The organism is Streptomyces albipurpureus (assembly GCF_023701525.1).
Taxonomy (GTDB): domain Bacteria; phylum Actinomycetota; class Actinomycetes; order Streptomycetales; family Streptomycetaceae; genus Streptomyces; species Streptomyces albipurpureus.
Genome location: NZ_JAMQAW010000036.1, coordinates 1 through 44,048, shown reverse-complemented (window position 1 = coordinate 44,048; position 44,048 = coordinate 1). Strand labels below are relative to the sequence as shown.

The following is a 44,048-nucleotide window of genomic DNA, read 5'->3' as shown; positions in this document are numbered from 1 at the left end:
ACGCGCCTCGCCGTGTGCCCGGTCTGCGCTGATGGGATAGGCACCCATCGGCAACCCCCGCTCACTGGTGCGTACTTGTGCAGGTTCCGCACCGGAACCGAGGGTGGAGAGGCCAACCGATGCACGGGATCACCCCGGAGAAGTGGAGCGTGTGCGAGCAAGGCAGCCGTCATCGTCATCGTCACCGTCATCGGCCTCGGCGAGATGGGATCGCTGGAGGAGTGGTTGGCCGCTGGTGTGGCGACCTGCACCGCCCCCGGCCAGACCCAGCGGCCACGCACCACCACCTGAACCGGGCAGCCCTCAACCCCCGCGGCTGAACCGGCCGAGCAGGCCCCTAGACCCCGCGCCGATAGCTGCTCCCGTCCCTGGGCCGCACCAACAGCCCCGCGGTCACCAGATAGCGGCGAAGCGCCGGAAAGTCATCGTGCACGGTGAGCAGCGCCTCATTCACCTCGCGCTCGCTGTACTCCCGCTCCGGTACGAACAGGGTCTGGGCGAGATGGTTGAGCACCTGCTCCCTACGGGCCGTCTTCCGGGGGATCGCGGTCAGCCGGCCGTGTGAGAAGAGCGCGGACACATCGTGCGGGCTACCGGGCTGTTCGGCGATATCTGGCTGGTCAGAGGTCATATGGAGCAGCCTCACCTGGTCCGCCTCCGGCAGCAACACGTTTTCGCTCCGGTGTCTCAATGTGCCACCCAACGAGCAGCCCCGATCGTGGACCAACCGATCGGGGCCGCGGGCCGCGCACCGGAGCCTGCGCGGCCCGGCGTCCCCCTGCGGAGGACGAGGGTGCGGGAGGCGCCGCGCGTCGTGGAGCGCCGCCGAGTCCGCGGAGCCGTTTCACGGGCGGGACCCGGCGCGTGAGCGGTCAGCCGTTCCGGCCGGCATCGGCACGCTTGTCGCTCGCGCCACCATCTGGGCCGAGCCCCGGAGAACGCTCGATCCCCGTCGACGGGGTCGGCCCGGGCCGTTCGCCCCCAGACCCCTGGCCGTGCCCCGAGCGTCGGCGCCAGAGGGCGACGCCCACCACCACGGTCGCCACCGCCAGTGACAGCAGCATCTGCTCCCGTCCGGTGTCATCGAAGACCATGTAGACGATGACGAAGAGGATCATCCCGATCGTCACATAGGTCAGACAGGGGAAGAGCCACATCCGTACGACCAGCTTCTCCGGGGCTTCCCGCTCGATGATGCGGCGCATCCGCAGTTGGGTGCAGCAGATCACCAGCCAGACGAAGAGGGCGACCGCACCCGAGGAGTTGAGGAGGAAGGCGAAGACCGTGTCGGGCCAGCGGTAGTTGAAGAAGACCGCGACAAAGCCGAAGAGCACGGAGGACAGGATCGCCGTGCGCGGTACGCCCCGACCGTCGGTCCGGGCGAAGGAGCGAGGTGCGTCTCCCCGTTTGCCCAGCGAGAACGCCATCCGGGAGGCCGTGTAGAGGCCGGAGTTCAGACAGGACAGCACCGCCGTGAGCACGATGACGTTCATGATCTCGCCGGCATGCGGAATCCCGATGGAGTTCAGCGCGGCGACATAGGACCCGTCCTCGGTGATCGACTTGTCGTTCCAGGGGAGCAGGGTCAGTACGACGAAGATCGAGCCGAGATAGAACACGGCGATCCGCCAGATCACGCTGTTGGTCGCCTTGCGGACCGCGCGCTGGGGGTCGGCGGACTCTCCGGCCGCCAGGGTGACGATCTCACTGCCCATGAACGAGAAGACGACCATCAGCACACCGGTCAGGATCGCCCCGTACCCCTCGGGGAAGAAGCCGCCGGAGTCGGTGAGATGGGCGAACCCCTTCCCCGGGTTGTCCGACCCGGGCAGCAGCCCGAAGACGGCGAGCAGGCCGATCGCGACGAACGCGCCGATGGCCACCACCTTGATGCCGGCGAACCAGAACTCGAACTCGCCGTACGACCCGACGGAGGCGAGGTTGGTCGCGGTGAGCACCACCATCACGATCAGGGCCCAAGCCCACTGCGGAACGGCTGGAATCCATCCCTCCAGAATCACCGCTCCGGCCGTCGCCTCGACCGCGAGCACGACCACCCAGAAGAACCAATAGAGCCATCCGATCGAGAACCCGGCCCAGCGTCCGATCGCCCGGTCGGCGTACTCCGAAAACGAGCCGGAAGCAGGGTTGGCGGCCGCCATCTCGCCCAGCATCCGCATCACGAGGACGACCATCGTGCCGACGAGTGCGTAGGAGAGGAGGATCGCGGGTCCCGCAGCGGCGATCCCGGCCCCGGAGCCCACGAACAGCCCGGCGCCGATCACTCCACCGATGGCGATCATGGAGAGATGCCGATTTTTCAGGCCGGCTTTCAGCTCATCCGATGACTGCGATTGTGGGGGTTCCTCGGGCTGCCCACCTTCTTTTGGAAGAGTCTGCTGCGAGGTCATGGTTGATTCCTTTGGTTCGAGAATCGTGCGTCGTGCAATCAGGTGCTGACCCCACTGACGGCTACCCGGCCATTCGCGTGCCACACTCCCCCCATGCGCGTGTACATCGGTTCCGACCATGCTGGCTACGAACTCAAGAACCACCTCGTCGAATGGCTCTCCGCCCACGGCCATGAGCCGGTCGACTGCGGACCCCACATCTATGACGCCCTGGACGATTACCCGCCGTTCTGCCTCCGCGCCGCGGAGCGGACGGCCGCGGACCCGGACAGCCTCGGCATCGTGATCGGTGGTTCCGGCAACGGCGAGCAGATCGCCGCGAACAAGGTGAAGGGGGTCAGGGCCGCGCTGGCGTGGAGTGAGCAGACGGCAGCCCTGGGCCGCGAGCACAACAACGCCAACGTGGTCGCCGTCGGTGGCCGAATGCATTCGGTGGAGGAGTCGACGAAGTTCGTCGAGATCTTCCTCAGCACGCCGTACTCGAACGAGGAGCGCCACACCCGCCGCATCGAGATGCTGACGGCGTACGAGAACACCGGCGAGCTCCCCCCGATCCCGGCCCACCACCCCCAGCAGCCGTAACCCTCTCCCCCCCCGCGCCCCCCAGGCACTCGTGCCTGCGGGGGCGCTCGTCATGCCACCCGGTGGGAGTCGTGCGCCCCGGTGGGCGGGGCGGCTCCTTGCGTGATCCAGTGCCCCCGGAGGAGGCACAATGGAGACCCGCAGCGGACCAGCACCAAGGATCAGCGCCCGTGCCCGAAGGTCACACCATTCACCGGCTCGCTCAGGACCACCGCGAGCGCTTTCTCGATCAGCCCCTCCGCGTCACCAGCCCGCAGGGCAAGTTCTCCGACTCCGCCGCACTGATCGACGGCCAGGCCATGGACAGTGCCGAGGCCCACGGCAAGCACCTGTTCCTGGGCTTCGGTCCGCTCGGCTGGGTCCATATCCACCTCGGGCTCTTCGGCAAGGTCGACCTCGGCGACGCCCCCGCACCGCCCGCCACCGACACCGTGCGACTGCGTCTGGCCAACCCCGATGGCTATATGGATCTCCGGGGCCCCACCACCTGCGCCCTGATCACCGACGGGGAGAAGGCGGCGATACACGATCGCCTCGGCCCGGACCCGCTGCGTCCCGACGACGACCCCGACCGCGCCTGGGCCCGGATCTCTCGTTCCCGTACGACCATTGCCGCCCTGCTGATGGACCAGAAGATCATCGCGGGTGTCGGCAATGTCTACCGGGCCGAGGTGCTGTTCCGGCACAACATCGATCCGTACCGGGCTGGCAGGGACCTTCGGCGCGCCGAGTGGGAGGTGATCTGGTCCGATCTGGTGGCGCTGATGCGCGAGGGCGTTCGAAACAACCGCATAGACACCGTCCGCCCCGAGCACACCCCCGAGGCCATGGGCCGCGCCCCGCGCGTCGATGACCACGGCGGTGAGGTGTATGTCTACCGCCGCGCCCAGTTGGCCTGCCATATCTGCCACACCGAGATCCGCACCGCCGACCTCGCGGCGCGCAATCTCTTCTGGTGCCCCCGCTGCCAGGTCAACCCCACCACCAGCTGAGTCATCTCCACCGGCGCTCGGCGACCAGCTATTCCAACGTCAGATCCGGCAGTGCGGACAGGGTGCGCAGACCCCGGAGGAAGCCCTCGCGCTCCTCGGCCGGCAGCAGGGCGAGCAGACGCTCCTCGCCCTGCTGAATGGCGTACTGGACCCGGTCCCGCAGCAGCCGCCCCTCGGGGGTGAGCGACAGCAGTCGCGCCCGCCGGTCCTCGGGGTCCGGCTGACGGTGAATCAGGGCGCGTGCCTCCAGGGCGTCCAGGACGGCGATGATGCGGGTCTTGTCCGCGCGGATGGCCTCGGCCAGGGCGGACTGGGTGCGGATCGGCTTCTCGTCGAGGTGCAGCAACACCGTGTACGCCCACATGGTCAGGCCCTGGGCGTTGAGGATCGGCTGCTCCGCCGCCATCAGGGCGCGCCCCAACGGCACGAGCATCGCCGCGAGGTCGGGTCGCGCCGGCTGCCCCTGAGCGGGGGAGTCACCCTGAGCCACGTTCTGAGCCATGGCCATGAAAATACCCGTTGACAATTAATAGGTGCCCGCACATCGTAAGCGCATGCATATTAACCTCGAAGGGGTCCGCTCCGACCGGCTGCGCATCCTCCATGCGCATGTGGTGTTGGACAGCGTCAGGCTGGTGGGACAGGTGACGCCCGATGATCTACCTCGACCGACGCCCTGCGCCGACTGGGCGCTGGCCGATCTGCTGGCCCATATGACCGCCCAGCACCGGGGGTTCGCCGCTGCCGCGCTCGGTGACGGCCGGTCCCGGGGGCGTTGGGAGCCCCGCCCGGCCGAAGACGCCCTTGCCCACTACGGCGACACGGCCGACCAGGTCATCGCCGCCTTCGGCCTGGTGGCCGCCGCGGACCGAGGTTTGAGCATCCCCGACATCTCCCCCGATCGGACGTTCTCCGCCGACCAGGCCGTGGCCTTCCACCTCGTCGACTATGTGGCGCACAGCTGGGATGTCGCGCGCAGCCTGGGGATTCCCTACGACCCCGGCCCCGATGTTCTGCGCGCCGCACTGCCCATCGCGACCGGCATCCCGGACGGTGGCTCCCGGCTCGCCGTGGACAGCCCCTTCGGGCCCGGCCTGGTTCCGGCCGCCGAAGCGAGTTCGCTGGACCGCTTTCTGATGGCCCTGGGACGGTCCCCGGACTGGCGACCGGGCGCGCCCCACCGGGCGTCGGCCGACGCGGCGCACGGCACGGCAGTCGGCGACCCGACATGCTGAGATCGACCTGGGCCCCCGGCCAGGTGCCCGACCACGACGGCCCGGTCCTGGTCAGCGTCACCGACTTCCGGCTCGACAGGGCCCGGGACCTGCCCGGCGTCCACCGTGCGGCCCGCCGCCTGGTCGCGCACTGGCCGGAGCTCGAAGGGACCCATGGGCTCTGGCTGTGGGCGGCACCCACGGCCCGTCGCTGCGGGGCGGTGGCGGTGTGGCGCGATGCCGACGCGCTGCACCGTTTCATCGCCTGGCCGCCACATGCGGTGATCATGCGCGAGTACCGGGGGCGCGGCACGCTGGCATCGACCACCTGGGAGGCGGAACGATTCGACCCGGCGGCGACCTGGGCCCGGGCCCGGGCCGTGCTCCGGGCCGGATCTCCTTCCGGCCCGAACACGGCGGCGTGCCAGCGACTCCCGAGCCCCTGGAGACAACCAGGCCCGTACGCCTAGAAGTTGTGCGGCACCCAGGGCGCCACATCGCTGCCGAACGCGGCGCTGGCCTGGGCCAGTGCTCCCGGTCGGACCTCACGCACCAACCCGGCGGCGGCGAGCGACGAAAGGGAGATCCCGCCCATGTACGCACCGCCCAACTCCCTGACGGAGAGCACCAGATCCGCCGCGTCGGCCGTCCGCTCGCACACCGCGCCCTTGGAGTCCCCGGACAGCCGCCAACGCCCCTCGTTCCAGGGGCAGAAGGCGTCCTCCACCTCCAGGACGAGATCCACGCCGGTGCGATAGGTACGGGTGGCCAGGGCGGTACCCACATCCACCAGTCGTACGTAGAGCCCTTCCCAGGTCCGTACGTCGCAGCGGCGCACATCGGAGACCAGATGCAGCCAGGGATCGTCCACCGGTCGGTTCTGGCTGGTGATCGACGAGGTCAGATCGATTCCCCAGAGGAACCGCCAGAGCGCCGAGTACGCCGCCGGGTCCAGCCCGTAGAGGTCGGTCAGCTGGATCGAGCCCTTGGGTCCGGCGTTGTCCCAGACGGGACGGTTGCGGAACAGGGTGTAGCCGACCGTCTCCCCGTCCCGTTCGGCCAGTACGCACTGAAGGTCCGAGCCACCGGCCTTGTCCTCGGCCGAGTCCATGATCTGCAACCGGTCCCAACCGGGCACTCGGGCGATCATGCCCGGACGCTCGGGCACGGTGCGCGCGTAGATCGCCTCACAGGCCGCCAGGCCGTCCGCGGGCCTCACCCTGCGCAAGGTGATGCCGTCCGGGCCCTCCGGCTCGGCGAACCGCACCCGGGAGGTGTCGATCTCGCACATCAGCTGCCAACTCGCCACCCCGTAGCCGAAGCGCCCGTAGATGGCCGGTTCGGACGCGGTGAGGATGGCGATCGGCTCGCCCCACTCCCGTAGGTCGTCGAGTTGGCGGCGCATCATCGAGGTGAGCACTCCGCGCCGACGGTGGGTGGCGGCGACGCTCACCTCGCTCACCCCGGCCATCCGGACCAGCGATCCGCCGGGGACGGTGACATCGAAGCCGAATGAGCCCGCGCTGCCGACGGACACCGCGCCGTCCCAGGCCGCGATCGCCCGCGTGGGATCGGTCAGCTCTCTGATGAGCTCGCGCCTCTCCGAGGCCTGCCGTACGCCCCCGAAGGCCTGCTCCAACCCCTCGTACCAGTTGTCCCACTCGGACGGTTGTAGAACTCGTAGCTCAACGGTCATCCGTCATGACTAGCAAAGAATTAGCGCAAAGGGCGAACGAGATTTCGGGTGTCGGCCCCTCGGTGGGGGACCACTGGGCGTCCGGCGGAGCTGTTCCCGCCGGATCTTCCGCCCGCTGGCGATCCGTTTCGGACACATTGAGCCGCACCCTCGTGGTATCAATCAGCGACGAGTCGCCGTCCTCAAGGCTTCGGCCCGCCACCCGCCGATGGCCCGGAGACCCAGGAGCGCGGTGGGCGTGATCGTCCGCGATCCCTCCCGATCGCGTGTCTGGTCTGGACCAGTACGTCCTCAGTCGCCGACAGCAGGCAACTGTACGAGGCGGCCTTTCCCGCTCAATCCCACCCGTTCTGGGTCTCGATCGGACACCAGTCCGTTCGGGTGAGACGGTGTTGGCCGGTCGGTAGGCGCGCCGGCCGCTTGATAAAAGGCCAGCTCAGAAGCCCTCTGCGCGTCCCATGAGTAGCCAGGAGTCAACACCCGGAGAGTACTTGTCATATGCCATGACTATCTGCCGATACGTCGACAGAGCGACCCGATTTCGAACGCATTGTCATAGGGGTCCCCCTGCACGAACGGGCTACGGGTCGATAAGGTCACACGACAATGGCCCGTGGCAGAGCAGCAGACTCACTGGGGGCTCGGTGGCGCAAGGCGACCCACCGGGCCAGGATCGCGCTGCGCAAATCAGCCGTCGACTACTTCCGCGGTGACGGCTCGGACACCGTCGCCCTGACCGCGCTGCTCCTCACGGTCCCGGCCATCACCTGGGGCACGATCACCAAGTCCGAGTGGATCTCACCCTCCGCCCTCGTCCTGCCGATCGTCGCCGGCGCGCTGATCCTGCGGCCGGCCAGCCTCCTGGGCCTGTACGCGGCCTGTGCGGCCGGTCTGATCGTCGAGACCTTCAACCTCGGCCCCTACGGCGACGGTCCCGATCGCGTCACGCCCGGAACCGTTCTCGTCGTCGCGGCCTGCGGTTTCTTCGGCCTGCTGATCGCCCAGTTCAGGGCCAGGGTCGGCGTCCCCTGGCGACGCGGCGGCACCATGCTCTTCGACCTCCGCGAACGCATCGCGGTCCAGAGCGCCCTGCCCCGCCTCCCCAAGGGATGGCACCGGGAGATGGCGCTGCGGCCCGCGGGCGGTCAGTCGTTCTCCGGTGACTTCGTTGTCGCGGCCCGCACCAATGGGGGACGCACGCTCGAAGTGGTCCTCACCGATGTCTCCGGCAAGGGCATGGACGCCGCCTCCCGCGCCCTGTTGCTCTCCGGCGCTTTCGGCGGTCTGCTCGGCTCGCTCCCACCCCACCGCTTTCTGCATGCCGCCAACGGCTATCTCCTCAGACAGAACTGGGACGAGGGCTTCGCCACCTCGATCCATCTCGTCCTGGACCTGGAGTCCGGGGACTACGAGCTGCTGTCGGCCGGTCATCTTCCGGCGCTCCAACTCAACGCGGGCAGCGGCCTGTGGGAGGAGAAGACCGGGGAGGGACCACTGCTCGGGGTGTACGACGGGGCGCAGTTCGACCCGGTGAAGGGTTCCCTGCGCCCCGGCGACGTGCTGATGCTCTTCACGGACGGCCTGGTCGAGGCTTCCGGCCAGGACCTCAGCGAAGGCATGGACCGTCTGACCGGTGAGGCCGACCGCTATGTCTCCTCCGGGTTCGAGGGAGCGGCCTGGCATCTCATCGAGACGGTCGCGAAGGACGTCAACGACGATCGGGCACTGCTGCTGCTGTGCCGGGAAGCGTGATTCCTACGCGGATTTCATTCGCCCGTGCGAAGCGGCTTCGACGAAGACCGCGAACGCTGCGGGTGCGACCGTGAAGGACCCGCGGGCGGGGTCCTTTGAGTCACGGACGGCTATACGGCACGGCTGTGCGGCGACTTCGACGCACTGACTCTGGGTGGCCCCGCTGTGCGAGGACTTCTGCCAGCTGGCCGAACCAAGGGGCGCGCACTCGACGCAGTTTCCACCGGTGGTGCCGCTGTACGACGACTTGCGCCACAGAGCGCTCGTCGGACTCGGGTTGCTCCCCATAACGCTCCTCCATTACGCGGGCCATCAACACCGCCGAGTCCTCCACGGAGAGCGCGGCGGCTTGGAGGCGATCGTAACGGAGCGAACCCTCTTGGATACTCTGGGGGTTGGCCGTCATATGCCTTTGTGCCGAGTCATCCGCATACAGGATGTCCGGATCGTCATTGAACCGCAGGATATTGAACGGCCTCATCAGGCCAGTGTGCGCGCCGCCCTCAAACGGTGAGATTTGCACCTGCACTCACTTGTCGCCGCCGTCCTGCGGGCGTGGGGGGAGCCGCGTCGACCGGGCCTGTCGGCCCCATCGGCCGGACCGGCCCCGGACCTGCCGATGCCCGCTCGCATCGACCCGGACGGGCTCGACGCGAGCGGGCATCGGCTGCTGTTGGGCGCGGCCGTGGTCGGCAACTGGCGCGCGTGCCGCCGCTGGGCGAGACCTGGTGGTTCCGCTACGCGGCGGGAGCGCCGGCGGGCAGCGCCAACTGGGCTATGAGGGGACGGGTTCTCGCTGTTTCGCCTGCGGCAGGAAGTGGGCGAGCAGATGTGACCTTCCGGCGACCATGGGTGCCAGTACGGCCAGGACCAGGACATAGCCCGCGATGAAGGGGGAGAGCCGCTCGTCGAGTCCGGCCGCGGCCGCCATCGTCGCCAGGATGAGGGCGAACTCACCGCGTGCCAGCAGGGTGGTGGAGATATTGGCGGCCGGGCCGGGGCCGAAGTTGTAGATCCGGGCGGCGGCCAGTCCGGCGAACACGTTCATGGCGAGGGTCACGGCGACGGCCGCGAGCACCGGCCACATGACGGACGGCAGATCGCCCGGGTCGATGGAGAGACCGAAGCCGAAGAAGAAGATGGCGCCGAAGGCGTCCCGCAGCGGGTGGACGAGTTTGAGGATGCGGTCCCCGGACGTGGTGCTGCCGAGCATCAGTCCGACCATGAAGGCGCCGATGGCGTCCGCGACCCCGAACCACTCGGAGACGCCGGCCATGAAGACGGCGGCACCCAGGAAGGAGATCACCAGGAGTTCATCGTCGGGGGTGTTGATCAGCCGCCCGATCACCTTGGTGCCGAAGCGTGCGACCAGGGCGAGCAGGAGCAGGAAGCCAAAGGCCTTCCCGCCGTCCATCACAGCCGCCGAAAGACTGTCCGCACCGGACAGGATGGGCTGGAGGGCCGCGAGGTAGAGGGCCAGGAAGACATCCTCGACCACGATGATGCCGAGGATGGGTTTGGTCTCGGGGTTGCCGATCCGGCCGAGGTCGACCAGGACCTTGGTCACGATCGCGGACGAGGAGATACCGAGGACACCGGCGAGCACCAGCGCTTCCCCGGTGCCCCAGCCGAGCGCGAAACCGAAGCCGAGTCCCGCTCCGACGTTCAGCAGGAGGTAGGCGCCTCCGGCGAGCGCCATCTTCCGGCCGCCCGCTTTGAGGTCGTCGAGATGGAACTCCAGGCCCAGATAGAAGAGCAGCAGCACCAGGCCGAGGGCCGAGAGCATTTCCAGATCGTGCGGGTCCGACAGGAGCACGATGCCGGGGGTGTGGGGGCCGAGCAGGATGCCGGCCAGGATGAAGAGGGGGATCGTCGGCAGACCTATACGGCCACCGAGGCGGGCAAGGAGGGCGGCCGCGAGAAAGGCGCCGCCCATGGCGATAAGGGTGTCTGCGTGTCCGATGGGCTCGTCCTCACGTGTTTCGTCAAGAGCAGTCAAGTGCATCAAGGAGCCGTCAAGAAACCGTCAGTAATTAGTTTACCAAATGATTGACATTGCAACTATTGCGTCTGTCGCGGGTGCCTGCCGCCGGCCCCTTGGTAGGGGCAGCCCCACCCCGGATCGACTGGTCAACGCCATGGCTGCCCTGCCCCCTTGATCCGTAGCGTCTAAGGCGTTGACCAGCACAGTTATCGAAGGCGGAGAAGACATGGGGCTGCGGCGCAGCAAGCGGCGGAACGAGTCGGAGACATCGGGAGCGGCCCCCGGCGGCTACGGTCAGGACGGTTCGGCGGCGGTCGAGCTCCGTGGCGTACGCCGCCAGTACGGCAGCCGCCGAGGTGTCGTCCACGCCCTGCGCGGGATCGACCTCGTCCTGCCGCGCGGCACCTTCACCGCGGTCATGGGCCCTTCCGGCTCCGGGAAGTCCACCTTCCTCCAGTGCGCGGCCGGACTTGACCGCCCCACCGAGGGGTCCGTACGCCTCGGCGGGACCGAGATCACCGGGATGAGCGAGAACAAGCTCACCCTGCTGCGCCGCACCCGGCTGGGCTTCGTCTTCCAGGCGTTCAATCTGCTGCCGTCGCTCACGGTCGAACAGAACGTGCTGCTGCCCATGCGACTCGCGGGCGCCCGACTCGATCGGCGCCGGGCCGCCGAGGTGCTGACACAGGTCGGCCTCGGTGACAAGGGCGGGCGCAGGCCCTCCGAACTCTCCGGTGGCCAGCAGCAGCGAGTGGCGTTGGCACGGGCGTTGGTCACCCAGCCCGATGTGGTCTTCGCCGATGAGCCGACCGGCGCTCTGGACACCACCACCGCCGCCGAAGTGCTCAACCTGCTGCGCTCGGCCGTGAATGGCCTCGGCGCGACCGTGGTGATGGTCACCCACGACCCGGTCGCCGCGGCCTACGCGGACCGGGTGCTCTTCCTCGCCGACGGTTCGATCGTCGACAGCCTCACCCGGGCGGACCCGGCGACGATCGCGGACCGGATGCGCCATCTGACCGCCCCCGCCCCCTCGTACGCCGGAGCCGTGGCCTGATGTTCGCCCCCAACGGCCTGGCACGGGCCGCGATTCGCTTCAAGCCTTCGGCGTTCATCGGCACCTTCGTCGCGCTGATGATGACGGCCGTGATCGTCTCCGCCTGCGGAATCATGCTGGAGACCGGTGTCCGCGCCGAGGTGCCGGCGGCCCGGTACGAGAAGGCGCCCGTGGTGGTCGCCGCCGACCAGCAGATCCGCCACACCTTCGGATCGGGCGAGGAGAAGTCCACCGAGTACGCCCAGATCCCCGACAAGGCCAGGGTGGATGACTCGCTCCTACCGGCCGTGGCCGCGGCCCCCGGCGTCGCGGCGGCCATCGGCGATGTGGTGTTCCCCGTTCAGCGGGACAAAGCACCCCTGTCGGCCCAGGGATGGGACGCGACGGCCTTCACCGGTACGCGGTTGACCGAGGGAGCCGCGCCCCGCACCGGTGAGGTGGTCCTCGGCGAGGGCGGCGCGAAGGTCGGCCAACGGGTCAGGCTGGAAACCCCGGTGGGGGAGCGTGAGTTCCGGGTCTCCGGAGTGGCCCGGGGCGATGGCGCCTGGTTCAGCACAGCGCAGGCCGTGGGGCTCTCCGGGCACCCGGGGAAGCTGGACGCGATCGCGGTCCTGCCCAAGGACGGTGTCTCACCGGGCCAGCTCTCCGGGGAGGTCCGCAAGGCGGTGGACGGCAAGGCCAAGATCCGTACCAAGGAAACCAGGGGCGAGGTGGAGGACCTCTCCCTCGGCATGGCGAAGGAAGCACTGATCGCGCTCGGTGCGTCCTTCGGCGGAATCGCCACCATGGTCGCGGTGTTCACCGCGGCCGGCACGGTCGCGCTCTCGGTCGGGCTGCGCCGGCGGGAGTTCGCCCTATTGCGGGCGATCGGCGCGACCCCGCGCCAGATCCGCCGAACCATCGCCACCGAGGGGTTGCTGGTGGCCCCGCTCGCGGGGGTGATCGGCTGTGTGCCCGGAGTGGCGCTGGCGAGCTGGTGGTTCGGTCAGCTCAAGGAGAAGGGCGCCGTCCCCCAGGCCGTCGAACTCGCCGTCTCACCGCTCCCGTTGTCGATCGCCGTCGCCTCCTGCCTGGTCACCGCGCTGCTCGCCGGCTGGGCAGCGGCCCGCCGCCCAGCGAAGATCAAGCCCGGTGAGGCGCTGGCCGACGCGGCCGTCGAACGGGTCGGCTTCGGCAAGGTCCGTACCCCGCTGGGAATCGCCGCGCTGGCCGGGGGAGTGGTGCTCACCGGTATCTCGGCGAGCGCCTCCGGCGAGGACGCGGCCAACACCGCACTCGGTGTGGTGATGAGCTTTATGCTCGCCGTCGCCCTGCTCGGACCGCTGATCGCCCGGGCCTGTGCGGGACTCTTCGGCCTTCCGCTGCGCGCGGCCGGCGCCTCGGCCTCGCTGGCCGCCGCCAACTCCCGCACCAACTCCCGCAGGCTCGCCTCCGCGATGACTCCGATCGTGCTGGCGATGTCCTTCTCCTCGGTGCTGATCTTCCTTCAGACCAGTACCGACCGGGCCGCCGAGGAGCAGCAGCGGGCGGGTATGTCGGCCGACCACCTGGTGAGCGCACCGGGTGGGCTGCCGATGGACGCGGCCGAGCGGGCCGAACGCGTCCCCGGTGTCTCCGCGGCGGTCGGCCTGGTCCGGACCTCGGTTCTGGTGTCGTCCGCGACGGCGGGGGATGTCTCCTGGCGGACGGCATCCGTTCAGGGCCTGCACGGTGACCCGGCCGCGCTGACCGAGGTGCAGGACCTTGACGTCCGCAAGGGTTCGATGGGGGCGCTCGCACCCGGAAGGATCGCGGTGGACGCCGCCGTGGCCGATGGGGCCGGTGTGGGCATCGGAGACCGCTTGGAGATCCGGCTGCCGGACGGCACCCAGGCCAAGCCCGAGATCGTCGCGACGTACGGCAGGGGCCTTGGCTTCTCCGACGTCACCATGACCGCGGCCGACCTGTCGGGCCGAGTCACCTCGCCCTACCCGAACGACCTGCTGGTACGCGGCACCCCGGAGGCGGCCGAGCGGCTCGCCGCCCTCGGCACGGTCCGCGACCGGGGCGACTACGCCTCGGCCCAGAACACGGAGCGGGAGGTGGGCGCCTGGGGCAACCGGACCATGGCGGCCATCCTCGGCGGCTTCGCGGCCATCGCGGCGGCCAACACCCTGGTGATGACGGTGCTCGATCGCCGCCGTGAGCTGGGCATGCTGCGGCTGATCGGCTCCACGCGCCGCCAGGTGATGGGGATGATCCGCTGGGAGGCGCTGCTGGTGACGGGCGCCGGTGTGGTGCTGGGCTCGGCCATCGCCCTGGCGACCCTGATCCCGATGATGAAGGGGCTGACCGGTGAGGCGCCCTATGTGCCCCCGCTGGTGTACGGGTCGTTCGTGGCGGCCATCGCGGTGCTCGCCCTGGGGGCGACGGCACTTCCGGCGCGGGCGGCGATGCGCGGCACAGGAGTGTGATCCGAAGAAGCGGACGGGGTGCACGGGTCGAGGGCTTCAGATGCCGGTCGGGCATCTGAAGCCCTTCGGCATCTCCCAGCCGAGGTATCCGCCAGCCGAGTCGCCCGACCCGGCGCGGGGGTGTCCCAGGTCTTCTCTGGGAGGGTCTTCAGCCAGTGGTCGTCCCGTGTCTCCTGGGGTGTCGTGCGTGGTCGCGCAGATGGTTCGATCCCGGGTCATCGGAGGCTGATGCCCCCTTGGCCGCTCGCCGGGCGATGGTGATACATCCCACGGATGGGGAGGACGCATCCGGTCGGGCAGTTGCCGCCCGCCGCATGCGTTATCCGGCCGAGAAGGGGAAGGTGCCCTGTCGTCCTTCCTGACCTGTGCGTCCCTGGTGCACACCGCTCCCCAGGTGGTTCTCTGTCTCCCTTTTCCCCGCCCGGCCCCCTATGGTGGGCCGGCCGTTCTGATCCCATCGCCTGGTGCCTGAGTCGACCCCACACGGGGATGGTGGGCATGCTCACGAGATGCTGGGCGGGAGGGCATTCCCCCAGCCGAGGTTTCAGGCGTGAAATATTGTTTCAGGTCAATGGTTCGATGGCCTCAGTGTGGACGCACCCCCGCGACCCCGTGAGCTGGAGTGCCCGCCGCGAGAGGAGACGCCCTGCCCATGGGGACCAGTCACCGTGAGACCTCTGTGCCCGACAGCAGCAGACAGATCGTCGCCGTACCGCAGCAACTGCCCAGGGAAGGGCGCACACGGGCCGCCCGGCCGCAGGCGGCCAAAGACCCTTCCCGGGTGCTGTGGAGCGGGGGCCGTCCCTCGGTCCTGCTCATCGAGGACGATGCGGGCGACGCGCTGCTGGTCGACGAACTCGTCGCCGACAGCGGTGTGACCCTCGACCTTCAGTGGGCCCGATCCCTCGCGGACGCGCTGCCCCTGTTGAAGGCCGAGCGCCCCCAGTGCGTGCTGCTTGACCTCCACCTTCCGGACGCCCAGGGGCTCGAAGCGCTGGAGAAGGTCATCGCGGTCGCCGACAGCGCTGCCGTGGTGGTGCTCACCGGCCTCGCCGAGGAAGAGGCAGGGCTAGCCGCCGTCGCCGCCGGTGCCCAGGACTACCTGGTCAAAGGCCGACTGGAACCCGATCTCTTCGTCCGGGCCGTCCGCTACGCCATCCAGCGCAAGCACACCGAGCAGTCAGCCGCGGCCCTTCAGGCCGAGCGGCTGCGCGCCGAGGAGAACAGCCGACTGGAGCGGGGCCTGCTCCCCACCCCCCTGCTCCTCGACGGCAGCGTCCAGATCTCCGCCCGCTATCAGCCGGGACGGGCCCAGGCGCTGCTCGGTGGGGACTTCTACGACGTCGTCCAGACCCATGACGGCATGACCCACGCCGTCGTCGGAGACGTATCAGGACACGGCCCCTACGAGGCCGCCCTGGGCGTCTGCCTCCGGGTGGCCTGGCGCTCCTTCGTCCTCGCCGGCACACGTGGTCAGCAACTGCTCGAACTGCTGGAACAGGTCCTTGTCGCCGAGCGCTCGGGCCCGGAGATCTTCGCGTCCCTGACCAGCCTCACCCTCAGCAGGGGCGAGCGGACGATTGAGGTGATGCGGGCCGGGCACCCGGGCTTCCTGGTCCGCACCCCCGCTGACGTAAGGCTGGAAGAGGTCCCGCCAGGGCCCGTGCTGGGGCTGCTGCCCAAGTCGGCGCAGTGGCCCGTCGCCCAGGTAGGCGTCCCCCGCGGAGGCTCGGTCATCCTCTACACGGACGGTCTGATCGAGGGGAAGACCGGGACCGGCCCCGAGCGCCTGGGCGAGGACGGACTGCTCGACATCGCCCGGCAGCACCGCGACCTGCCCGCCGACGAATTCGTCAACGTGCTCCTCAACACCGCGAAGTTCCTGGCCGCGGAGGCCGGTGGCCCATCCGATGACATCGCGGTCCTGCACCTGGAATGGAACGAGAACTCGTGACCCCCGGTACCACCAGCCCCCCGACCACTCCCCGCAGGAAGGGACCCCGGAAGGGCTTTCGCGGGCTGACCGTCCAGGCCTGGTTCCTGCTCGCCCTGGTGCTCATGGGCGTGGTGGCCGCGATCGCCGCCAGTGTGGGCACCAGCGCCCTGGACCGGACCGAGCGGGCCAACGCCCATCTGGTCGATGACATCGCACCCGCCCGTGCCGAGGCGTTCCAGCTCAAGGCGGCCCTGCTGGACCAGGAGACCGGTGTACGGGGCTATTTGCTGACCGGTGACGACGATCTGCTGGAGCCCTACCACCGGGGTCTGGCCGCGGAGAGGCGCCATCAGGCCCGGCTCGGCGAGCTGATGGGGCAGGAGCGCGGCCCCGCGGCCGACCAGGCCGCGGTGAAGCGGACCGCGGAGACCTGGCGCAGCGACTTCGCCGTCCCCGCCATCGCAGCCCGTAAGACGGGCGAGGTCAGCGCCCCCCAAGCGGGCAAACTGGCCTTCGACGAGGTGCGCGGCTCCCTCGACGCCCAGGAGACCCGACTCCAGGAGGAGCGCCGGAAGTGGCGTACCGAGCTCACTGAGGCGCGCGGTCACCAGGACATGGCCCTCGCGATGATCCTCGTCACCTTCCTGGCCGCGGCGGTAGGCCTCGCGGTGCTCATCTACTACGCCGTGGGCCGCCCCCTCAACGCCGTGCGCGCCGCCTCCCAGCGCGTTGCCGACGGCGAGTTCGACCACCACATCCCGATTCGCGGTCCGGCCGATCTGCAGATGCTCACCGAGTCCGTCGAAGCCATGCGACTGCGCGTCGTCACCGAGCTGGCCAGCTCGAAGCGGAACGAGGCCACGCTCGTTCAGCAGGCCGTGGACTTGGAGGAGCAGCGGGTCGAACTGGAGCGCTCCAACGCGGAGCTTGAGCAGTTCGCCTATGTCGCATCGCATGACCTCCAAGAGCCGCTGCGCAAGGTGGCGTCCTTCTGCCAGCTGCTGGAGAGGCGCTACGGGGACAAGCTCGACGAGCGAGGGACGCAGTACATCAACTTCGCCGTCGACGGCGCCAAGCGCATGCAGATCCTGATCAATGACCTACTGACCTTCTCCCGGGTGGGGCGGCTCCACGACAGCACCGAGACCGTCGCGCTCGAAGACAGCTTCGACCGGGCCGTACGGGATCTCTCCGTCGCGGTGGCCGACTCCGGCGCGACGATCGACAAGCTCGCCGAACTGCCCACCATCCAGGGTGATCCGACCCTGTTCGCCATGTTGTGGCAGAACCTGCTGGGCAACGCCATCAAGTTCCGCAGCCCTGACCGGGCTCCGCGGATCACGGTCACCGTCGAACGCGACGAGGAGAACGGCGTCTGGCGGTTCGCGGTCATGGACAACGGCATCGGGATCCCGATGGAGTTCGCCGACAAGGTGTTCGTCATCTTCCAGCGTCTGCACAGCCGCGATACCTACAGTGGGACCGGTATAGGTCTCTCCCTGTGCAAGAAGATCATTGAACACAACGGTGGCAGTATCTGGGTCGACCCCGAGCACACCGAGGGCACCCGTATCTTCTTCACCCTCCCCGTGGACACGCGGACCGTCGAGGACGCGTCGTCCGACACACCCACCGGCGCGGCCGATCCGTCGGCACCGCCCACGGCAACTGCCTCCGTCCCCGTCACCGAAGGAAGCACCTCATGAGCACTGTCCCCCAGACCCAGCCGGTTGAGGTCCTCCTGGTCGAGGACGACGCCGGCGACGAGCTCATGACGCGGGAGGCCTTCGAGGACAACAAGATCGGCAACACCCTCCATGTCGTACGCGACGGCCTGGAGGCCCTTGACTTCCTCTACCGCCGCAACGACCACACCGACGCCCCGCGCCCCGATCTGATCCTGCTCGATCTCAACCTGCCCAAGTACGACGGCCGGCAGGTCCTGGAGCAGATCAAGTCGGACCCCGATCTGAACCACATTCCCGTGGTCGTGCTCACCACCTCGGCCGCTGAGGAGGACATCCTGCGCAGCTACCGTCTGCACGCCAACGCCTATGTCACCAAGCCGGTCGACCTCGACCAGTTCATCCAGGCGATCCGGCAGATCGACGACTTCTTCGTCACGGTGGTCAAGCTGCCGCGGCACCGCTGACGGCCGCCGGTGTGACCGGGCGCGGGGTGGCACCGGACGGCCGGTGCGGACTCAGCCGGTGCTCACAGGGGGCGTGGCGGCGATCGGTGGGGCGCTGGCTGCGGCCATCCGTCATCTCCGCGCCAGCCGTGCGATGTCCTGGGGTTCCAGGCCGGTCAGCTCCACGATCCGGGGCGCGGGGACACCCGCGGTGAGCGCCCGGAGCACCAGCGCCTCCCAGTCCTCGGCCGTGTCCCGGAAGGCCAGCAGCTCGCTCTCCACCTCGGTGATCGACTGGGGTGCGCACTCGCTGTGCACCCGCTCGATCTCCTCCTCGCTCAGGGGGACGGGAAGCCGGTCGGCGTCGTCCGGGATCAGCACCTCAGACCCGGCCGGCACGATCCTGACCCGCGGTGACGAGGCGGGAATCCGGTGTGCGTCGAGCCAGCCGCGTACGGCTGGGGTGTCCACGCACTCCAGCGCCCCCACAGCGCCGAGCGCGGCACCGAGCCGCGGACTCCGCTCGGAGAGCAGGAACAACTGAGCCTCATCGGCCATCGAACCGAACCACCTTCCGGTCATCCCCGTCGCCTCAGGGCTGCCGGGTGCGGGAAATGACGTTGCCGCCATCGCGGACGCTTCCCCCGCGCGGGCCCTCCATGCACCGAAGCGGGCGGTAATGCGCATCCCATCTCCCGTCCTTGGCGCTGGTCACGGGATGGGTGCTCGATCGGCCGGGGACGGGATGCCCAAGGACAGCGGGCCGCGGACCAGACTCCGTCCCGAGTGGGCCGGATTCCCGTTGTAGGGCTGAGCGGACACATCGACCAACGCGTACACCGCGAGATCGACGCCCCGGGGCAGCGGCAGGGTGGCCGAACCGCTCGGCCCCAGTACCCCGAGGGCGATCATCCGGCCCGCCGTACGATCCATCAGCCACACCTCGAAGTAGCCGGCGGTGGCTGGCAGTCCCCGGACCCGTACCAGCAGGTTGCGCTCCCCACCTGCCCGCTGTTCCAGTTCCACCGTGCCCAGCGCGCGCTGGGCGCCGAAGGGGGCGAGTTGGGTCCGCTGCTGGGGGCGGACCGCGGCGGGCTGGTCCCACGGCCCCCACCAGATCACCGCGCCGCCCAGAAAGAAGGCCGCGGTCAGACAGACGGCGGCGAGCCGCCCGCGCGCCCCCGTGGACCAGCGCCGCACGGGGGGTGGGCGGCGGGCACCGGGCGGCGGTGAGCAGGGACCGAGCTGGCGGGCGATGGAATCCCACACATGCTCGGGCGGGAGGGACGGCAGGTCCGCCGCGGTGATGTCGCGTACCGCCTGCGCCGCCCGACGGAGCTCGGCCCACTCCGCTCGACAGCTCTGACAGCGGGCGATGTGCCCGAGTCGGGGGTCGGCCGCGTGCGGGGACACCCGTTCCAGGGCGAGCTCGACCATCTCCTCCGGATCGAGGTGCTCGGCCACGCGCTGCTCCTTAACTCCGCACCGGCACGGCCGATGGAAAGCCCCGACACCGCCATCACCGGGGCTGACCGCGTGCCGGTTCGGCGACGGTCAACCGGTCCTGGGGCGCAGGACTCCAGCGCTACCGACCGCACCCGTTGTCGCTGATCGCCACCGCGCCGGGTGAGGCGGGTCAGCCGCCGCTCTCGCCGCCCTCGGAGATCCGCCGACGCAGTCGATGCAGTCCACGTCGTGCGTGGCTCTTCACGGTGCCCAGGGGGATACCGGTTCGCTCCGCGATCTGTGCCTGGGTGAGGTCCTCGTAGAAGGCGAGGCACAGCACCTCGCGCTGAGGCCCGGGGAGCCTGCTCAGCTCATCGGCGATGAGCACCCGGTCCAACGCACTCTCCGGAGAGGCGGCGACATCGTGGGCTGAGCGCCGGGCGGGGGACTGCGCGGCAGCGGTGGCCAGCTCACCGCGCCGGCTGCGGGCGGCCAGCGCGTCCACGGTCTTACGACGGGTGATGCCCACCAGCCAGGCGCCGAGGGGACCGCGCTCCGGCCGGAAGCCGCCGCGCCCGCGCCAGGCGGCGAGGAACACCTGCTGGGTGACGTCCTCCGCCTCGCGGGCGTCCCCGAGGGTGCGGGAGGCAAGGGTGTGCACCAGGGGTCCCCAACGCCGGTAGATGGCCGCGAAGCATCGCTCGTCACCGTTCAGCAGCCCGGCGGCGAGGAGTTCGCACTCCCGCGTCTCCTCGACCGGCGGATGGCGGAGGCCGGCCGACCCGGACGGTCCGGACAGTGATGTGGTGCCCATGCCATCGCTCCCTCTGCCCGGTTCGGGGCGGGCCGTCCGGGGCGGCCCGGCTCCGTTCTGTGCGACCCGACCCGGGACAACGGGGGCGTCCCGGGGCGGGTGTCCCAGTGTTGGGTTCCACAAACGCGGCGTTCAACATGCGTCGTTCATGCGTCGTATGATCCATCGATGGGCACTCGCACCGAGCCGGTCGGCGATGGCGCCGGCCTCACCACGGGGGCGGTGGCCAGACGCCTGGGCGTCGCTCCCACCACCCTGCGCTCCTGGGACCAGCGGTACGGGATAGGACCCGCGGCCCATGTGGGCGGCAAGCACCGGCGCTGGCGGGAACCGGACATCGCGGTGCTCGCGCGGATGTGCGCCCTGACCAGTACGGGCCTCCCACCGGCCGAGGCCGCCCGTATCGCCCGTACCTCGGCGACCACCGAGCGGGCGGACCGTACGCCTTCGCCGGCCGGGCGACCGGGGGCCGCGCCTGAGGGCGGCCGTCGCCGCGGTGGCGGCACGGGCCTACAACTCGCGGACGTACGCCAGGAGTGCCGGGGACTGGCCCGGGCGGCACTGCGGCTTGACGCCGACTCCGTGGACGACCTGCTCGCCTCGGCCATAGCCGACCACGGGCTGGTCACGGCCTGGAACGAGGTCATCGTGCCCACGCTGATGGCCGTGGGCCGCAAGTGGGAGAGCGTCGGCGAACGCTATATCGAGGTCGAGCACCTGCTCTCCTGGCATGTCTCCAGCGCGCTGCGCCGAACCCATGCGGCACCGTCACCGGTACGGGCGGGCCCACCCGTACTGCTCGCCTGCGTACCCGGGGAGGGGCACACGCTCCCGCTGGAGGCCCTGGCCGCCGCCCTGATGGAACGCGACCTCCCGGTGCGGATGTTCGGTGCGGCACTGCCCTTCGAGGCGCTGGACGGAGCGGTTCGCAGAATGGGGCCGGCGGCGGTGGTGTTGTGGGCGCAGTCCCGTACGACGGCGAGTCGGCCGCTCGCCCAGCATGTCGCCGGGATGCGCTGGGGCGTGCGCGGCGCCCGTCGAGCGCCCCTGGTACTGACGGCCGGCCCGGGCTGGGCCGGCCCCCATGTGCCGGGCACGGTCCGGCCCCTTGGCCTGGAAGAAGCGCTCGTGGTCCTGGGTTCGATCCGGTAGCCGGCGCGCCTGGTCAGGCCCCTGTGCCGCGGGCCCTCCCGCTCTTGGCGCCGGACTCGGGAAAGCTCCGGGAGCCGGACCCGGGAAAGCTCCGGGGGGCGGACCTGCGAAGGCGGGCTCGCCCCGGCGCGGCGGGTTTCACAGGGACAGGAAGCCGAGGACCACCGGTGCGGCGGAGAAGAGGAGCATCACACCCGGGGCCACGGTGCCCTTGGTGTCCTTGGCCCGCAGATGGGCGATCACGGCTCCGACGAAGTAGAGGACCGCGCCGATGCCCGCGGCGATGCCGAGCGGGCGGTAGAAGATGCCGGCGAGCAGGCCGACGGCGGCGGCGATCTCCAGCAGCGCCAGGGGAACGAACCAGCTCAGCGGCACACCGAGCCCGGTGATGGTCTCGGTCACCCGCTTCTCCCGGACCAACTTGCCCCGCCCGGAGCCGGCGAGGATCAGGGCGAACAGCACGGCGACGACCACATAGGCGACATACATGGGGACCTCCTATAGTTGAACTCAAAATATCGTTGAACCATAACAACGATTGAAGGATCCGGGTAATGGAGGCCTGTTAGGGTATTGATATGGTGGCGCGCAAGGCGGAAGAGATGGTCGAGGGTCTGGCCTTTCTGCTGGCCAGGCATGGTGCAAGCGCCCAGGTGCTGCTGCGGAGCGCGCTGGTCTCCAGCGGGCTCACCCCCCGGCACATGATGACGTTGAAGCACTTGGACTCCGGCCCGGTGAGCCAGCAGGCGCTGATCGACATGCTGGAGGTCGACCCCAGCGTGCTGGTGGCCGTCCTCAACGACCTGGAGCGCGAGGAGCTCGCCCTGCGTCGCCGCGATCCCGCGGACCGCCGCCGCCATATCGTGGAGATAACGCCTTCCGGGGTCGCCGCCCTGCGCAGATCGGACGAGGTCCTCGCGGAGGTCGAAGGGGAGCTGTTCACCGACCTCTCCGACCGGGAACGCGCCACTCTGCGCGGCCTACTGACCCGGATCAACACCTCGCCCGACGACTTCAGCTGCTCCGAAGACTGAGCGGACGGGCCACCGCGCCCCGGCGCGTCCGTCGCCCCCAGGCTGCTCGCCCGGTAGGAGCCGACGGCAGAGGCTCCGCGCCGCCGCCCCCGCAGGGGATCGCCACCCAGGCTGATCAGCTCACCCGCTGCGCCGGCGCGGCCTCTCCAGGAGCGGACTGCCACCCACCGCGTCGACCTCCCCTGCGGGCGCCCGGGTCCACCCGCGCGCCATCCGAGTCCACCGCCGCACGGTGGCTCTGCGGCGCGCTGCCCCACCGCGCTCCGGCCCGCTCATGGCTCGGCACCCCGGCCGCCCCCGCCCGCTCTTTCGGCGCCCTGACGCGCCCATAGGGGCGAAGCAACGCCAGGTTCCGCGCCGAACGGGCAGACATCACCGCATCCAGACACGCGGTTTTGGCCGAACAGTCAGTGTCCAGTGCATTCGTCGCAACGAACGAAGGGGGTATGCATGATCGAAACACAGACGACACAGCCAACACAGGCGACGCGGACATCCCAGCCGAAGCCGGCCCAACCCGCTCAGGCACCGAAAACACCAACGGCACCGGAAACACCGACAGCGCCGACAGCCAAGGCGATCCCGCTGGACATGGGCAGCCGGCTCCGCGATCCGCTGCCCGGTACCCCACCGGCAGCGGGCCCAGGTGCCGAATCCGGTCTCGCCGCCGCCGTTGAGAAGGTCCTTCGACAGCATCTACGAGACCGCGTCGACCAAGCCGCCCGCATCGACTCCGTCTTCGCCGAAGAGGTGGCCGGAAGGCTCGCCGACTTCGTACTGCGCGGCGGCAAGCGGCTGAGAGCGGGGTTTGTGTGGTGGGGCTGGCGGGTCGGCGGAGGCACCGCCGACGGCCCTCAGGCCGATGCGGCCCTCCAGCTCGGAGCCGCGCTCGAACTCCTCCAGGGCTGTGCCCTGATCCACGACGACGTCATGGACGAATCACCGATACGCCGGGGCGCCCCCGCCGTCCACGCCGGATTCGCAGAACTGCACGCCCACGCCCGGATGCGCGGATCGAGTGCGTCTTTCGGCACCGCGGCCGCCGTGCTCTGCGGTGACCTCGCGCTGTCCTGGGCCGATGACCTGATGACCGTCACCGCGCTCTCCTGCGTCCAGGGCATGCGCGTCCACCAGGAATGGCAGGCGATGCGCACGGAACTGGTCGCGGGTCAGTACCTCGATATGCACGCCCAGGCCAACCGCTCATCCGAAGTCGCCCAGGCCGTCCGGATCGCCGGGCTCAAGAGCGCCCTCTACACCGTGGAACGCCCGCTCGCGCTGGGCGCCGCCCTCGCGGGAGCCGATGAGGCCACCACGTCCGCGCTCCGCTCGGCGGGTCGCTGCGCGGGCATCGCGTTCCAGTTGCGGGACGACCTGCTCGGTGTCTTCGGCGACCCGGCGATCACCGGTAAGCCATCCGGCGACGATCTCCGCGACGGAAAACCCACCTATCTGCGCGCCGCCGCCGTCCAACTGGCGAAGTCGACCGGCGATCACCACGCGGTCCGAGCGCTCACTCGCGAACCCCGTCCCACACCGCTCAGCGACACCGAACTGGCCGCCCTGCGCGACGCCATCGAGCGGACCGGAGCGCGCGCCGCCGTCGAGGACAAGATCGGCCGACTGGTCGAACTGGGCATCCGCCATCTCAACTCCGTACGGTGCGAGCCGCACATCGTCCCCGCGCTGACCCGGCTCATCGAACGGGCCGCGGGCACCCCAGCCGCTGAGACCGCTGGCGACGCCCCACAGCCCGAAGCCAAGGCGCCCCACGCGGCACCGCGACCCAGCGGTGTCGAAGAGCCCGCCCTGGCCCACGCCCGGACACCGTCGGGAACCGAAGGCCCCGTCCGGACCACCGACCAGAGCGCTCCCCCCACCCCGGGCCATCGGGCAACCCCACCCATCGGAGGCCGGGAATGAAGACCGTACGCGGAGCAACCGACCATGTGGTCGTCATCGGAGCCGGTCTGTCCGGGCTGGCCGCCACCCTCCATCTGCTGGGCGCCGGGCGTCGGGTGACGGTCGTGGAACGCTCATCGCAGCCCGGTGGCCGCGCCGGCCGCACCCGCGTCGGCGGCTATCACATCGACACCGGCCCCACCGTTCTGACCATGCCCGAACTCGCCGATGAGGCCTTCGCCGCGGTGGGTGACTCGCTGGCCGACCGCCTGGAGCTGACCGAACTGCACCCCGCCTACCACGCCCGCTTCGCCGATGGCTCCCAACTGGACGTGCACACCGGCGCGGACGCCATGGAAGAGGAGATCCGCCGCTTCGCCGGTCCGGGCGAAGCGGCCGGCTACCGTCGGTTGCGCCACTGGCTTGAGGCCCTCTACCAGGCCCAGATGCGTCGCTTTATCGACACCAACTTCGACTCGCCCCTCCAACTCCTCCACCCGGACCTCGCCCGGCTCGCCGCCCTTCGCGCCTTCGGCACCCTCGACGGCCAGATCGGCCGCTTCCTCGCCGACCCCCGACTGCGCCGGGTCTTCTCCTTCCAGGCCCTCTACGCCGGAGTACCGCCCGCCCGAGCCCTCGCCGCCTATGCCGTGATCGCCTATATGGACACGGTGGCCGGCGTCTACTTCCCGCGCGGCGGCATGCACGCCCTCCCCCGCGCGATGGCCGACTCGGCAGGGGACGCGGGCGCGGTCTTCCACTACGACACCGAGGCCAGCGGCCTGCGCCGCTCCGGCGGCCGGGTCACCGCCGTACAGCTGGCCTCCGGCGAAGAACTGGCCTGCGACGCCGTCGTCCTCAGCCCCGACCTACCCGTGGTCTACTCGCTGCTGGGCCGCACCCCCCGCCGCCCGATCCGGCTGCGGCACTCCCCGTCCGCCGTGATCATCCATGCGGGCACCAATCGCACCTGGCCCGAACTCGGCCATCACACCATCTCGTTCGGCGATGCCTGGAAGGGCACCTTCGACGAGCTCACCCGCACCGGTCAGCTGATGAGCGATCCCTCGCTCCTGATCACCCGACCCACCACCCACGATCCCTCCCTCGCCCCCGACGGCCGGCATCTGCACTACGTCCTGGCGCCCTGCCCCAACACCGAGACCGGCCCGTCGGCCGCCGACTGGGAGGGTCTCGCCCCGCGCTACCGGGACAGCCTGATCGCCGAGTTGGAGCGCCGGGGACTCGATGGCTTCGGCGCCTCCATCGAGGCGGAACAACTGGTCACACCCGCCGACTGGACCGCCCAGGGCCATGCGGCGGGCACCCCCTTCTCCGCCGCGCACACCTTCGCCCAGACCGGCCCCTTCCGGCCGCGGAACCTGGTGCGCGGCATCGAGAACGCCGTGCTCGCCGGCTGCGGCACCACCCCGGGAGTCGGCGTCCCCACGGTCCTGATCTCCGGAAAGCTCGCCGCCGCCCGTATCACCGGGCTCGCCCAGCGCCCCCGCACTCGCACCCGTACCCAGGCCGCACCCGTACCCGCGCCACTGTCGAGCGGTACGGCCCCGCACCCGGAAAGGCAGATCCGATGACCCGGCGAGAACTCGATGCGGGAGGCATCACGGACCCGGAGCTGCGCGCCGACTACACCCACTGCCGACTCCTCAACGCCCGGCACGGGAAGACCTACTTCCTCGCCACCCGGCTGCTCCCCGTCGAGCGCCGATCGGCCGTCCACGCGCTCTACGGTTTCGCCCGCTGGGCCGATGACATCGTCGACGACCTCGATTCGGGCGCGCCACCCCAGGAGCGCGACCGTGCCCTGGCCGACCTCGAACGGCAGCTCGCCACCGGGCTGCGCGACGGCCACAGCACCGAACCGGTGGTCCGCGCGCTCGCCCACACGGCCCGCACCCATGACATCCCCGCCCGGCTCTTCGCCGACTTCATGCACTCCATGCGCAGCGATCTGGAGGTCACCCACTACCCGACCTACGATGATCTGAGCGGCTATATGCATGGCTCGGCGGCCGTGATCGGACTGCAGATGCTGCCGGTGCTGGGCACGGTGGTGCCCCGCGAGGAAGCGGCGCCCCATGCCGCCGCCCTCGGGGTGGCCTTCCAACTGACCAACTTCCTCCGCGATGTGGGCGAAGACCTGGACCGGGGCCGGGTCTATCTGCCCGAGGACCTCCTGGCCGCCCATGGCGTCGACCGCGAACTGCTGTACTGGAGCCGGGAGACCGGCCGCACCGATCCCCGCATCCGCCAAGCCCTGTTGGCTGCCTCCGAGCTGACCAAGGGCGTCTACCGGGAGGCCGAACCGGGAGTGGACATGCTCGACCCCCGCGCCCGGCCCTGCATCCGGACGGCGTTCACGCTCTACGGCTCCATCCTGGAGGCCATCGCCGATGACGACTTCAGGGTGCTCCACCGCCGTTCCGTGGTGCCGCGCAGGCGCCGGGCAGCGGTGGCGCTCGGTGGGCTGGCCGCCATCGCCGGGGCCCGACTACGTGCCCGCGGGATCCCAGCGCGCCCGGCACCGACCCCCCCGGTGGCCGTGACCGCGTCGCACCAGCGGGCACGGTGGGGACGATGAACGACCGCGCTCCCCGTGATCGGGCCCGCCGCCCAGCGCCACCGCGAAAGCCCCGTCGCCGATCGCTACCGCTGCGCACCGGTGGCAAGGTGCCCTGGGAACGGCAGGCCCCCACCTGGCGGGAGGCGAAGCCCGCCCTGATCGACGCCGCACTCAAACGGGCCAGCGCCCGCCCCAGCGGCAACTGGTACGTCATCGGCGCCTCCCGCGAGATCACCGCCGACCGCCCCTTCGGCCGGACCGTCGGCGGGGTCGAGGTCGTCGTCTGGCGCGCCCGATCCGGCGAGTTGAAGGCCGGCCCCGGCGCCTGCCCGCATCTGGGCGCCCCGCTCAAGGACAGCCGGGTCGCCTGCGGCACCCTCGTCTGCCACTGGCACGGCCTGGCGCTGGACGGCGGCCCCTTCGCCGGCTGGGAGCCCTACCCGGCGTACGACGACGGGGTCCTGGTCTGGGTTCGGCTCGATGCCCTCGGTGGCGAGGAACCACTCGACCGGCCGGTGGTGCCCGAGCGGCCCGCCGGGGCCGCGGTGGACGCGGTGTTCACCACCGTGGGGCGATGCGAACCCGAGGACATCGTGGCCAACCGGCTCGACCCCTGGCACGGAGCCTGGTTCCACCCGTACTCCTTTGTGGATCTGACGGTCGCCCAGACGCCCGAGCACAAGGCCTCCTCCACCGTCGAGGACGCTTCCGAGGACGCCTTCGCCGTCGATGTCTCCTTCAAGGTGGCCGGTCGGCTCGTGGTGCCGGTCCGTGCGGTCTTCTCCGCCCCGGAGCCTCGTACCGTGGTCATGCACATCACCGAGGGGGAGGGGGCGACCTCGGTGGTGGAGACCCATGCCACCCCACTGGCACCGGACGCGCGGGGCAACCCGCGCACCGCGGTCGTGGAGGCGGTGGTGGCCACCTCGGACCGTCGTGGCTTCGCCGTCGCCCAGAGCGCGGCACCCCTGCTACGACCGGTGATGCGCTGGGCCGCCGGGAGGCTCTGGCGGGACGATCTGGCCTACGCGGAACGACGCTGGCTGCTCCGCAGCACCGGCCGCTTCCCCGGCTGAGGCCCCCCGCCGTGGAACACCACCGGGTCGGGCGCCCGCCCGACCCGGAACCCCTACCCCAGCGCGGCCAGCGCCCTAAGCACCCCCGACCGACCCCGTCGGGGCACGGTCCACAACGGATGCCCGCGTACGCCCCAACGCTCCAGCAGGGCGTTCGCCGCCAGGAACCCGGTCGTCGCCGCCCGCTCCATCAGCGCCACCGGCAACTCGGTGCGCACCACATCGCCCGCCACCATCACACCCGGATGAGGAGTGCGTACGGTCGGTCGGGCCCGGAACCCGCCCACCGGGAAGAGCGGGCAGTCCGCCCGCCACTCATGCCGTACGTCGACGATCCCGGCCTCCCCGGTCTCCGGATAGACCTCGTGGAGTCGGGCCAGCAGCCGCTTCTGAACCAGCGCGCGATCCGCGGTCTCAGCCACCGCGTACCCGTGCAACTCGACCACCGAGCCACCGGTGCGCGCCGCCCATCGAGCCGCCTCGCCCTCCCAGCGGTCCAGCACGCTCACATTGTCGAGCCCGTCGTACCCGCTGGTGCCCAGGAACCCGGCCCGATCGGCCCGTACCGGACGATCCAGCCAGAGCCGGGAGACCACGAACGGCGGCGCGGTGCGCAGCGAGGCGATGTTCCCGCGCCACGCGGCGTCCCCCAACCGGGGGGAAGACCCGACCACCCGACGCAGCCCACCCGGATCGAGGGCCAACACCACAGCGTCGTACCGCCGCGACCGCCCCTTCGCCTCCAGCAGCAATCCCTCACCCTCTTCCGGCAGTACGCCGTCCACGGGGGTGCCCTTCTCCACCCGTACGCCGAGCCGGGTCAGATAGCTCTCCAACGGGTCCCACAGGGCCGCTGGATAGGGCTCGTTCGGGACGTCGAAGAGCAGCCCCTCCGATGAGCCGAGGAAGTAGATGTGGAACATCACCAGCAACTCGGCCGCCGACAGCTCCCGCGGGTCGGCGAAGAAACTCCGGGAGAAGACCTCGAACGCCAGATGGTGGGCCGCCTCGGGGAAGCGGATACCGGCGAGGAAGTCCCAGGCGCTGACCTGGTCGAACCGCTCGTAGACCGCGGGCACCCGGACATCCAGCAACGGCAGCGCCGCCCGCGGGTCCATCCGGGCCAGGTCCCGCCACCCGAACGTGGGGCTCAGCGCCACAAAACCCAGCGCGCTCCACGGCGGTGTGCGCGGCACCCGGGCGAAGCTGTCGGTCAGCCCGGCGCGGTGCCGCAGCGGATAGTCCGGCAGCCCGGTCAGCAGCGAGAGCGAGGGATCGGCGCGGCGCAGCAGCCCCCGGAGGTTGTAGTACTGCCGGAAGAAGGCGTGGAATCCCCGGCTCATCGTCACCGTGGAGCCATCGGCCAGTCGCTCCGGCCAGCCGGCGAGCCGGCCCCCCAGGACGGGTTCGCGTTCGTACAGCGTCACCCGTACGCCGCGTTCGGCGAGGGCCACCGCAGCCGCCAGGCCGGCGATCCCCCCGCCTACGACGGCCGTTTCGGGGCCCTCACCCGCACAGCGCCCACGGCCGGGCGCCGGCATCAGGACCTCGGCCCTACGGTCCCTGCCCCGCCTCGGCGCGCGCTTCAGCATGGGGAAGCCACCCCGTCCGGCTGGGCGGGGCCACGCCGGGCCAGGAAGGTGTGGACGATGCCGGTGCTCCAACCGGCCATGGGCACGATCCGGGTGTCGTCCATTCCCGCGCCCGCCAGCCGGGCGGCGAACCGCGGCGCGGTGTCGAAGGCCAGCACACTGCGCCAGAGGTGGTGGTAGAGCTCACGGTCACCGGTCAGGGTGCCGGCCGGGATGATCACCCCCCGGCACAGCGCGGTCCAGAGCGCTCGATGGGCCGCCGAGCCACTGAGGCTGTACTCATGGACGGCCAGCCGCCCTCCGGGCCGCAGCAGTGCGCGGACCGAGGCGAGAACCCCCTGCGCATCCGTCACATTGCGGAACAGGTACGCGGCGAAGACAGCGTCGTACCCGCTGGCGCCACCGGTGTCCGGGGTGACTGCCCGGGTCAGTTCCTCGACCGGGGAGTGCACAAAACGCACCCGCCCCGGCCAGTGCTTGGCCGCCGCCCGCTCCAGCATTCCCGCGGAGGCGTCGACCGCCGTGATCTCGGCGTGGGGCGCCGCCCTGAGCAGGGCCGCGGTCGAGGCGCCCGTACCGCAGCCGATGTCCAGCAGCTTCAGGCCCGCACCGCCATCGGGCAGTCGCAGCCGCCGCGCTGAGCGCCGTAGATCGGCGTGGTAGCCCGGGTTCATGGCCACCAGGCGGTCGTAGGTGCCCGCGGCGTGGTCAAAGGCATGGGCGAGATCCTGATCCCGCAGGAGCGTCATCGGTGCCTCTCTTCTCGGTGGGTGGAGCCTGGATGGTCCACCGCACGGTCGGTCCTGCCGCCGCTGACGGCCGCGCGTCGCAGCAGTGGTAGCTCCAGCGCGGTGCGCAGCATGGGACCCACGGGTGTGGCGAACCCGATCCGGATGTCCTCCAGCAGCCGGGTGCGGCCATCGAGGAAGCGCAGCATCCGATCCGGTGGGGTACGGCGGAAGAGCTCGGTGAAGAACTCGGGCCCGGCGACCCGCCCGGTGTCCAACGCCCGCAGCAGTACGGCGTCCATGGCCAACGCCCGCCGGGGGTGCGGCGCCGGGGCGGTGGGGCTCCCGCCGGCCCGCAGGGTGGCCGCGATCCGCCGGGTCTGCCGCTGCACGGCCGAGAAGGTGTACCCGGTCGCCGGCCGGGTGGCCCCACCCGCCGCGCCGATACGGAAGAGCGCCGGACCCTCCCGACGGCGGAAACGGGCGTCGGTCATGGGGATGACCCCTTCCTCCGCGCCGCGCACCACGATCGGGCCGAGCTTCAGCACCTCCTGGGTGTAGAGCTCCAGAGCGGATTCATAGGCCTGTCGGGACAGCGGCGCCCGGGAGAACTCCGTGTACTCCACCAGTGCGTCACGCGGGCCCAGCGGGAGGACATAGCCGAAGGCGAGCCCATGGCGGGGTTGCGGCACCCGGAAATCCATCAGCTCGACGGTGCTCGGATCGAACGCGGGTTCATCGGCATGGACGAACCAGCCGCGAAAGTGCTGGAGCAGGGTGGTGCGGGCGGGGGGTGGTGGCGCCGGCGGGCGGGAGTCGTAGAGACACCGTCCGCGTACGGTCAGCAGACGCCCGTCCTGCGTGGTGCACCGCACTTCGGCCCCCTCGGGCACGCTCCTGACCTCCTGTGCGACGGCCCGTACCTGACGTACCCGCGGGGTGTCGCGCAGCCGGTCGCCCACCACCTCCGCGAAGCGGGGGGAGGGGATCATCTTGTACCGCAGGGAGTGCAGGGTGCGTTCGATCCGCTCCCCGTCCCGGCCGTGGATGCGCAGTCGCCGCCAGGACGCGAGCACGGCCTCCTCGAACTCCCCGTCACCCTCCTCCCAGAAGCACCAGGTGCGGTCCGGCGGGCGCAGGGGCCCGTCGGGGGCTTCGACGAGGACGATGGACGGGCGATGCCCGGCGCCGGGTGCGGTCAGGGCGTGGGCCAGGGAGAGCCCGGCCGCGCCCGCGCCGACGATCACCACATCGGCCGCGATCACATCCTGGCTCAGCACGGTTCCTCCCTCGGCTCAGTAACGGGACAACCACGGGACGCCTCGGCCGTGCCCTCTGCGCGTCGGCGCCGAGTCTGCCCGCCAGGCCGGTGCGATGGCGCCCATCCTCGGTGGCCGCGCGTGGCGGCCGACTGATCGGACCCCGGGGACGCACCCTCCTCGAAGGTTCCGGCCGAACCGCCCCACCGGATGCAGTCGGACGCCATCGGTTCCCTGTTCGGTCCCGAGCCGAATCGTCCACCGGTCGCGCGCTGGACGAGGGGCGTGCGGACCGGTCGGGCCTTACAGTCAGCACATGCCGCAGTCCCTGACGCTCTCCGAGGTCGAGGCCATCGCCAGAGCCGCCCACCAAGGGCAGACCGACAAGTCCGGCCGACCGTACGCCGAGCACCTCGCCGCCGTCGCCGAAGGCGTCCGCTCCCGTGGCGGCACCGATGAGCAGATCGCCGCCGGCTGGCTCCATGACGCCGTCGAAGACCACGCACTGACCTTGGAGTGGCTCCAGACGGCCGCCCTGCACCAGTCGGTCAGGGACATCGTCCTCGCCCTCACCAAGGGGGAGGGTGAGGACCTGGAGAGCTACACCCGGCGCATTCGCAGCACACCGGGCGCCCTGCTGGTCAAAGAGGCGGACCTGGCGCACAACACCGACCCGGCACGGCTCGCCGACCTCGATGAGGCCACCAGGACCCGGCTGATCGCGAAGTACGCCAGGACCAGGGCCCTCCTCGGCCTGGAGTGACCCCGCTCGGCACGCGTCGGCGAGGATCGAGCCCGGCTCCGCGTCGCTTCTCAGCGCCGGTGCCCCAACTCGGCCGCGTCCCGACGGAACGCCCACTCCAGGTCCGGTTCGGTGGCCCAGCGCAGCGACCGCCGTACGGCTGGAGTGCACATCAGGGTCACCATCGCCGCGGCCAGCACCGTCAGCAGGACCTCGCCCGCGGGGTCGCTGAGCCAGCCGTACGCCTCGAAGACACCGCTGTACTCCGCGGCCTTCAGCGGCAGACCGTGCAGTAGATAGCCGCAGATGGTCCCGACGCCGAGAACGGTGAACCAGGTCCGACGGCGTGGAACCCACGCCAGAAACGCCACGGTGAGCAGTACTCCGCAGCCGAAGAGAACGAACGTCATCACGACCCCCGTCCACCACGCCGTGCCCAACTCCTGTGCGCTGGAGGAGCGGTAGAACCAGCCCAGGTCCATCCGGGGGGCCATCCAGTAGGCGAGGGCGAGCGCGCCCGCGAAGATCGGCAGCGCCAGCACCCGGATCTCCTGGCGGCGTACGAGTTGGAAGTGCTCGGGCCGCAGCAGCAGACCGACCACGAAGAAGGGCAGGAACTGCAGTACGCGCTGGAGGTTCAGGTCCGCCCCGATACCGGGGGTGATCGCCGCGAGTGAGGCGATGGCGAGGGCGACGGGCAGCGGGTGGCGGATCTGGCGCCAGAGCGGTGTGGTCAGGCGCCAGATGAAGAGAGCGGCCAGGAACCAGGTCAGATAGAAGGGGTCGAGCAGACTGATCGGCTGCCCGGGTTCGTTGCCCGCCCAGCGACGGAAGAGCGAGTACACCACTTCAAAGACCACATAGGGCAGGGCTATCCCGGTCAGCAGCCGTCTGACCTGGTGGGGGCGGCCGGCGTAACTCCGCGAGAAATAGCCGGAGACGATGATGAAGGCCGGCATATGGAAGGTGTAGACGAGCATGTAGAGGGCTCGTGAGGCGCGGCTTCCCTCCATGACCGGTTCCCAGGCGTGAGCCACCGCTACCAGGACAATCGCCAGATACTTCGCATTATCGAAGAATGCGTCCCGTTGCGGGGTGGGGGAACCCTTCCGGGCGGGGGTCGCGGGCTCGGCGCCGGGGGCACACCCGGTGGTGGCGGCCGGTGTCGAGCCACTCTTGGGGGTAGTCGTATCGGTCACAGTCGCCGCGGGAACGGAGTTCGGCTCCCGGGCTCGGGGGCCTGGGGCCCTGCGCAATCCATCTGGAGCGTAAGACATTCGAAGCACCCTTGTGACGGGGAGGAGCGGACGCAAAACACTTCTCGCCTGCCCCGAAGGAAACTCCTCAACCCCTTGCGATATGCCGACTATGCCCTAGTTAATCCATCTTAAAGGGGTCATATCGCCCCGCCCTTTGGGAGGTGTTGCTCCTTCACTCCCGGACCCTTGAACTCCCTGTCGCCGGCCTGTGGGTGCGGCGAGACGACCGGACCGAGATCCGCCTCCTCCACCCTTCGGCCCGGCGGTCAGGGGCGCCCCACTCGACCGGATGGCGAGATTCCGCTGTCGCCGATGTGTCAGATGGCGGCATAGAAGGCGCAGTTGGTGGCACGATGTTCATGAGGCGGGGGAAGTGCGGCGCTGCATGACCCCGGCCGGCGAGCGGACCGACCTAGGGTGTGATCTGTTGTGGCCATTTCACTGTCTGTGGTGGTGCTCTTGGGCATCATCATGGTCGTCATGATCCGCTCGGGCTCGCTCAAGGGCGGGCCCAGCATCGTTGCGGTCCTCTTCGGCTTCTTCCTGGCGTCATCGGGCATGGCCCCGTCGATCAATAGATTTCTGACGTCGATAGCCGACACGATCAACGACATCAGCTTCTGACCAGCCGCCGCCGGCTTCCGTGGGTCGTGGACCCGGTCCCCGAAGGGGCCCCTTTCGCGATGACGGCGCCGGCGGCGCGGTTCGGCGTCAGCACGTCATGACGCAACCCCAGGGCCTCCGTGGCGAGCCCGGCCGGGCGAATCGGCGAACAGTTCAGTACCTATCAATCAGTACCTATCAAGCCGTCAGAAAAACATCTGAGGCCTGGTCCACGGCGACTCGCCGTGGACCAGGCCTCAGATGTTCTTGGAGCGGGCGACGGGAATCGAACCCGCGTAGCTAGTTTGGAAGACTAGGGCTCTACCATTGAGCTACGCCCGCATACGCGGCACCGCAGGTCACACCCGTGGGAGTGCCCTTCGGTACGAGAAGCATCGTAGCGGGTTCCGGGGCACGGACGCACGCCGCTGGGGCGAGCCCCCCGAATGCGCCCCCACCTCCGAGATAAGTGGGAGCCAAGGCCCCCAAACACCCTGTACCCTACGTGTCGCACCGACGGGGTGTGGCGCAGCTTGGTAGCGCGTCCGCTTTGGGAGCGGAAGGTCGTCGGTTCGAATCCGGCCACCCCGACCAACATCATCAGAGCCTCAACAAGATCGCATTGTGGGGCTCATCCTGCGTGCGGCTACTATGCAAGCTGCGTGCCCGTGTGTCCGACGACTGAGACGTGATCCGGGCCGATCAACTGAGTCGCCACTAAGTGCGGCGGACGCGGTAGAACCCCAGTATTCAGCCATCAAGGAGACCGAACCGTGAAGAGCGCCGTGGAGACCCTGAACCCGACTCGGGTTCGGCTCACTGTCGAGGTGCCCTTCGAGGAGCTCAAGGACAGCCTCGACGCGGCGTACAAGAAGATCAACCAGCAGGTCACGGTCAAGGGCTTCCGTAAGGGCAAGGTCCCGGCCCGAGTGATCGACCAGCGGTTCGGCCGGGGTGCTGTGCTGGAGGAGGCCGTCAACGACGCCCTCCCGAAGTTCTACACCTCTGCGGTCAACGAGGCGGAGCTCAATCCGCTCGGTCAGCCCGATGTGGACATCACCGAGCTGAAGGACGGCGAAACGCTGAACTTCACCGCTGAGGTCGACATCCGCCCCGAGATCGAGATCCCGGACTACTCCGGCATCGAGGTCACCGTGGACTCCGTCGAGGTCACCGAAGAGGACATCGACAAGTCGGTGGAGCAGCTGCGTGAGCGCTTCTCCTCCACCTCCCCGGTCGAGCGCGCCGCCGAAGACGGCGACGTGGTCACGATCGACCTGGAGGCCAAGGTCGACGGCGAGGTGCTGGAGGACGGTGTGGCGAACGCCATTCCGTACACCATCGGCTCCGGTGAGCTTCTCGATGGCATCGACGACGCTGTGAAGGGCCTGGAGGCCGGTGGCGAGGCCACCTTCACCTCCGAGCTCAAGGGTGGCTCCGCCGCGGGCAAGGAGGCCGAGGTCACCGTCAAGGTCACCGAGGTCGCCGCTCGTGAGCTGCCCGCGCTGGATGATGACTTCGCGCAGTTGGCCAGTGAGTTCGACACTCTGGACGAGCTGAAGGCCGACAGCCGCAAGCGCCTCGAGAACATGAAGCAGTACGACCAGGCGACGCAGGCCCAGGAGCGTGTGCTGGAGGAGCTGCTGAAGCTGGCCGAGATCCCGATCCCCGAGAAGCTTCTCGCGGACGAGGTCAACACCCGCAAGCACAACCTTGAGCACCACCAGCTCGGCCAGATGGGCCTTGACCTGGAGAAGTACCTGGAGATCCAGGGAAAGACCGTCGAGGAGTTCGAGGCCGAGACCACGGAGCAGGCGGTCAAGGGCATCAAGACCCAGTTCCTCCTCGATGAACTGGTCACCAAGGAGAAGCTGAACGTCAACCAGGAGGAGCTCACCGAGCACCTCATGCGGCGCGCTGCTTCCTCCAACATGAGCCCCGACCAGTTCGCCCAGGCGGTTGTCGAGGGCAACCAGGTGCCGATGCTCGTGGGCGAGGTTGCCCGCGGCAAGGCGCTCGCCCTCGTGGTCGAGGCCGTGAAGGTCGTCGACACCAACGGCGAGCCCGTTGACCTGGACGTGGACGAGGAAGACGCCGCTGAGACGGCCGAGGCTGCCACAGAGGCCGTCGAGGCCGCGGACGAGGCATCCCCCGAGAACACCGAAGGTACGGAGAAGAAGGAGGCCTAGGCCTCCTCCCGCTCCTTGAGCGCAGGGCCCGGACGCGTATGTGTCCGGGCCCTGCGCCATACCTGTTTCCCTAACCACCTTGCGCTCCGAGCGAACAGTTCGGGAACCGGGATGGCGTTGTCCGACCTGCGCGTTAGGGTCCATGAATACGAGGGCAGGGGAGTACCCGCCCCCGGCTACGAAGACGCAGAGACGGCAGGCAGCCGTCAGAGACGAGCAGGTGGATACGTGACGAATCTGATGCCTTTCGCCGCCGGTGAGCCGTCCCTCGGTGGTGGCCTCGGCGACCAGGTCTACAGCCGGCTGCTCGGCGAGCGCATTATCTTCCTCGGCCAGCAGGTCGACGACGACATCGCCAACAAGATCACCGCACAGCTGCTGCTCCTTGCCGCTGACCCCGACAAGGACATCTTCCTGTACATCAACAGCCCTGGCGGCTCGGTGACGGCCGGCATGGCGGTCTACGACACCATGCAGTACATCCCGAACGACGTGGTGACCATCGGCATGGGCATGGCAGCCTCGATGGGGCAGTTCCTGCTGACCGGTGGTGCGGTGGGCAAGCGCTTCGCCCTGCCGAACACCGACATCCTCATGCACCAGGGCTCGGCCGGTCTCGGCGGCACCGCTTCCGACATCAAGATCCAGGCCGAGTATCTGCTGCGTACGAAGCAGCGCATGGCGGAGATCACCGCCCGCCACTCCGGCCAGACCGTCGAGGCGATCATCCGCGACGGCGACCGCGACCGCTGGTTCACCTCGGAAGAGGCCAAGAACTACGGCCTGATCGACGAGATCATCACCGCCGCGTCGGGTGTCCCGGGCGGCGGCGGCACCGGCGCCTGAGCGTCCGGCACAGCCCCTGTGGCGACCCGGTACCTCTCAGGCCCCCAGGCCCGCCACCCAGCCCGCGAAACGCCCCGCAGAACGCCACCAGGATGGTGAACACCACATGACCAACTTCTCCGCGAGCGGTCTCTACACCGGCCCGCAGCTGGACAACCGGTACGTCGTCCCGCGCTTTGTCGAGCGCACCTCCCAGGGCGTGCGCGAGTACGACCCGTACGCCAAGCTGTTCGAAGAGCGCATCATCTTCCTCGGCGTGCAGATCGACGACGCCTCCGCCAACGACGTCATGGCCCAGCTGCTCTGCCTGGAGTCGATGGACCCCGACCGTGACATCTCGATCTACATCAACAGCCCCGGTGGCTCCTTCACCGCGCTGACCGCGATCTACGACACGATGCAGTTCGTGAAGCCCGACATCCAGACGGTCTGCATGGGGCAGGCCGCGTCGGCGGCGGCGATCCTGCTCGCCGCGGGTACCCCCGGCAAGCGGATGGCCCTCCCGCACACGCGGGTGCTGATCCACCAGCCGTCCTCGCAGACCGGCCGTGAGCAGCTCTCCGACCTGGAGATCGCGGCCAAGGAGATCCTGCGGATGCGTGAGCAGCTGGAGGAGATGCTGGCCAAGCACTCCACCACGCCGATCGAGAAGATCCGCGACGACATCGAGCGCGACAAGATCCTCACCGCTGAGGGCGCGCTTGAGTACGGTCTCATCGACCAGATCGTCTCCACCCGCAAGACCACGGCTGCTGCTGCGGCCTGACTGGTGAGTCACCCTTGGTGCGGTGCACGACAATGTGAACCGCGCCAAGGGGGGCCCGAACGAGGGCCCCGGCAAGGTACCGTCGGATATGAGGCACCAGGAGCAGGCTGAACCAAGCCGCTCCCAGGCGAAGGGGAAGCACCTCGTGGCACGCATCGGTGATGGCGGCGACCTGCTCAAGTGCTCGTTCTGCGGAAAGAGCCAGAAGCAGGTGAAGAAGCTCATCGCAGGCCCCGGTGTGTACATCTGCGACGAGTGCATCGACCTCTGTAACGAGATCATTGAGGAGGAACTCGCCGAGACCTCCGAAGTGCGGTGGGAGGAGCTTCCCAAACCGCGTGAGATCTATGAGTTCCTCGAAAGCTATGTCGTTGGGCAGGAGCCCGCGAAGAAGGCGCTCTCGGTAGCGGTCTACAACCACTACAAGCGCGTTCAGGCCGGTGAGAACGGCGGAGCACCGGGCCGTGAGGACGCCATCGAGCTGGCCAAGTCGAACATCCTTCTGCTGGGTCCCACCGGCTCCGGCAAGACACTGCTGGCCCAGACACTGGCCCGGATGCTCAATGTGCCCTTCGCGATCGCGGACGCCACCGCGCTGACCGAGGCGGGCTATGTCGGCGAAGACGTCGAGAACATCCTGCTGAAGTTGATCCAGGCGGCCGACTACGACGTCAAGAAGGCCGAAACCGGGATCATCTACATCGATGAGATCGACAAGGTCGCCCGGAAGAGCGAGAACCCTTCGATCACCCGCGATGTATCGGGTGAAGGTGTTCAGCAGGCGCTGCTGAAGATCCTGGAAGGCACCACCGCCTCCGTGCCGCCGCAGGGCGGACGTAAGCACCCGCACCAGGAGTTCATCCAGATCGACACGACGAACGTGCTGTTCATCGTGGGCGGTGCGTTCGCCGGTCTGGAGAAGATCATTGAGTCCCGAGCAGGTGCCAAGGGCATCGGCTTCGGCGCCACGATCCGCTCCAAGCGCGAGATCGAGGCGAGCAACCAGTTCCAGGAGGTCATGCCGGAGGACCTGGTGAAGTTCGGGATGATCCCCGAGTTCATCGGCCGTCTCCCCGTACTGACCTCGGTTCACAACCTGGACCGTGAGGCACTGCTCCAGATCCTGGTCGAGCCGCGCAACGCGCTGGTGAAGCAGTACCAGCGACTCTTCGAACTCGACGGCGTCGAGCTGGACTTCGACCGTCCCGCCCTGGAAGCCATCGCCGACCAGGCCATCCTCCGCGGCACCGGCGCCCGTGGACTGCGCGCCATCATGGAGGAGGTCCTCCAGTCCGTGATGTACGAGGTTCCGTCCCGCAAGGACGTGGCCCGCGTCGTCATCACGGCCGATGTGGTCCGCAACCATGTGAACCCGACCCTGGTGCCGAGGATCGTGAAGAACGACGGACGGCACGAGAAGTCGGCATAGGGGATTCCCCGTCTAACAGACTCCCGTACACAGACCGGAGAAGGGGTGTGCGGCCGAATCCGGCCGCACACCCCTTCTCCGTGTTGATGTCACAGCGTTGATGCCACAGCGCCGAGGGCAAAGCGCGTCAGGCCCTTCCGGCCCGCGAGGGTAGATGTGCGGCACCAGGCAGTTGGGCGCCCGTTCGCGCGGCGGTGGAGCGTCAGATGGCGGTCTCCGGAAGCGTCAACGGAAAACTCCCGTCCTGGGCGGACACCAGCCAGCCCCCTGGCCGCAGAGGTTGGCCCCGCCGCAGGTCACAACGGGGCCAACCGCTCGCTGGTGCACCGCGGTTCTCAGACCTTGGTCCGGGAGGTTGTGTAGAGCTTCGCCGCCAGCTCGGCCAGCCGGTCCTGGCTCATGGGCTTACCGCCGGTTCCAAACATCTGCTTGGCGTCCATGGCGAGAACCTGACCGACAGTGCTGTAGTCGGCCCAGACACAGATCGGCAGTTCGAACGCCTTCATCGTGAGTCCGGAGGTTTCCTTGGCGGCCGGCGGTGTGAACTTGGCGTTCTGGCATTTCAACAGAGCGCCGTCAATTCCCTCCGGCTTGAACGACTTGGCTTCGCCGATCAGTTTGATGTCGGGGGCACCGGCAGTCTTCTTCTCCTCCATGCCGACTTGATTGAAGAAGGTGTCCATCGCCTTGCCCGGGTCGCTGACTTCGCCCCACACGCCGTTGAAGATGATGCCCGTGCGCTCCAACGGGTTGCCGGTGTCGCGAGATTCGTACTCGACGCCGGTCTCCTTGGGGTTCTTGATCCCCACCTCTTCGGCCCGCTTCTTGCCCTCGGCGGAGGGGTCGCGCGAATCCGCCGATCCCTTACGGGTGTAGTCCTCCAGCGACGCGGCGGGGGTGATCTTGTACCCCTTGGTGCTGTCCGACACCGAGCTGTTGCTGGTGCCCTCGTCGCGCATGAGGAAGAACGCCCCGCCGGCCACCACGGCGAGTGCCACCACGGAAGCGCCGATGATCAGACCGGTCTTCTTCTTCGGAGCGGGCGGCGGGGGCGGGACCTGGCCCGGGTACTGCGGCTGCTGTCCGTACGGCCCCGGCTGCTGCGGCGCGCCCCACTGCCCCGGCTGCTGCTGCGGCGGCTGGCTGTAAGGGTTCTGCTGCTGGGGGACACCCTGCGGAGCCTGCTGCGGATAGCCATAGGGCCCCTGGGGCCCCTGCTGTGGATACCCATAGCCGGGCTGCGGGGCCTGCGGCGGCTGCTGGCCGTAAGGACCCGGCTGACCGTACGGCCCAGGCTGCTGGGGCTGGCCACCGTACGGGCCCGGCTGGTTCTCGCTCATTCTGGGTTCCCCTCCAGATATTTATGTGGCCTGAACATCCTGACTCACCGCTGGTTGATGGAGGGCGACGGGGGTCACACCGTTACCGAACATTCCCGTTTCAGTACGACCCTGTGACACCCCTAAACTGGGCTCGTGACCGAGAACACTCAGCAGCAGCCAGCCAGCACCCCCGAACTGCCGACCCAGTACGCGCCGGCCCAGGTAGAGGGGAAGCTGTATGAGCGCTGGGTAGAGCGGGGTTACTTCACGGCGGATTCCCAGAGCGAGAAGCCGCCGTACACCATCGTCATCCCCCCGCCGAACGTCACCGGAGCGCTCCACCTGGGCCACGCGTTCCAGGTCACGCTGATGGACGCCCTCACCCGCCGCAAGCGGATGCAGGGCTATGAGGCGCTCTGGCTCCCCGGCATGGACCACGCCGGTATCGCCACCCAGAACAAGGTCGAGCAGCAGCTCGCCGAAGAGGGCAAGTCCCGCCAGGACCTGGGCCGTGAGGAATTCACCGACCGGGTCTGGCAGTGGAAAGAGGAGTACGGCGGCCGGATCCTCAGCCAGCAACGCCGCCTCGGCGCCGGCCTTGACTGGAGCCGTGAGCGCTTCACCATGGACGAGGGCCTCTCCCGGGCCGTCCAGACCATCTTCAAGAACCTCTTCGACGACGAACTGATCTACCGCGCCGAGCGCATCATCAACTGGTGCCCGCGCTGTCTCACCGCGATCTCCGACATCGAGGTCGACTACCAGGACGACAGCGGCGAGCTGGTCTCGCTGAAGTACGGCGAGGGCGATGACACCCTCGTCGTCGCGACCACCCGGGTCGAGACGATGCTCGGCGACACCGCGGTCGCGGTCCACCCCGACGACCCCCGGTACGCCCATCTGCTCGGCAAGCGGATCAAGCTGCCCCTGACCGACCGCACGATCCCCGTCGTCGCGGACACCCATGTCGACCCGGAGTTCGGCACCGGCGCGGTCAAGGTGACTCCCGCCCATGACCCGAACGACTTCGCCATCGGTCAGCGCCACGGCCTGGAATCCATGACGATCATGGACGAGCGCGGTGTGATCACCGTCCCCGGCCCGTTCGAGGGGCTCGACCGCTTCGAGGCGCGTTCCGCCATCGTCGGAGCCCTGCGCCAGCAGGGACGGATCGTCGCCGAGAAGCGCCCCTACATCCACTCCGTCGGGCACTGCTCCCGCTGCAAGACCACCATCGAGCCGCGACTCTCCCTCCAGTGGTGGGTCAAGGTCGCCCCCCTCGCCCAGGCCGCCGGGGACGCGGTCCGCGATGGACGGGTGGCCATCCACCCCGCCGACCTGTCGAAGCGCTACTTCGACTGGGTGGACAACATGCACGACTGGTGTATCTCACGGCAGCTGTGGTGGGGTCACCGCATCCCCGTCTGGTACGGCCCGAACGGCGAGACCGTCTGCGTCGGCCCCGACGAGCAGCCCCCGAGCGGCGAGGGCTGGACCCAGGACGAGGACGTCCTGGACACCTGGTTCTCCTCGGGCCTCTGGCCGTTCTCCACCCTCGGCTGGCCGGAGCGGACCGCCGACCTCAAGAAGTTCTACTCCACGGACGTCCTGGTCACCGGCCACGACATCATCTTCTTCTGGGTCGCCCGAATGATGATGTTCAGCCTCTACGCCATGGATGGCGAAGCGCCGTTCAAAACCGTTGCCCTCACCGGCCTCGTCCGTGATGAGAACGGCAAGAAGATGTCCAAGTCGTTCGGCAACGCGGTCGACCCGCTGGACTGGATGGACGCATACGGCTCCGACGCCGTCCGCTTCACCCTCGCCCGCGGAGCCAACCCCGGTGCGGACGTCCCGATCGGTGAGGACTGGGTCCAGGCCTCCCGGAACTTCGCCAACAAGATCTGGAACGCCACCCGCTTCGCGCTGATGAACGGCGCCACCGTCGAGGGCGAACTGCCGCCCGTCGCGGAACTGTCGGCGGTCGACCGGTGGATCCTGTCGCGGCTCAACTCGACCGTGGCCGAGGTCGACGCCCTCTACGACGACTTCCAGTTCGCCAAGCTCTCCGACTCGCTCTACCACTTCGCCTGGGACGAGGTCTTCGACTGGTACGTCGAGCTGTCGAAGACGACGTACTTCGCGGGTGGCGAGGCCGCGAAGGTCTCCGCACGCGTCCTGGGCGAAGTCCTCGACGTCACGCTGCGACTGCTCCACCCGATCGTGCCCTTCGTCACCGAGACCCTGTGGACCACGCTCACCGGCAGGGAATCCCTTGTCATCGCCGATTGGCCGGCGGACAGCGGCTTCCGTGACCCGGCGGCCGAGCGGGAGATCGAACTGATCCAGCGAGTCGTCACCGAGGTCCGCCGCTTCCGCAGCGACCAGGGCCTCCAGCCGGGACAGCGCGTCCCCGCCCGACTCGACCTCTCCGCCACCGCCCTGGCGCCGCATGAGGCAGCGATCCGTCAACTGCTGAGACTCCAGCCGGAAGGCGACGAGTTCAGCGCGACGGCCACCCTGCCGGTGGCGGGCGCGACCGTGGCACTCGACCTGTCCGGCACGATCGATGTGGCGGCGGAGCGCAAGCGTCTGACGAAGGACTTGGCAGCGGCGCAGAAGGAGAAGCAGCAGACGGAGGGGAAGCTGGGGAACGAGGCGTTCCTGGCGAAGGCTCCGGACAACGTGGTGGAGAAGATCCGGGGCCGCCTCGCCAAGGCCGAGGAGGAGATCACCCGCATCACCTCCCAGCTCTCGGGCCTCCCGGAGGCGTAGTTTTTGGCCTTGGGCTGTGGGGGTGCCCCTTGGCGGGGTGCTTGGCTGAGGCCTTGAGCTCTTGGGCTCGGCGCTCTTGTGTTGGGTGTTCTCACCGGGGGTGGGGGTTCTGTCCTCAAGCGCCGGACGGGCTGGGGGTGCGCCCTTGGCGGGGTGTTCGTTTCGGCGGGGGTGCTTGTGGTCGGGGCGCGGGGTGCTCGGGCTGAGCGTCCCTGTGTTGGGTGTCCTCACCGGGGGTGGAGGGTTCCGTCCTCAAGCGCCGGACGGGCTGGGGGTGCCCCCTTGGCGGGGTGCACGCTCCGACGGGGGTGCCTGTGGCCGG

The 44,048-nt window shown here is 69.3% G+C and carries 39 protein-coding genes, 2 tRNA genes and 1 pseudogene; 25 read left to right on the top strand and 17 right to left on the bottom strand.

Annotated features, from left to right (window positions below):
* Positions 1–291: hypothetical protein (locus tag NBG84_RS27350; protein WP_250922286.1), on the top strand; the 291-nt coding region annotated here is incomplete at its 5' end.
* A 46-nt stretch (positions 292–337) separates the two neighbouring features.
* Here NBG84_RS27350 and NBG84_RS27345 read toward each other — a convergent pair.
* Positions 338–631 carry a DUF2087 domain-containing protein gene (locus tag NBG84_RS27345; protein WP_250922285.1) on the bottom strand — a complete coding sequence of 98 codons (294 nt, stop codon included), beginning with the start codon at positions 629–631 and terminating at the stop codon, positions 338–340.
* Between the two features lie 241 nt (positions 632–872).
* Positions 873–2,411: an amino acid permease gene (locus tag NBG84_RS27340; protein WP_250922284.1), complete on the bottom strand. Its 1,539-nt coding sequence runs from the start codon at positions 2,409–2,411 to the stop codon at positions 873–875.
* A 93-nt stretch (positions 2,412–2,504) separates the two neighbouring features.
* On the opposite strand from NBG84_RS27340, the gene NBG84_RS27335 reads away from it, so the two are divergent.
* Both NBG84_RS27335 and NBG84_RS27330 read left to right on the top strand, forming a co-directional pair.
* A complete protein-coding gene (locus NBG84_RS27335; RefSeq protein ID WP_250922283.1) occupies positions 2,505–2,993 on the top strand; it encodes a ribose-5-phosphate isomerase in 489 nt (162 codons plus the stop codon).
* 170 nt (positions 2,994–3,163) lie between these two features.
* A complete protein-coding gene (locus NBG84_RS27330; protein WP_250922282.1) occupies positions 3,164–3,985 on the top strand; it encodes an Fpg/Nei family DNA glycosylase in 822 nt (273 codons plus the stop codon).
* A gap of 28 nt (positions 3,986–4,013) precedes the next feature.
* Here NBG84_RS27330 and NBG84_RS27325 read toward each other — a convergent pair whose 3' ends face one another.
* Positions 4,014–4,487, bottom strand: a complete 474-nt coding sequence (locus tag NBG84_RS27325; RefSeq protein WP_250922281.1) for a MarR family winged helix-turn-helix transcriptional regulator — start codon at positions 4,485–4,487, stop codon at positions 4,014–4,016.
* A 52-nt stretch (positions 4,488–4,539) separates the two neighbouring features.
* Between NBG84_RS27325 and NBG84_RS27320 the strand changes: the two genes are divergently transcribed.
* Together NBG84_RS27320 and NBG84_RS27315 are read left to right on the top strand one after the other, a co-directional pair.
* Positions 4,540–5,220, top strand: a complete 681-nt coding sequence (locus tag NBG84_RS27320) for a TIGR03086 family metal-binding protein (protein WP_250922280.1) — start codon at positions 4,540–4,542, stop codon at positions 5,218–5,220.
* The gene (locus tag NBG84_RS27315) at positions 5,214–5,669 is read left to right on the top strand and encodes a hypothetical protein (RefSeq protein ID WP_250922279.1); all 456 of its coding nucleotides are present in this window, start codon (positions 5,214–5,216) and stop codon (positions 5,667–5,669) included. Before NBG84_RS27320 ends, NBG84_RS27315 begins: the two co-directional genes overlap by 7 nt.
* Here NBG84_RS27315 and NBG84_RS27310 read toward each other — a convergent pair.
* The gene (locus NBG84_RS27310; RefSeq protein WP_250922278.1) at positions 5,666–6,895 is read right to left on the bottom strand and encodes a GNAT family N-acetyltransferase; all 1,230 of its coding nucleotides are present in this window, start codon (positions 6,893–6,895) and stop codon (positions 5,666–5,668) included. The two genes, NBG84_RS27315 and NBG84_RS27310, sit on opposite strands and share 4 nt — an antisense overlap.
* Positions 6,896–7,501: 606 nt before the next feature.
* Here NBG84_RS27310 and NBG84_RS27305 point away from each other — a divergent pair.
* Entirely contained in the window at positions 7,502–8,647 is a 1,146-nt protein-coding gene (locus tag NBG84_RS27305) for a SpoIIE family protein phosphatase (protein WP_250922277.1), read from the top strand.
* Positions 8,648–8,650: 3 nt separating this feature from the next.
* Here NBG84_RS27305 and NBG84_RS27300 read toward each other — a convergent pair whose 3' ends face one another.
* The 3 genes and pseudogenes from NBG84_RS27300 to NBG84_RS27290 all read right to left on the bottom strand — a co-directional run bounded on the left by NBG84_RS27300 (position 8,651) and on the right by NBG84_RS27290 (position 10,583).
* Positions 8,651–8,935: a DUF397 domain-containing protein gene (locus NBG84_RS27300; RefSeq protein WP_250922276.1), complete on the bottom strand. Its 285-nt coding sequence runs from the start codon at positions 8,933–8,935 to the stop codon at positions 8,651–8,653.
* Positions 8,936–8,966: 31 nt separating this feature from the next.
* Positions 8,967–9,170, bottom strand: a pseudogene (locus tag NBG84_RS27295) (Scr1 family TA system antitoxin-like transcriptional regulator); the annotation flags it as partial.
* 252 nt (positions 9,171–9,422) lie between these two features.
* The gene (locus NBG84_RS27290) at positions 9,423–10,583 is read right to left on the bottom strand and encodes a cation:proton antiporter (RefSeq protein ID WP_250922630.1); all 1,161 of its coding nucleotides are present in this window, start codon (positions 10,581–10,583) and stop codon (positions 9,423–9,425) included.
* A 274-nt stretch (positions 10,584–10,857) separates the two neighbouring features.
* On the opposite strand from NBG84_RS27290, the gene NBG84_RS27285 reads away from it, so the two are divergent.
* The 5 genes from NBG84_RS27285 to NBG84_RS27265 all read left to right on the top strand — a co-directional run bounded on the left by NBG84_RS27285 (position 10,858) and on the right by NBG84_RS27265 (position 18,229).
* Entirely contained in the window at positions 10,858–11,688 is an 831-nt protein-coding gene (locus NBG84_RS27285) for an ABC transporter ATP-binding protein (protein WP_250922629.1), read from the top strand.
* The gene (locus tag NBG84_RS27280) at positions 11,688–14,141 is read left to right on the top strand and encodes an ABC transporter permease (protein ID WP_250922275.1); all 2,454 of its coding nucleotides are present in this window, start codon (positions 11,688–11,690) and stop codon (positions 14,139–14,141) included. Before NBG84_RS27285 ends, NBG84_RS27280 begins: the two co-directional genes overlap by 1 nt.
* 652 nt (positions 14,142–14,793) lie before the next feature.
* On the top strand, positions 14,794–16,095 hold the full coding sequence (locus NBG84_RS27275) for a PP2C family protein-serine/threonine phosphatase (protein WP_250922274.1): 1,302 nt from the start codon (positions 14,794–14,796) through the stop codon (positions 16,093–16,095).
* Complete coding sequence (locus NBG84_RS27270) at positions 16,092–17,783, top strand: sensor histidine kinase (protein WP_250922273.1); 1,692 nt, start codon at positions 16,092–16,094, stop codon at positions 17,781–17,783. The genes NBG84_RS27275 and NBG84_RS27270 overlap by 4 nt, the downstream gene beginning before the upstream one ends.
* Positions 17,780–18,229 carry a response regulator gene (locus NBG84_RS27265; protein ID WP_250922272.1) on the top strand — a complete coding sequence of 150 codons (450 nt, stop codon included), beginning with the start codon at positions 17,780–17,782 and terminating at the stop codon, positions 18,227–18,229. The genes NBG84_RS27270 and NBG84_RS27265 overlap by 4 nt, the downstream gene beginning before the upstream one ends.
* 111 nt (positions 18,230–18,340) lie before the next feature.
* On the opposite strand, the gene NBG84_RS27260 is transcribed toward NBG84_RS27265, so the two are convergent.
* The 3 genes from NBG84_RS27260 to NBG84_RS27250 form a co-directional block, all read right to left on the bottom strand.
* Entirely contained in the window at positions 18,341–18,766 is a 426-nt protein-coding gene (locus NBG84_RS27260) for a DUF6003 family protein (RefSeq protein WP_250922271.1), read from the bottom strand.
* A gap of 153 nt (positions 18,767–18,919) precedes the next feature.
* Entirely contained in the window at positions 18,920–19,672 is a 753-nt protein-coding gene (locus NBG84_RS27255) for an anti-sigma factor (RefSeq protein ID WP_250922270.1), read from the bottom strand.
* A gap of 172 nt (positions 19,673–19,844) precedes the next feature.
* Positions 19,845–20,468 (bottom strand): RNA polymerase sigma factor, encoded by a 624-nt coding sequence (locus tag NBG84_RS27250; RefSeq protein WP_250922269.1) that lies wholly within the window; start codon positions 20,466–20,468, stop codon positions 19,845–19,847.
* Positions 20,469–20,636: 168 nt separating this feature from the next.
* On the opposite strand from NBG84_RS27250, the gene NBG84_RS27245 reads away from it, so the two are divergent.
* Positions 20,637–21,620, top strand: a complete 984-nt coding sequence (locus tag NBG84_RS27245; RefSeq protein WP_250922268.1) for a MerR family transcriptional regulator — start codon at positions 20,637–20,639, stop codon at positions 21,618–21,620.
* 138 nt (positions 21,621–21,758) lie between these two features.
* Here NBG84_RS27245 and NBG84_RS27240 read toward each other — a convergent pair whose 3' ends face one another.
* A complete protein-coding gene (locus NBG84_RS27240) occupies positions 21,759–22,109 on the bottom strand; it encodes a DoxX family protein (protein WP_250922267.1) in 351 nt (116 codons plus the stop codon).
* A gap of 89 nt (positions 22,110–22,198) precedes the next feature.
* On the opposite strand from NBG84_RS27240, the gene NBG84_RS27235 reads away from it, so the two are divergent.
* The 5 genes from NBG84_RS27235 (at position 22,199) to NBG84_RS27215 (ending at position 28,216) form a co-directional block, all read left to right on the top strand.
* The gene (locus NBG84_RS27235) at positions 22,199–22,654 is read left to right on the top strand and encodes a MarR family winged helix-turn-helix transcriptional regulator (protein ID WP_250922266.1); all 456 of its coding nucleotides are present in this window, start codon (positions 22,199–22,201) and stop codon (positions 22,652–22,654) included.
* Positions 22,655–23,245: 591 nt separating this feature from the next.
* Positions 23,246–24,577 carry a polyprenyl synthetase family protein gene (locus NBG84_RS27230; RefSeq protein WP_425608719.1) on the top strand — a complete coding sequence of 444 codons (1,332 nt, stop codon included), beginning with the start codon at positions 23,246–23,248 and terminating at the stop codon, positions 24,575–24,577.
* Positions 24,574–26,151, top strand: a complete 1,578-nt coding sequence (locus NBG84_RS27225) for a phytoene desaturase (RefSeq protein WP_250922264.1) — start codon at positions 24,574–24,576, stop codon at positions 26,149–26,151. Before NBG84_RS27230 ends, NBG84_RS27225 begins: the two co-directional genes overlap by 4 nt.
* Positions 26,148–27,158 (top strand): phytoene/squalene synthase family protein, encoded by a 1,011-nt coding sequence (locus NBG84_RS27220; RefSeq protein ID WP_250922263.1) that lies wholly within the window; start codon positions 26,148–26,150, stop codon positions 27,156–27,158. Before NBG84_RS27225 ends, NBG84_RS27220 begins: the two co-directional genes overlap by 4 nt.
* Complete coding sequence (locus NBG84_RS27215) at positions 27,155–28,216, top strand: Rieske (2Fe-2S) protein (RefSeq protein ID WP_250922262.1); 1,062 nt, start codon at positions 27,155–27,157, stop codon at positions 28,214–28,216. Before NBG84_RS27220 ends, NBG84_RS27215 begins: the two co-directional genes overlap by 4 nt.
* A 53-nt stretch (positions 28,217–28,269) precedes the next feature.
* On the opposite strand, the gene NBG84_RS27210 is transcribed toward NBG84_RS27215, so the two are convergent.
* From NBG84_RS27210 to NBG84_RS27200, 3 genes are read right to left on the bottom strand one after another with little or no spacing between them, the layout of a single operon-like run.
* The gene (locus NBG84_RS27210) at positions 28,270–29,808 is read right to left on the bottom strand and encodes an FAD-dependent oxidoreductase (RefSeq protein ID WP_250922261.1); all 1,539 of its coding nucleotides are present in this window, start codon (positions 29,806–29,808) and stop codon (positions 28,270–28,272) included.
* Positions 29,802–30,557, bottom strand: coding sequence for a class I SAM-dependent methyltransferase (locus NBG84_RS27205; protein ID WP_250922260.1), 756 nt, complete (start codon positions 30,555–30,557; stop codon positions 29,802–29,804). The genes NBG84_RS27210 and NBG84_RS27205 overlap by 7 nt, the downstream gene beginning before the upstream one ends.
* On the bottom strand, positions 30,554–31,816 hold the full coding sequence (locus NBG84_RS27200; RefSeq protein ID WP_250922259.1) for a lycopene cyclase family protein: 1,263 nt from the start codon (positions 31,814–31,816) through the stop codon (positions 30,554–30,556). Before NBG84_RS27200 ends, NBG84_RS27205 begins: the two co-directional genes overlap by 4 nt.
* Positions 31,817–32,111: 295 nt before the next feature.
* On the opposite strand from NBG84_RS27200, the gene NBG84_RS27195 reads away from it, so the two are divergent.
* Complete coding sequence (locus NBG84_RS27195; RefSeq protein ID WP_250922258.1) at positions 32,112–32,558, top strand: HD domain-containing protein; 447 nt, start codon at positions 32,112–32,114, stop codon at positions 32,556–32,558.
* A 50-nt stretch (positions 32,559–32,608) separates the two neighbouring features.
* Here NBG84_RS27195 and NBG84_RS27190 read toward each other — a convergent pair whose 3' ends face one another.
* Positions 32,609–33,814, bottom strand: a complete 1,206-nt coding sequence (locus NBG84_RS27190; protein WP_250922257.1) for an acyltransferase family protein — start codon at positions 33,812–33,814, stop codon at positions 32,609–32,611.
* A 411-nt stretch (positions 33,815–34,225) separates the two neighbouring features.
* Between NBG84_RS27190 and NBG84_RS27185 the strand changes: the two genes are divergently transcribed.
* Entirely contained in the window at positions 34,226–34,420 is a 195-nt protein-coding gene (locus NBG84_RS27185) for a hypothetical protein (RefSeq protein ID WP_250922256.1), read from the top strand.
* Positions 34,421–34,667: 247 nt separating this feature from the next.
* On the opposite strand, the gene NBG84_RS27180 is transcribed toward NBG84_RS27185, so the two are convergent.
* Positions 34,668–34,741 (bottom strand) — tRNA-Gly (locus tag NBG84_RS27180).
* A gap of 175 nt (positions 34,742–34,916) precedes the next feature.
* Here NBG84_RS27180 and NBG84_RS27175 point away from each other — a divergent pair.
* From NBG84_RS27175 to clpX, 5 genes are all read left to right on the top strand, one after another.
* Positions 34,917–34,993 (top strand) — tRNA-Pro (locus tag NBG84_RS27175).
* A gap of 179 nt (positions 34,994–35,172) precedes the next feature.
* Positions 35,173–36,588 carry a trigger factor gene (tig, locus tag NBG84_RS27170; RefSeq protein WP_250922255.1) on the top strand — a complete coding sequence of 472 codons (1,416 nt, stop codon included), beginning with the start codon at positions 35,173–35,175 and terminating at the stop codon, positions 36,586–36,588.
* Positions 36,589–36,828: 240 nt separating this feature from the next.
* Positions 36,829–37,434, top strand: coding sequence for an ATP-dependent Clp protease proteolytic subunit (locus tag NBG84_RS27165; protein WP_250922628.1), 606 nt, complete (start codon positions 36,829–36,831; stop codon positions 37,432–37,434).
* A gap of 106 nt (positions 37,435–37,540) precedes the next feature.
* Complete coding sequence (locus NBG84_RS27160) at positions 37,541–38,200, top strand: ATP-dependent Clp protease proteolytic subunit (protein ID WP_250922254.1); 660 nt, start codon at positions 37,541–37,543, stop codon at positions 38,198–38,200.
* Positions 38,201–38,345: 145 nt separating this feature from the next.
* Entirely contained in the window at positions 38,346–39,629 is a 1,284-nt protein-coding gene (clpX, locus tag NBG84_RS27155; protein WP_250922253.1) for an ATP-dependent Clp protease ATP-binding subunit ClpX, read from the top strand.
* A gap of 335 nt (positions 39,630–39,964) precedes the next feature.
* Here the strand turns inward: clpX and NBG84_RS27150 are convergent, their stop codons facing one another.
* On the bottom strand, positions 39,965–40,969 hold the full coding sequence (locus NBG84_RS27150) for a hypothetical protein (RefSeq protein ID WP_250922252.1): 1,005 nt from the start codon (positions 40,967–40,969) through the stop codon (positions 39,965–39,967).
* Between the two features lie 135 nt (positions 40,970–41,104).
* Here NBG84_RS27150 and NBG84_RS27145 point away from each other — a divergent pair, with 135 nt between their 5' ends.
* Positions 41,105–43,726 (top strand): valine--tRNA ligase, encoded by a 2,622-nt coding sequence (locus NBG84_RS27145; protein ID WP_250922251.1) that lies wholly within the window; start codon positions 41,105–41,107, stop codon positions 43,724–43,726.
* Positions 43,727–44,048: the final 322 nt, after the last annotated feature.

Excerpts from the sequence above, each read along its gene's own strand:
- NBG84_RS27280 (WP_250922275.1), top strand. The coding sequence starts at position 11,688 with ATGTTCGCCCCCAACGGCCTGGCACGGGCCGCGATTCGCTTCAAGCCT.
- NBG84_RS27285 (WP_250922629.1), top strand. The coding sequence starts at position 10,858 with ATGGGGCTGCGGCGCAGCAAGCGGCGGAACGAGTCGGAGACATCGGGA.
- NBG84_RS27235 (WP_250922266.1), top strand. The coding sequence starts at position 22,199 with ATGGTGGCGCGCAAGGCGGAAGAGATGGTCGAGGGTCTGGCCTTTCTG.
- NBG84_RS27265 (WP_250922272.1), top strand. The coding sequence starts at position 17,780 with ATGAGCACTGTCCCCCAGACCCAGCCGGTTGAGGTCCTCCTGGTCGAG.
- NBG84_RS27345 (WP_250922285.1), bottom strand. The coding sequence starts at position 631 with ATGACCTCTGACCAGCCAGATATCGCCGAACAGCCCGGTAGCCCGCAC.
- NBG84_RS27300 (WP_250922276.1), bottom strand. The coding sequence starts at position 8,935 with ATGGGGAGCAACCCGAGTCCGACGAGCGCTCTGTGGCGCAAGTCGTCG.
- NBG84_RS27230 (WP_425608719.1), top strand. The coding sequence starts at position 23,246 with ATGGGCAGCCGGCTCCGCGATCCGCTGCCCGGTACCCCACCGGCAGCG.
- NBG84_RS27325 (WP_250922281.1), bottom strand. The coding sequence starts at position 4,487 with ATGGCTCAGAACGTGGCTCAGGGTGACTCCCCCGCTCAGGGGCAGCCG.
- NBG84_RS27335 (WP_250922283.1), top strand. The coding sequence starts at position 2,505 with ATGCGCGTGTACATCGGTTCCGACCATGCTGGCTACGAACTCAAGAAC.
- NBG84_RS27215 (WP_250922262.1), top strand. The coding sequence starts at position 27,155 with ATGAACGACCGCGCTCCCCGTGATCGGGCCCGCCGCCCAGCGCCACCG.
- NBG84_RS27225 (WP_250922264.1), top strand. The coding sequence starts at position 24,574 with ATGAAGACCGTACGCGGAGCAACCGACCATGTGGTCGTCATCGGAGCC.
- NBG84_RS27315 (WP_250922279.1), top strand. The coding sequence starts at position 5,214 with ATGCTGAGATCGACCTGGGCCCCCGGCCAGGTGCCCGACCACGACGGC.
- NBG84_RS27210 (WP_250922261.1), bottom strand. The coding sequence starts at position 29,808 with ATGCTGAAGCGCGCGCCGAGGCGGGGCAGGGACCGTAGGGCCGAGGTC.
- NBG84_RS27260 (WP_250922271.1), bottom strand. The coding sequence starts at position 18,766 with ATGGCCGATGAGGCTCAGTTGTTCCTGCTCTCCGAGCGGAGTCCGCGG.
- NBG84_RS27195 (WP_250922258.1), top strand. The coding sequence starts at position 32,112 with ATGCCGCAGTCCCTGACGCTCTCCGAGGTCGAGGCCATCGCCAGAGCC.
- NBG84_RS27205 (WP_250922260.1), bottom strand. The coding sequence starts at position 30,557 with ATGACGCTCCTGCGGGATCAGGATCTCGCCCATGCCTTTGACCACGCC.
- NBG84_RS27275 (WP_250922274.1), top strand. The coding sequence starts at position 14,794 with ATGGGGACCAGTCACCGTGAGACCTCTGTGCCCGACAGCAGCAGACAG.
- NBG84_RS27340 (WP_250922284.1), bottom strand. The coding sequence starts at position 2,411 with ATGACCTCGCAGCAGACTCTTCCAAAAGAAGGTGGGCAGCCCGAGGAA.
- NBG84_RS27305 (WP_250922277.1), top strand. The coding sequence starts at position 7,502 with ATGGCCCGTGGCAGAGCAGCAGACTCACTGGGGGCTCGGTGGCGCAAG.
- NBG84_RS27165 (WP_250922628.1), top strand. The coding sequence starts at position 36,829 with ATGCCTTTCGCCGCCGGTGAGCCGTCCCTCGGTGGTGGCCTCGGCGAC.
- NBG84_RS27290 (WP_250922630.1), bottom strand. The coding sequence starts at position 10,583 with ATGGGCGGCGCCTTTCTCGCGGCCGCCCTCCTTGCCCGCCTCGGTGGC.
- NBG84_RS27240 (WP_250922267.1), bottom strand. The coding sequence starts at position 22,109 with ATGTATGTCGCCTATGTGGTCGTCGCCGTGCTGTTCGCCCTGATCCTC.
- NBG84_RS27160 (WP_250922254.1), top strand. The coding sequence starts at position 37,541 with ATGACCAACTTCTCCGCGAGCGGTCTCTACACCGGCCCGCAGCTGGAC.
- NBG84_RS27220 (WP_250922263.1), top strand. The coding sequence starts at position 26,148 with ATGACCCGGCGAGAACTCGATGCGGGAGGCATCACGGACCCGGAGCTG.
- NBG84_RS27245 (WP_250922268.1), top strand. The coding sequence starts at position 20,637 with ATGGGCACTCGCACCGAGCCGGTCGGCGATGGCGCCGGCCTCACCACG.
- NBG84_RS27250 (WP_250922269.1), bottom strand. The coding sequence starts at position 20,468 with ATGGGCACCACATCACTGTCCGGACCGTCCGGGTCGGCCGGCCTCCGC.
- NBG84_RS27190 (WP_250922257.1), bottom strand. The coding sequence starts at position 33,814 with ATGTCTTACGCTCCAGATGGATTGCGCAGGGCCCCAGGCCCCCGAGCC.
- NBG84_RS27320 (WP_250922280.1), top strand. The coding sequence starts at position 4,540 with ATGCATATTAACCTCGAAGGGGTCCGCTCCGACCGGCTGCGCATCCTC.
- NBG84_RS27310 (WP_250922278.1), bottom strand. The coding sequence starts at position 6,895 with ATGACCGTTGAGCTACGAGTTCTACAACCGTCCGAGTGGGACAACTGG.
- NBG84_RS27150 (WP_250922252.1), bottom strand. The coding sequence starts at position 40,969 with ATGAGCGAGAACCAGCCGGGCCCGTACGGTGGCCAGCCCCAGCAGCCT.